Below are 53675 nucleotides of genomic sequence, written 5' to 3'. Positions count from 1 at the left end.
GGATGGCTGTTGCCGGAGATGTTGCGCGTGCCGCCCGCGCCGGTGCCCAGCCGCCAGGCGGTCTCCACCATCGCGCGGGTCACGTCCCGGTTCTGGCCCATGCCGAGATAGTCGTTGGAGCACCAGATCGTGATCTCACGCGGACCGTCCGGGGAGTGCCAAATAGCTGTCGGGAAGCGACCGGCGATGCGTTCGAGATCGACGAAGGAGCGATAGCGCCGCTCCGCTTTCAGCTGTGCGATGGCCGCATCGAAGTAGCCGGTGTAGTTCCTGGTCGCGGGAGCCTTAGAGATCGGCTCCGGCGCCGGCCTGGTGATTATGAACGGTGCCCGAGGGCGGGACAGCAAGGCGGCAGCTGTCTCGCACCGGCCGTTCCTCGCTTCGGTTTCCGTGAGCTTTGCCCAGCAGCGCGGGAATTGTCCGTCGCTGTCGCATTGCCTCTCCAGGACCATTGCAGCCTCCCCCGTGAACCCGTCCGACCCGAGTGTGTGGTCAACTCGAAACCAGCTACGGGATCATTGTGACGGAGACGATGAAGCATTCAATACGTACTCAGGTCCGAGGTCCGACCCGACTTAGGTCCAGGTGGGGCGCCGCAAGGAGGGGTGGCGGACCTCATTTCTCGCTCAAGCGGCCATTTCCGGCATTTACGTTGCCTGGTGACGAACACCGGGCGCGCCGCACTCAGAGGCTGCTGAAGATCCGATCACGGCACGCCCCGGACGAAAGCATTTGGCCGGCTCAGGGAGCGTCAGCCGATCCGCATCGGACGCCAGGAGTTTCGCTGCCTGACCTGAATCGGATCTCCAGCGTGCAGCATCGACATCACGCGCGGTCCTGCTCAAGCCCGTTGAGCGATCGGTCCGTCGATGATGACCTGGCAGCACAGCCGGGAGCAGCGCTCGATCCTACCTTCGACCTTGTAGATCTCCCGGAGCAGCTCTGGTGTGATCACCGCCTCGGCGGGGCCGCACCTGACCATTGTTCCCCCGTCGATCACCATGACGCGGTCTGCCACCCGCAGGACTTGATTGAGATCGTGGATGGCAAGGACCACGCACATCTGCCGCTTCCGCGCCAAAGCCTGAATCAGCGCCAGCACCTCTACCTGCCTGTGAAGGTCGAGTGCGCTCGTCGGCTCGTCCAGGAGCAGAATCTCCGGATCCCGCACCAGGGTCTGGGCAAGGGAGACGAGTTGCCGCTGGCCACCACTGAGCTCTGACAGGCCCTTGAACGCGATGCTCTCGATCCGGAGCGATCCGAGAACCTCGTCCACAGTTTCAAGATCCTCATCGCTGACCCGGGGATCCGCGCCCTGCTTGCGGGCGAGCAGGATCGACTCGTAGACCGTCAGGACCGTGTTCACCGAGGTGTCCTGGGGCATGTAGCAGACCTGGGACCTGCTCTGTTCCGGAATGCCGCCGATGGAAATGTCTCCCGGCCCGCCGAGCAGCCCCGCAATGCGGCGGAAGAGGCTCGATTTGCCGGCGGCGTTGGGCCCGATCACCGCCGTGACCTCGCCGCCCCTCAACGCGGGGGTGGTAATGCCAGAGAGAACCTCCCGTTTGCCGTAGCGGACGCCGACATCATTCAGTTGCAAGGTGGCTACCATGCCCGTCTCCGGTTGGTCATGATGAGGCTGAAGAGGAACGGCACGCCCACCAGCGCGGTGATGATGCCGATGGGGATGATGCTTCCTGGAATAAGGGATTTGCTAATCACAGACGTCAGGGACAGCATCGCGGCACCCGAGAGAGCAGAGGCCGGCAGGAAGAACCGCTGATCCTCGCCGATGAGCATGCGCGCGATGTGCGGACCGACGAGCCCGACGAAGCCGATCGTGCCGACGAAGGCGACAGGCACCGCGGCGAGCACGCTGACGATCAGCATCGTCTCGAGCCGCACGCGGCGCACGTCCACCCCGAAGCTTGCGGCCTTGTCCTCACCGAGGCGCAGCGCCGTCAGTGCCCAGGCGCGGCGGAAGAACAGCGGAAGCGCGACGGTGACGACGAGTGTGGTGATGGCAAGCTTCGGCCAGGTCGCTCGGGTCAGGCTGCCCATGGTCCAAAACACGACCGCCGCCAGCGCCTGTTCGGAGGCGAGGAACTGCACGAACGCCAGCAGGGCGTTGAAGGTGAACACGAGAGTGATGCCGAGCAGGACGATGGTCTCGACCGTCACACCCCGCCTCTGGCTCATCAGGTGGATGAACAGAGCGGCCGCCATGGCCATGATCAAGGCGTTGATCGACACCACGTATTCGATGGCGAAGGGCAGAAGGCCGACCCCGAACACGAGGGCCAGCGATGCTCCGAAGCTCGCAGCGGCCGAGATGCCGAGCGTGAAGGGGCTGGCGAGCGGATTGTTGAGGATCGTCTGCATCTGGGCGCCGGCGGCCGAAAGGGCGGCGCCGACCACCACCGCCATCAGGGCCACGGGCATGCGGATGTCCCAGATCACCACGGAGACCTGATTGGAGACCTCCGGCGATCCGGCGAGAGCCAGCACAACCTCCCGCATGCTGTACCGGGCTGGTCCCAGGCCGAGATCGGCGATGATGGAGAGGACAAGGACAATCGCGAGCGCGAGGAGCACAAGCTTCTTGCGCAGAACGAGGGCACGGTAAACACCGCGCCCCGTCTGGGCCGCCATGGATGCCGGATGGGCCAAGGATCTATTCCTTGTCGGTCAGCGAGACCCAGTAGCCCGGCTTGTAGGCCACCGGCAGGAAGCGCTCGTAGAGGGTTTTCATGGTCTGGTCCGGATCGAGGTCCTTGAACAGCTCCGGGTGCAGCCACTTGGCCATCTGCTGAATGGCGACGAATTGGTAGGGGCTGTTGTAGAACTGGTGCCAGATGGCGTGAACCTGCTTGTTCTGCACCGCCTTCACGCCAGTGTAGGCAGGCCGCTTCATCAGCTCGGCGAGCTTGTTCCGAGCTTTCGCCTTGTCGGCGCCGGAGCCGACGCCAACCCACGCGCCGCCAGGGACGTACAGCTCCCAGTTCGAGCCGGTGACGATGACATGGTCCGGGTTGGAAGCGATAATCTGCTCCGGGTTCACGACGCCGAAGGTGCCGGGGATGATTTTGCCGGCCAGATTGATGCCACCGGCGATCTCGACCATTTTTCCGAAGTTCTCGTTGCCGAAGGACATGCAGCAATCGTCGGTGTAGCCGGCCGCGCGCTCCATCATCACCATCGGTTTGGCAGGGTTGGCCTTGGAGAGGCGCTCGGTGACGCGCTCGATCTGCTCCTTGCGGAAGGCGATGAATTCCTCGGCCCGGGCCTCCTTCCCGAAGAGCTTGCCAATCAGCCGCATGCTCGGCTCGGTGTTCTCGAAGGGCTTGTCGCGGAAATCCACGAAGACGACCGGGATGCCGACCTTGGCAAGCTTCTCGATGAGCTTCGCATCGTCGGTCGCGGTCTTGGCCTCTACGTTCATGATCATGACATCGGGGGCAAGGGCTACGGCCTGCTCGATGTCGAATGTGCCCTCCTTCGAGCCGCCGAACGTCGGCAGCTTGGCGATCTGCGGGTACTTGGCGAGGTAGTCCTTGTAGCCGTCGAGATCCGCCTTCTCGAAATCGTCCCGCCAGCCGACGACGCGCTTGAACGGATCGTCGCTGTCGAGCGCCGCAACAAAATAGACTTGGCGCCCCTCGCCCAGGATCACCTTGTTCACCGGAGCTTTGACCTCGACCTGACGACCGGTCACGTCGGTGACGGTGATCGTGTCCGCGGCTTTGGAGGAAAGAGGCAGAAGGGCGACGAGCGCCAGGGTCGCACAGAGAGCGAGTTTGGACAATTGCATGATGACCTCGCATCACAGGAGGGAACAGTTCCCTCCTATGATGATGCGGCAAGTATCTCAACAAGTATATTTTCGAAAACTTCTAAAGAAACCATGTTATTCCACTATATTAGAATAATTATAATCTGTAGTTTAGAAGGTATCTAATTTGACGGTTGCAGATTCCGGCGGTAAATCGCCGGTAATTCACGGCAAGGACAGGTCAGTCTTATGACGATGGCGAATTATACGCTTCGGGATGAAATCCGCGACTATTGGTCGGCGCGCGCCGCAACCTTCGATCAGCAGGTCGGACATGAAATCTTCTCGGAGGCGGAGCGGCAGGCGTGGCGGGAGCTGTTCCTGCGGCATCTCGGACCAGGCGAGAACCGTCGGGCGCTCGACCTGGCGAGTGGAACGGGGGTGATCTCGCACCTGCTCGATGAGTTGGGCTTCCAGGTGACGGGCCTCGACTGGTCGGAGCCCATGCTGGCCCGGGCCCGCGCCAAGGCGGAGGCGCGAGGGGCACGGATCCGCTTCGTCATGGGTGACGCCGAGCGCACACTGGAGAAGCCGGAGAGTTACGACGTGATTGTGACGCGCCATCTGGTCTGGACCCTGGTCAACCCCAAGGCCGCCTTCAAGGAATGGCATTCCCTGCTCAAGCCCGGCGGCAAGGTGCTGATTGTCGATGGCGATTTCGTCTCGGATACGCTCGTGAAGCGCATGATCCGGGCATTCGAGCGGCTTACCGGAAGAACATCTCCGACGTCCCATGCCCCGGACGCGATGCGGGAAACCCATGAACGAATCCTGCGTCAGGTCTACTTTTCAAAGGGGGCGCGAGCCAGCGAGGTCATGGATCTGCTGCGTCAGGCCGGCTTTGCCGGGATCAACGTGGACCGCAACCTCAAGCGCATTCACCGTGAGCAGGCGAGGCACATGCCGCTGCTCAAGGGCTTGGAGCGGGCAACCCAGCACCGCTATGCCATCGTGGCGACGAAGCGGTGATCAGGTTGCAGCCTCACTCTCCCGATCGTGTCGCCTGGCCCCCTGCCGCCGCGACAGGGGCCGGTGCAGCTTGGCATCGGCGCAGCCGCACGAACACGTTCGCCCGCTCAACCTCACAGGCGGGTTAGACCGGTCACGCTCAGGGACGCACCGGGAACATCCATGATCTCCACCTCGCCCTCGATGAGGAAATGATGGTGCTCCGACACATTGGCGTCGAAGTACGTCCTTCGGCCCTCCGCCGCGATCAGTTGGAGTAGCCCCGCCTGGGTCAATTGGTGCAGAGTGTTATAGATCGTCGCCAGGGTGGTCGAAACGCGGGCACGCTGCACCTCCTCGAACAGCCGCCTCGGCGGTGACATGCCGGTCGCCCTCGCCAAACAACAGCCTGTCCAGCCATTTCAGTCCTCGCCTTTCTCGGGCTTGCTCACGTGCTTCTCAGGTTTGCCCATGTGCTTCTGCGCGTAGAGCTCGGTGCCGATTGGCTGGATTAAGCTCGCCGGGTTTCCAGGAAGCCGATGCGCCCTTCCTCGTCGGCCATCGGCTCCTCGAACAGGTCCTTTGAGACGCGGGCGCCGATGCCTTAGCAGCGTTCCGCTGCCTCGCCGTAGGGGTTGCGGGCCTCGTACTCGATCCCGAGGCAGGACTTGATCACTTCCTGAACATTCTGGCCGATCCTCCCATGGACTCAGCCCTTGAGAGGAGAGCGCCGCCGCCACCTCCCAGACCTCGGAGACTCGTTGGAATTGGCCTGCCGGGTCAGCGGGCAGTCCGTCTCACAATCGGCGGAGCAGGCGTGCTTCTGGGCCAGGGCCTGATCCATGATCGAGCGGATTGTGGTGGCGCAGCGCCCGCACCGAGGGTCGCAACCGAGGCTGCGGTAAACCTGGGCCGGCGTGCGCGGGCAGTCTGGGCCAGGGTTGAGGCAGGCCCGGATCTCGCCGTCCGAAAAGACATTGCAGGAGCAGACAATCATGGAGTGGGTATCAGTCAGTGCAGAATGGTCGGCACGGCTGACCTGGTGGGGGGAACTGTAAGCGGCGGCCCGAGGCTCGCGAGCGTTTCGGCAGCGACCCTCAGGGCAGTGGTCAGGCGGGGGGCTTCATCCTGCCCGGTCAGGATCTGCATCGAGGTCGCAAGGGCGGTTGTATTGGCGATCCTGGCCTGGGAGAGAGCGGCCATGAGCTCGATCTCGTCCCGGGTTGTGCGACAGCAGCTCGCTGGCATGGAATGCCAGGGCTGTTGCCGCTCGACCCGCAGTGCCCGCATGACCCCTGCCATCGCGGCCACGAGCCGAGGACCGTCCACGTATCCGAGCGCTTCCTCCGCACACTGATGTCCTGCATCCCAGCAGGCAGCGTCCTGCGTCATGTATCCGGCCGCAATGAAGCGCGTGATCGTGAGCGCAAGAACCTCGGCCTGATCGGTGCAGACCTCGGTCAGCTTCGGCAGGGGTGCATGCTTCTGCCTGTCCATGGGCTCTCTCGCTGCGGGATGATCAGGGCCGTGACGGGCCACGGCAGGTCCGGCTCAGGACAGCGGACATCGTCGCAGATGTCAAGAAATAATGTCGTGTTATCAGTAAGTTAGAGGAGATCTAAACTGCCCGACATTTGAGCGTTTCCAACCTGCGCGGTCTTTCTGGTCAGCCCGCGATGCAGCGAGGTGCGGTCAACAGACCGATGCAGATCAGAGTGCCGGCAGCGTAGCTGCCTCAGTGATTCCAAGAAGGATCGGGCCCGTTGGTAGGTCCTCGCCAAAAATCGGCGGTGGGAATTCGATCGCAGGCGAAGGGCGCCTTGTGGCAGGAACCGGAAGTAGGACGAGTGTCGGCTCAGGGTAGGAACAGCGGACGTTCCTGAGGGGCAGGGGATCGGCCGAAAGTGACCATTCCTGACCCTTTGCGTGACGGGACATTCTTGTTCGTGGAGGAGCGGCAGCCGAAAGACTGACGGTGCTACCGCCCGTCACTCCCCCTCGGACGCCATCGGGAATCGGCTCAATAAAGAACGGTTCGTTCTTTTTACCGGAAAATACTGTTGACGCGAACGCCCCGATCAAGTTTGCTGTTGCCCAATGACAGCTCACCTGAATGGAGTGCAGGAAATGGGAGTGAAGTTCGCCTATTGGGTTCCAAACGTCAGCGGCGGCCTCGTCGTCAGCAAGCTGCCGCAGCGCACCGACTGGACCTTCGAGTACAACAAGAACCTCGTCCAAACGGCTGAACGGGTGGGGTTCGATTACGCGCTCTCGCAGGCTCGCTTCTTCGCCAGCTATGGCGCCGACAGCCAACTCGAGGCGCTTACCCTGACCTCGGCTTTGGCTGCCGTTACCACGCGCATCAAGCTGATCTCGGCCATTCACCCCGGATTCTGGCATCCTGGTGTGATCGCCAAGGCATTGGCCACGGTTGATCACATCAGCCAGGGCCGTGCGGCTGTAAACATTGTCAGCGGATGGTTCAAAGGTGAGTTCGAAGGCTACGGTGAGCCTTGGCTCGAGCATGACGAGCGCTACCACCGCTCCGAGGAGTTCATCCGAGTCCTCAAAGGCATGTGGACTCAAGACGAGTTCACGTTCAAGGGCAATTACTACACCATCAACCAAGCGCCGCTGAAGCCCAAACCGGTCCAGAAGCCTCACCCGGAGATCTTCCAGGGCGGCAACTCAAAAGCGGCCCGGCGCATGGCAGCCCGTGTGTCGGATTGGTATTTCATGAACGGCGGCACCATCGAGGATGTGGCGGCGCAGATCCAGGAGATCCGCCAGCTCGCCGTCGATGAGGGGCGCGACCCGAACGAGATCCGGTTCGGCCTGAACGGCTTTGTCATTCTCCGGGATAGCGAGGAGGCGGCTCATGCCACGCTGCGGGAGATCGTCGAGCATGCCGACAAGGAGGCGGTCGAAGGCTTCCGGCAGGCAGTGAAGGACGCCGGCGCCTCATCGCCCGAGAAGCAGGGAATGTGGGCGAACTCCAGTTTCGAGGATCTCGTCCAGTACAACGACGGCTTCAAGACCCGCCTCATCGGCACCGAGGATCAGATCATCGAGCGCATCGCGCAATACGAGGCGGTCGGTGTCGATCTTCTCCTGTGCGGCTTCCTGCATTTCACCGATGAGCTGCCGATTTTTGGCGAGCGCGTTATCCCGCGCGTGAAGGCGCTGCCAAGCCGGCGCGACCATGCGGACAGGACCGCAAAGGTGGCCTGATGCGGCTGCTGGGCATCAGCGGGAGTCCCAGCCGGGGCTCCCGCACAAGCCGTCTCATCCAGGAGGTGCTGGATGCGACGGCGCAGCAGGCGGATATCGAGACAGAGCTTCTTGAGGTTGCCTCGTCAGGAGCGATCCTGTGTGACGGTCGCCCGCCCGAGGCTTACGAGGGTGAGACGCGGCAGGTCATCGACAAGGTCGTGGCCGCTGACGCCTATGTGGTCGGCTCCCCGATGTACCGCGGCAGCTACACAGGAGCATTCAAGAACCTGTTCGATCTTCTGCCGAACGATGCCTTGACCGGCAAGGTAGTTGGGCTTGTCGCCACGGGGGGGAGCGATCACCACTTCCTGGCTCTTGAACATCAGCTTCGCCCTCTGCTGTCGTTCTTCAGGGCCTACACGGTTCCTGGAACGGTTTACGCGCAGAATGTGCACTTCACAGGGGGCGAGATCGCGGAAGAGACGCGAAGGGCCTGTCGGCTTCTGGCGGAGGAGGTGGTGCGCCTGACACGGGCCATCTCAGAGGGGCAGGCAGGGCCAGCTTATCCGGTGATTGTTCGCAGACCTGATCAGCAGAAGCCGTGACAGATGGTTGAGGCGAGGCAACCATGACAACAACAGACGACTTCAAGAAGGCCATGCGCCACCTGGCCGGGGGCGTTGCGATCATTGCGACGGAGCACGAGGGAAGGAGGGCCGGTCTTGCGGCGACGGCCGTGTGCTCAGTCTCGGCCGATCCACCCACGCTTCTGGTGTGCATCAACTCCGGAGCCAGCGCCCACGAGCCCATTCGCGCGAGCGGCTGCTTTTCAGTGAATCTGCTGGCGAGCGGCCAGGACAGCATCGCCCGATGTTTTTCCGGGGAAACGGGGCTCAAGGGCGAGGAGCGGTTCACGGTGGGCAAATGGGCACCCTTGGTGACTGGTGCTCCTGTTCTCCAAGGGGCGCTCGTCAGCTTCGACTGCCGCGTGACCGAGATCACGAGGATGGGCACCCACAGTGTTTTCTTCGGCGCAGTGGCAGGCATCGCTTCCCGCTCGACCACGCGACCGCTGATCTATGCCCACGGAACCTATGGGACCTTCTCGCCGGAGGGCGCCGGTTTGTGGTGGTAAGCCTCATACGATCGCTGGTCCTAACGCCACCGAGCACCGCTTCGTAAGCATCAAACAACAGCATCCAACGACGGGAATGTCTCTTCCTGGCACCTCTCGGAAGTAAGCCGAGTGCCGACTCCCGCAAGGAGCAGCGGACCTCCCTGGAGGCGGAGGATCATCGGTGTCTGACCGAGAGGCGACATTCAGGAGCGTTGGTGAAGGTCCAGACAGCTTGCCGGGGACTTGGCCGAATGCAACCTGCCATTGCTTCACTCCGTGCAGCATTGTCTTGCACCGATCACGGCTTGTTCCCGGCCGATGCACGCCTAACCTCCCGACTGTATCGGCGAGCCCACGGGCCGGCTCACCGCGAGGGAGGCAAAGCGATGGCAACGGCAATCCGAATGACACAAACGGGCGGTCCTGAGGTGCTCACGCCCGAAACCATCGAGCAACCCGAACCAGGTCCCGATGAGGTCTGGATCGAGCAGGAGGCGATTGGCGTCAACTACCTCGACGTGACACAACGAAAGGGTGCCGTGCCGATCCCGCTCCCCGGCGGCCTTGGCCTCGAAGGAGCCGGCCGTGTCACGACCATCGGCTCTGCCGTCACCGACTTCGCTGTGGGGGATCGCGTTGCCTACATCCTCGGCCCGCTGGGAGCCTATGCAAGCGGGCGTCTCTATCCGGCCGAACGCCTGGTGCGCCTGCCGGACAGCATCAGTTTCGAGGATGCCGCGACCGTCCTGTTCAAGGGCATCACCGCGCAGTACCTGCTGAAGAGCACATATCCGGTGGGGCCCGGCACGGTCGTCCTCCTCTACGGAGTTGCGGGTGGGCTCGGCCAGATCATGGCGCCTTGGGCGAAGCATCTCGGCGCCTTCGTAATCGGCGTGGTGTCGAAGGAAGCCAGCGTCGAGCGGGCACGCTCCCTCGGCTGCGATGCCGTGCTGGTCTGGGGATCCTGCGATCTGCCGAAAGAGGTGGCGGCCCTCACGAATGGCCGGAAGGCCGACGTCGTCTACGACGGCATCGGGCGCGAGACCTTCGGGGCCTCGCTCGACAGCCTGCGGCCGCGCGGCCTGCTCGCCTCGATCGGGGCGTCGACCGGGGCCCCGCCCCCGATCGAGGTCGGGACGCTGAACGCCAAGGGCTCGCTCTTCCTGACCCGTCCCGGTTTGGCGGCCCACGCGACCGACCTTGCCGAGTACCGCGGGCGGGCCGAGGACGTGTTCTCTGCCGTGAGGAGTGGCATTATCAGGCCCTTGGCGTGGAGGACCTTCGCCCTTGCGGAGGCGGCTGCGGCCCATGCGGCGCTCGAAGGCGGCGCCTCGGCGGGGCCGATCCTGTTGAAGCCCTGACCATAGGGGCGGATGGGTGCCGTGCTTCGCGCAGATTGCGGCGGCCGGCGTTCTACCCCTCCGAACATTCAGGGGGCGCTCGGTGGCTCGATGCGTGACCAGGGTGGCCCTTGCCGGAACTGTTCGCCGATCCACTCGACGAAGGCCTCCGTCCTGGCCGGGGTGAAGCGCACCGACGGACGCACAAGGTAGATCCCGCCGTCGGCATCGAAGGTCCATTCGGGAAGGACGCGGACCAGTCTACCCTGCGCGAAATCCCGTGCCAGTAGCCACTCCCCCGCGCCCAGGATGCCGATCCCGGCCCGGGCGGCGTCGAGAAGCGCGCTGCTGTCATTGGAGATAAGGGACCCCTGGATAGTGACGATCTCTGTGGTCCTGCCCTCTGAAAGCCGCCACTCGGGAAAGGAGGCCAGACCGGTGAACCCGAGGCAGTTATGGTCCGCGAGTTCCTGCGGCGTGACGGGAATGCCATGATGGCGCAGGTAATCGGGCGAGGCGCAGAGCACGCGCCGGAGACCGCCGAGCCGTCTCGCCACCAGCCGACTGTCGCTCAGGACGCCGACGCGGATCGCCGCGTCGAAGCCCTCGGCGACCAGATCGACGTAGCGTTCGCTGTAGTCGATCTCCACCGTCAGGGCCGGGTATCGGCGCAGAAACGAGGGAAGAAGCGGGGCCAGCCATTGCCGCCCCATGGCGGCCGGAAAGGCCAGCTTCAGGTTGCCCCGTAGATCCGCCGCGCCGGCGCTGGCCTCGATCTCGGCGTCGAGGATCGTCTCGCTCGCTGCCCGCACGCGGGCCGCCAACCGTTGTCCGGCCTCCGTCAGCTTGACCTGCCGTGTAGTCCGTTCGAGCAGACGAACCCCGAGACGGGCTTCGAGCGCCGCGATCCGCCGTGACACGACCGTTGGGTGGCGTTGGAGCGCACGGCCGGCAGCCACGAACGTTCCCTCCCGGGCGACCGCCAGCAGCGCCGCGAGCTCGTCCATCCGGCCGCTATCGAGGTCGGTCATTCGGGCTCCTCGTGGGAAAGGCATGCACCTGGAATCTCTACGATGCCCATGTTGGATCAAGCGGCATTCGGCGGCAAGGACCGCCTTGCAGCAGGTAAGTATCTGGAAGGGCCAGGGCATTTTTCCGCTTGAGATGCCCTGCCGGCGCGATTTCGGGCGACCTTCCCGTCATGCGTCATCCCGGCCCCAGCGCCCGCTGCCAAGAAATCCTCGATTGGAGCAGGTTCGATTTGGACGGGCTCATATCCGCAGTTCGTAGGATAGTTCCGACACTCCTCGTGCGAGAACGCATCGAGCAGTTCTCCGATGGTCTCCCAGAACGCCTCCTCGTCGCGTGGCCCGAGGTGCGCAGAAGCGGCTTGAGCTTGGAAAAGAACTGTTCCATCGGGTTAGGATCGGGACTGTAGGGCGGCAGATGCAGCAAGCTGGCTCCGACCGCTCGGATCGCCTTTTCTATGCGTCAGGTCCATGCGCTTGAGCATGAGATGAATGGTCGAGAGGGCCTGCACCTCGATCCCGCGGGCGCAGTTCAGTTTGGATCTCGGCGAGCGTGATGCCGGACTAGGCGTCCACCGGGGATCGCAGCAGATCCTGAGGCGGATCGAGCTGCCAGGACGGGTGCCGCGACTCAGAGATTCGCCTTGGTCGGGCTGCTTTTGGCGGTTCAGGAGCTGAATGAGGATGGCGTCGTGCCGTCTTTCTCCTCGGCGATCCGGTTCAGCATCCGCCTTCTCTCCTCTTAGGCATCATGCCTCCTGATCAGATGCCCGCTGAGGTTCACACTGCAAGGCTTGAAAGCGCAACGGCTGGGACCGGTTCCCGCGTGGATTGGAGCGGCCGGCGCCCTGTCCCGCGCGAGGATCGAAGCGGATGTCGGGCGCTCCTGGAACCGATGCTGGGTTCCCGGCATCGGCTCGGGAGGAGCGGGGCGGCTCAGGGAGGGCGGATGCTAAAGCGATTGACGGCAACATGGGACGGGGTCCGCACCAGCCTGTGGCTGGTTCCCGCGGTCATGGTCCTCCTGGGTGTCGGCCTTGCCGTCGCGATGCTCCGGATGGATGTCGGGCACGGCTCCGAGGATCAGGTCCGGGTCTGGTGGATTAACAGCGGCGCCGGCGAGGATGCCCGCAACCTTCTCTCCACTTTGCCATCGGCCATCATCACCATGGCCAGCATGGCGTTCTCGGTGACGGTGGTGGCACTCACTCTTGCGGCCAATGCCTACGGCTCCCGCCTGATCCGGGCTGCGGGCCAGCGCGACGTGCCCGAAGTCGCAGACAGGGAGGACATCGAGCAGAGCTACCGGCGGGCAATGGCGGCTTGCGAGACCGCCTTTGTAGGTCTGGGCGGGCGGATCGACCAGACCGGAAGGAGTGCCGGGGCTGCTCACGGCAAGCCGTGACGGGAGGCGGGGTGCAGGCCCAGGCCTTTCATCGGGTTGGTTCTCCATGGAAGGCTATTGGGCATGGTTGCCGTTGACCCGGGACTACCATGTGTGGAGGTGCAGGGCGCAAGCATCGCCTAATGCGGGGGAACATCGGGACCGTGCTTCGGTTGGCACTCTGAGGATCCCCGTCCGGTGGGTCTCGACAGACAAGGGCAGTGTCATGACCAACAATGTGCCAAGGGTCGTGATCGTCGGAGCGGGGTTCGGAGGGTTGACGGCGGCTCAATCCCTGGCGCATCTCCCCATCGAGGTGACCGTCATCGACCGTCACAACTTCCACTACTTCCAGCCCTTGCTCTACCAGGTCGCAACAGCCGCCCTGTCCCCGGCGGACATCGCTTGGCCAATCCGCGGCATCCTCAAGCGGCAGAAGAATACAGCAGTCTTGATGGCGAACGTGACCGGCGTCGATCCGGAGCAGCGGCTCGTTCATGCCGGGCCCGCGACGATCCCTTATGACTACCTGATCCTTGCGACAGGTGCCACGCACTCCTACTTCGGCCACCCGGAATGGGCGTCCGTCGCTCCGGGTTTGAAGCAGATCGAGGACGCGACAGCCATCCGCCGCAGGATCCTGATGGCCTACGAGCAGGCTGAGTTGATCGAAGATGTCGAGGAACGGCGGCGGCTGCTCACCTTTGTGGTGGTTGGCGGCGGTCCCACGGGCGTCGAGATGGCGGGAGCCATTGCGGAGGTGGCTCATCATGCTCTGCCAACCGAGTTCCGGCGCATCGACCCGCACGCCACGCGCGTGATCCTGATCGAAGCCGGTCCGCGCCTGCTCCCCACCTTTCCCGAGGATCTCTCGGCCTACGCGCAACAGGCGCTGGAGCGGATGGGCGTCGAGGTCATGACCTTGAGCCGGGTGACGCACTGCGACGAGCGTGGGGTCGATCTGGAAGGGGCGCGGATCGACGCTGGTACAATCGTGTGGGCTGCGGGTGTCATAGCCTCCCCGGCGGCCGAATGGATCGAGGCGGAGAGGGATCTGGCAGGGCGGGCCAAGGTCGGCCCGGACCTGACGGTTTCTGGCCGGCCTGAGATCTTTGTGGTTGGCGACACCGCGGCGGCGGTCGATGAGACCGGACGGACGTTGCCGGGCATCGCCCCGGCGGCGAAGCAGATGGGCCGCTATGTAGCGGAGGTCATCGCGGCGAGAGTTGCGAACCGACCCAGGCCCGGACCGTTCCGGTACCGGCATCAGGGCGATCTTGCCACGATCGGCCGCAAGGCTGCGGTGGTGAGGCTCGATCACATCCATCTGAAGGGCATTTTAGGTTGGCTGTTCTGGGGCTTCGCACACGTCTACTTCCTGATCGGTCTGCGCAATCGTGCCGTGGTCGCGCTCAACTGGTTGTGGAACTATCTGACCTACCAGCGGGGCGCGCGTCTGATCGTTGATGGCCCTGACGCGCAGCAGGCGGCGCAGGCGGAGAAGGTGAAGCCGCTCGAATCCTCAGTCGAGGTGAGCCGAAGCCAAACGAATATGGCGGGCCAGGATTGGCGGTAGGGCACACGGACGAGGTTCTCCCGAATACGCCTCCTCGACGGCAGGCTTGGATCACCCATCAATTCCAAGTGCCGACGCACATTGGACGATACTGGTCCCGCAGTTCCAAGGAACATCAGGTGAGGCGTGCTCGTTTGTTGGCGTCGCATAGGAACGAGGGGCAATGTTGGCAGGATATCGTGTGCTCGTGGTTGAGGATGAGGCGCTCGTCGCGGAGGACATCAGCAAGATGCTAACAGCGGCTGAATGCGTGCCGGTCGGACCGGCGATGTCGATCAGCGATGCCCAGCAACTGATCAGGACCGATCTCTCCATCGACGCGGCGCTGCTCGACATGAACCTCCCCGACGGTCTTGTGACCCCTGTGCTGGAGGCTTTGAGAGCGCGGGGGATTCCGAGCGTGATTTACACGGGCGGTGCGGTTCCGGAGGACATCCGCCAGCGCCACCCCGATCTGGTCGCGCTTTTCAAGCCCGTCCTGCCGGCCCGCCTTATTGGCGAGCTTCGGAAGGTGATCGGGATCTCAGGTTGGCGCCCATCTAACGGGTGACGCATGGAGCCAAGCAGCCAGCCTGCCCAGAGTTGTTCCTGGTGTGCGGTCATTCTGTTCGGACGCAAGCTGACGGTATTCGCGCCCGAGAGCCGACCTTCATTGAGCGGTCGGAACGTGAACAGTGACTCCAGGGCGCCTTCAAGGCGAACGTTACGGCGCATTCGAGAAGGCTTGGGCCGAAAGCTGAGGAGGCTTGCGGTTCTCCACTTGGTCGAAAGCGGCCCTGGGAGTGGTCAACGTCCGCATCGGAATGGATGAACCTCCCGCCCGACAGATCATTGATCCGGTGTTCCAGGAGAAGGGATGCGATCATGTCCGACACGGTATCTGCCGCCGCCATCGCCACCAGTCAGGATGAGAGGATCCGGCAGCGAGCTTATGAAATTTGGGAGAACGAGGGCCGCACCGGGAATCCCGAGGATCACTGGTTTAGGGCCGAGCGCGAGCTTGCCGATCAGGGGCAGGAGCGCTCCGACGCGACGGTGGAGAATGCTCTGCCGGCTGCCGCGGTCGAAGCCGGCTCCACCGCTGCCGGCGAGACCTCTGATGAGCGGATGGCCGAGTAGCTGATGAGCGCCTCCGGCTTTAGCAAATGCACGGCCGCGCTTCTCAGGGCGTGTGCATGAACAGCGCGGCCTTGACCAGGCGGTCAGGGCCGACGTCATCCTCCGCATCAAGCGCCAGGAGTTGAGCCAGACGGGTGCGGGCGCGGTTCACGCGGCTCTTGATCGTGCCGATGTTCGTTCCGCAGATCTGAGCCGCCTCCTCGTACGAAACGCCCTCGGCCGATACGAGCAGGAGCGCCTCCCTCTGCTCGGGACCGAGCCTGGCCAAGGCGGCCTGCATGTCCATGAAGTCCAGCCGTGAACCCTGCTCCGGCAGCACGGCCACTTTCTCGGCCATGGCGCCGTCCGGGTCTTCGACCTCGCGACGGTGCTTCCGCAGTTCGGTGTAGTAGTGGTTGCGCAGAATGGTGAAGAGCCACGCCTGCATGCTCGTACCGGGCTGGAACTTGTCGAGGTTCTCGAGGCCTCGCATCAGGGCCGATTGAACCAGATCGTCCGCATACTCGACGTTACCGGTCAGCGAGATCGCAAAGGCGCGCAGATGCGGGATGGCCTCCAGCATGGCCTGGTGAATGGAGTTCTCAGTCGCCATCGTTCGCGCTCCCCTTCCAATCCAGTTGTCCCAGGAGCTGGACGAAGCGGTCGGGAACCGGCTCGCTCATCAGATGCGCGTAGAAGGTCCGGAGCTGCTCTCCTAGGAAGGTCGCCAGATGAGGCGGCAGGGTTGGCTCCGGCACGGGATCGCCATCAACGGCTTGTCCATTCTCAAGACCATCAGGTTCATCAGGAAGTGTCCCAGCCTTGAGGATGTTGGCGACCATGCTCTCTCTCCCACGAAAAGATGACAGCCTCCAGGCTGGTGCAAGCGGAGGCCGTATCCTGTTAAGGCACCGAAAGAGCCCTGCCACTCACCTATGATAATCTTCCGGAATGCAGGCCGGACTGGAGCCGATACCGTTCGCCCCATAGCCGTAACGCCAGAGAGCGTGCCGCCAAAGTTTACCTACGTGAGTGAAGAAGCGCTCGGGTCCGGGGAAAGAAATGTAGCGTGGTGAAGGTTGTGCAAATCGCCTGAGCGGAGCGGTCATGGCAGAATGGTGATGCTCAACGTCACGCATTTCGAGAGGAGCCTCACCGTGACCAGCACCAAGGATAATCCCGCCGCCTCCGCCATCAAGGACCTTCTGAGCCACAACCCGGACGGACTACGCGAGCCGTGCTGATTGCGGTGGGCATCGACTGGGACGGGCGGCGTCAGATCCTCGGCGTTGCCCTTGTGACGGCATTGCTCCACCAGCGGCTTCAGCATCGCCAGTTGGGGATCCGTCAGCATGGCTCCTCCTTCAGACAGGACGTAGGTGTGGGTGGTCAATAACCTTTGGCTATGTAAGATGGGCGGACATCCCGGCCACGGAACAACTGCTTCCAAAGCGAGAAAGGGGAAACTGGTCAGAAGAGAGGGCCTGATCCGTTCCAGATGAGCTTGAGGCGGGGAGCAGGTCCTGTTCCGGCCCAGCTCTGGCCACCCTATACGAGGTGCTCGGCCAGCGCTGGCGGGCTCATTCCCCTACTGGCATGCCAGAACGATCTCAGAAGTACGCAGTCTGGCTGCTGCCTTGGCCTCAGCACGATCGGCGGCGGAGTCCAGTAATCTGGTTAGCTGAGCGCGTGCGACGCCAAGCCGAAAATAGATGGCTCGCCCGACTTTGCCTTGAGGAACCGGCGGCCCTTCGACATCGTCGTGACGGTGTCGAAAATCCGCAATCCGCTGTCTTGCAGGACAGACAGGAAAATCCCTTCCCTCTGGCGTGTATCGACACGGGCGAATTGCCCAGGTATCTCCGACAGATGCCTTGAGACGAGCGCGATCGCGTCTTCATCGTTGCTCGCCACGATGGGGCCTACGACCTGTCCCCGCCCGAAGCTGCGGCGGAAGGCATAGGCCACCAGAGTTCCGTCGCGCCAGATGCCATAGCCCTTGGCGTCGCGTGCGAGAATACGCAGAAGCCTCTTCCGCTCCGTGCCGAACGCGCGCGCATCGAGCGCAGCGATGGAATCGAGGTCGGCATGAGCGACCCCCTTGAGTTCACCCTTCACGGGTTCGAAGCTGCGCAGTCTCGGTGCAACTTCACCCTGGCATTGGTAGACGCTCTCCTCCGGTACGAAGCCGAGCGAAACGTAAAGATTGTACGCCGGACGCGTTGCATTGAGGAGAAGGTTGCGATGACCGCAACGCTCGAGAACCTGTTCCATCAGCCAGCGCCCATTACCATGCGCCTGGAAGCGATGCGAGGTGATCACCATGCCGATTGTCGCGAATTCCGTCCCGTGGGCAAACCACATGGCCGTGCCAAAAACGCGACCGATTCCATCGATCGCAGCAAGGCCCTGGCCCGTGTGGCGAAGCATATCCCAGTCTTCGGTACGATGTGGCCAGCCTACGCCAAGGGACAGGGCGTGCAGCATCTTGACATCAACGGAGGCGATATCGCTCAAGCTGAGATCGAATGAGTCCAGTCGTAAATGGTCTTGCATCGGTGCTTTGCCGCCTTCCTTGTGCCGGGTCATACCGCTGATGCTCGGCCTTGCTGGAACTCCCGCTATCGTGGCGCTCTCGGCATTGGCGCTAGGCCGTTAACGTTTGGCCACAGCATGGCATGCGGCCGACGGTAGTTTCAGCTCGAAATGACCGGCCATTCGAAATCTTTGTGCGTGACCGACCACAATCCGGCAGGAAAAGTTCCGGTCGGGGGTCTAGCGTCGTCCAAACGGCGCATGCGTGCGCAAAATTTGTTGGTGCCCCCTCATGGTAGAAGACCTTTTGGCAAGACTGGTTGCCTTCCCGTCTGTCGTGGGCTCGCCCAACGGTGCGATCGTGGACTGGATCGCCGAGTATTGTAGAGCGCACGGCGCATCGGTCACGGTTCTGCCGGGGCCCGAAGGAGATCGATGCAACCTGTTCGCGACCATCGGCCCGCGGGACAAGCCCGGCTACATTCTGTCCGGCCACATGGACGTGGTGCCGGCCGGTGAAGCAGAATGGAGTGCAGATCCTTTTACAATGCGGGCGGTGGGCGACAGGTGCTACGGTCGCGGTACGACGGACATGAAGGGTTTTCTGGCCTGTGCGCTGGCGGCTCTTCCCGGGCTTGCCGCCAGCAACCTGAGCCAGCCCGTTCATCTGGCCTTCTCGTATGACGAAGAAGCGGGATGCCGCGGAGTTCCGCATCTCATCGAGGCGCTTCCCGCTCTGTGCGAGAAGCCTCTCGGAGCTATCATCGGGGAGCCCAGCCGGATGCGGGCCGTGCGTGCGCACAAGGGCAAGGCAGCCGTGCGCCTCGAGGTGATCGGGAGATCCGGGCACTCCTCCCAGCCACACCTCGGCCTCAATGCCGTGCACGCCATGGCGGGCGTCATCACCAAGGCCGTGGCCTATGGCAAGCTCCTTGCCGAAGGCCCGTTTGACCCGAACTTTGATCCGCCCTACTCATCACTGCAAGTTGGTGTCGTTGCGGGCGGGCAGGCGGTCAACATCATCCCGGACCGTTGCACGGCCGATATCGAGGTGCGCGCCGTGTCCGGCACGGCACCCTTGTCGCTGCTGGAGCCCGTGAAGCAGCAGTTCGAAGCGCTGCGGTCGGAGAATTTCAAGACATTTTGGCACGAACTCTCGGCATATCCGGCTCTTTCCCTCGCTGCTGATAGCCCCCTTGCGGGTCTGATGATGGAGCTCACGGGCAAGGAGACTCTGTCAGCGGTCAGCTACGGCACCGAGGCCGGCCTCTACCAGCAGGCGGGCATCGAGGCGATCATCTGCGGCCCAGGTGACATCGGCCGCGCCCACCGTCCCGACGAGTACATTACCTTGAGCGAATTGTATGCATGCCGGCAGATGATCGAAGCCTTGGGCGCGCGGCTCTCCGGGTGACCTCCAAACGACAGGCGGGTGAGATGGTGTTTTTCTTCAATTCAGATGCTGAGCGCGGCGCCGTGTTCCGTGAAGCTTTCGCCCGCGAGCTGCCCGATTTGGAGTTCGTTGAGAAGGGTGACGCGGTTCCGCCGGAAAGGGTGCGCTACCTTCTGACGTGGACGGCACCGGAGAATATCGACCGCTACCGCAACCTTGAGGTGCTGTTTTCCATCGGCGCAGGAGTCGACCAGTTCCGGCCCGGCAGCGTGCCCGAGCGTGTGAAGCTTGTGCGGATGGTGGAAGAGGGCATCGTGCGCATGATGCAGGAATATGTCGCGCTGGGCGTTCTTTCCCTGCATCGCGACATGCCCGCCTACCGCGAACAGCAGAAAGCACAGGTGTGGCGGGCTCGCTCCATACGCCAGGCGAACGAACGGCGCGTCGGCTTCCTTGGTCTCGGCATGCTGGCTCAGGCAGCGATCGAGAGGCTGGCGCCGTTCCAGTTCCCCTTGGCAGGCTGGAGCCGGAGCGCACGCAACCTGCCGGAAGTGCGGTGCTTTCATGGCATGGAGCAGTTGCCGGAATTTCTGGCGCAGACGGACATTCTCGTTTGCCTGCTGCCACTGACCGAAGAAACCCGCGGGATCCTCGACTCCCATCTGTTCGAGCAGCTGCCGCAGGGCGCTGGGCTCGTGCATGTCGGCCGTGGCCCGCAACTCGATCAGCAGGCTCTTGTCGCCGCGCTCGACACGGGAAAGCTCTCCGGGGCGGTGCTCGATGTGACCGATCCCGAACCGCTGCCGCAGGGCCACCCGCTCTGGAGCCATCCGAAGGTGATGCTGACTCCGCATATCGCCAGCGTGACTCAGCCTCACACGGCGGCCCGATCGGTCATTGAGAATATCCGGCGCCATCGCGCCGGTCAGGAGCTGATCGGCCTCGTCGATCGGACACGTGGTTACTGAAACTAAGGAGTAAAGTATGTCGCTGCTCGTCACCATCGATACCAATCCGGACTTCCCGCCCAAGGAAGGCCGGCCAGCGCCGGAACGACTGATTTCCGGGGACCCTTCGTTCAAGACCTGGGCGCAGGACGCCTCGCGTCAGGACAAGGTGCTGACCGGCGTTTGGGAGGCGACTCCCGGCGAAACGCACTCGATCAAGGGCACCACATACGAGTTCTGCCACCTGATCTCGGGACTTGTCGAGATCGAGGAAGAGGGCGGCGAGACCAAAACCTATCGTGCCGGAGACAGTTTCGTCATGAAACCCGGTTTCATTGGCATCTGGCGGACCATCGAGACGGTCCGCAAGATCTACGTCTGCGTCTACGATTGATCTCAGAAAGCGGGCGGGCTATGGCGCTGCCCGCTCTCCAAACAATCCCCCGCAAGGCTGCCTTGCTGCACGATTCTGCGCCGAGCAGGGTGCGGACGTCGACGTAAAATGCGGCACGCCTGGTGCTAGCCTCTCATCGAACAGCATAGCGAGGTGTCTCATGACGTTGAGCTTCGATCCCGAAACGCTGGCGTATCCCTTCTATCATATCATCGACGGCGAGCGGGTCGCGGCGGGTACCAGCGAGGGCCTCATCATGCACCGGCCGTCCGACGGCCGCGCCTATGGCGAATGTCCTGTGGCGGACGCAGATCTTGTCGACCGGGCGGTGCAGAGCGCCAAGAGGGCGCTGAAGACCAGCGGTTGGAGCGACGTGCGGCCGCGCGAGCGGGTCAAGGCAATGCAACGCTGGGCGGATCTGCTGGAGCAGGAGGCGGTCACGCTCGCACGCCTCGAGGCCGCATCTTCGACAAGGCCGATTGCGCACCTGATCGAAGGCGACATCGCCGTCACGGCTGAGCAGATCCGATTCTTTGCTGAATTTGCCGACAAAGAGGGCAGCGACGTGGTCCCCACCTCGGGTTCCGCTTTCGGTATGACGCTGACCGAACCCTACGGTATCATCGGCGCGATCACGCCCTGGAACTTCCCGATTTCGATGGCCGGCTGGAAACTCGGCCCTGCGCTTGCCGCGGGGAACGCAGTGGTGTTGAAGCCATCCGAGATGACGCCCTTCTCGACGCTCGCCATGGCGGAGTTGGCCGTGCGGGCCGGTATCCCCGCCGGTCTCATCAACATCGTTCTCGGTGACGGTCCAACGACCGGCAATGCCATCACCGGACATCCTGACATTTCGAAGGTCAGCTTCACTGGATCGACGATGGCAGGCGCCGCTATTATGCAGAACATTGCGCGCACGGGCGTCAAGCCGATGACGCTCGAGCTGGGGGGCAAAAGCCCGCAAGTGGTGTTCGCCGATGCGGACTTGGACCTTGCCGCGTCGGCGGTGACCCGTGGGATTCTCGCCAATGCGGGGCAGGCCTGCGTAGCCGGCTCGCGCCTGATCGTTTCGGAAGAGATTGCCGAACCGCTCAGCCGGGCAATTGCCCGTCACATGGCCGATATCAGGCCCGGCGTGACTTGGGACGAACAGACGCAATACTCGCCGATCATCTCGCGGCGTCAGCTCGAACGCATCGATACGATCGTGCGCAGAAGTGTGCAGGAGGGCGCTGAATGCGTCGTCGGAGGGCGGATCATGGAACGATCCGGCTATTTCTACGAGCCGACGCTGCTGCTCGGCGTCGAACCATCGTCACCGGCCGTAACTGAGGAGATCTTCGGGCCGGTGCTGACAATGCAGACGTTTCGTACCGAGGAGGAAGCGCTCGCGCTCGCTGATCATCCAACCTATGGGCTCGCAGCCGGCCTGTTCACGCGTGATCTCTCCCGCGCGCTGCGCGTCACCAGGGCTCTGCAGGCTGGAACCATCTGGGTCAATCGCTACGGCCGCTCGCGCGACCACATCCTGCCGACCGGCGGGTACAAGCGCTCGGGCATCGGCAAGGATCTCGGACGCGAGGCCTATCTCGCCAATCGCAAATCGAAAAGCGTGCTCATCGACCTCTGAGAGGGATATTCATGAAGACTTACTCCATAGCGCTCATCCCGGGCGACGGCATCGGCAAGGATGTCACCGAATCCGCCTGGGCCGTGCTGCAACGCGTGGCGCGCAAGCGCAAGTTCGAGCTCGACGGAACTACTCTCCCTTGGTCCTGCGCGTACTACAAGCAAACCGGCGCGATGATGCCGGAGGATGGGATCGAGACGCTCCGCGCATTCGACGCGATCTATCTCGGCGCCGTTGGCTGGCCGGCAGAGGTGCCTGATGCTGTTTCGCTGCACGGTCTCCTCCTGCCGATCCGCAAGGCCTTCGTCCAATATGCCAATATCCGTCCGCACCGGCTCCTGCCGGGGGTCACCGGCCCCCTGCGTGCGCAGAGCTTCGATATCCTGTGCATTCGCGAGAACACCGAGGGTGAGTATTCCGGAGCCGGCGGACGGGTGCATACGAATTCCCAGGACGAGGTGGCCGTCGAAACGGCGATTTTTACGCGCAAGGGCGTGGAGCGCATCATCCGCTTCGGCTTCGAGCAGGCGAGGGCGCGGCGCGGCCGACTGGCATCGGTGACCAAATCGAACGCACAGAAATACTCGATGGTGTTCTGGGACGAGGTGACCCGCGACGTGGCGCGCGAGTATCCGGACGTCGAGGTTTCCCACTATCATATCGACGCCATGGCGGCTCGAATGGTGATGGCACCCGAGACTCTGGATGTTGTGGTTGCGTCAAACCTCTTCGGCGACATCCTGACGGATCTCGGCGCTGCCATTCAAGGAGGCCTGGGCTTCGCCGCTTCGGCCAACATCAATCCGGACCGTACCGCGCCTTCGATGTTCGAGCCGGTGCATGGGTCTGCCCCCGACATTGCTCATCTCGGCATCGCCAATCCGATCGCTGCCATCTGGTCCGGTGCGATGATGCTCGAGCATCTGGGACAGCCCGAAGCGGCAAAGGATGTGATGAACGCGATCGAAGCATGCACGGCCACGGGGGTCGGCACCGTACCGGGCAAGGACAGGACGGACGCCATCACAGAGGCCGTTCTGGCCGCAATTGACTGAGAAAAGTGGAAGCCTGATATGAAGCTGAAGGATGCGGATCTGTTTCGCCAGCGCGGCCTGATCGGAGAATCGTGGCAGGATGCCAGGTCCGGCAAGACCGTTGAGGTGACCAACCCGGCCACGCAGTTGGTCCTCGGGACAATTCCCGACATGGGCGCTGCGGAAACACGCGACGCCATCGAGGCCGCGTCACGGGCTTTCAAGAGCTGGAAGAAGAAGACGAACGCCGAGCGAGCGACGCTTCTCGAGGCATGGCACGCGCTCATGCTCGAACATGAGGAGGATCTCGCCCACATCCTTACGCTGGAGCAGGGTAAGCCTCTGGCCGAGTCGCGCGGTGAGATCCGCTACGGCGCGTCTTTCGTCAAATGGTTCGCTGAAGAGGCGCGGCGTATCTGCGGGAGCACCATTCCGTCGCCGACGCCGGACCGACGTATCCTGGTTATGAAGGAGGCGGTCGGCGTGTGTGGCATCATCACGCCCTGGAACTTCCCGAACGCGATGATCACACGCAAGGTGGCGCCCGCTCTCGCGGCCGGTTGCACGGTGGTGATCAAGCCGTCCGAGTTCACGCCCTACTCGGCGCTTGCACTCGGCGTACTGGCCGAGCGGGCAGGAATTCCGGCCGGCGTGATCAACATCGTCACGGGCATGCCTGCCGATATCGGCGGCGAACTGCTCGGAAATGAAACCGTGCGTAAGATTTCCTTCACGGGCTCGACCCGCGTCGGCGCGCTTCTGATGCGCGGCGCGGCCGACAGCATCAAGCGGTTGAGCCTCGAGCTGGGCGGGAACGCGCCCTTCATCGTGTTCGATGACGCCGATCTCGATCTCGCAGTGGATGGCGCGATCGCTTCGAAATTCCGTAACGGCGGACAGACATGCGTTTGCGCCAACCGCATCCTCGTCCAATCGGGCATCTACGATGCTTTTGCCGGCAAACTGGCAGAACGCGTAGCGCAAATGAAAGTCGGTGCCGGCACCGAGGATGGTGTGATGATCGGCCCAATGATCAATGCGGCCGCCATCGACAAGATCGAGCGGCATGTCGAGGACGCCCTGTCGAAGGGCGCGCGAATCCTCGCGCAGAGCGACCTCGTACCGGACGGCCGCCAATTTGCGAGGCCTATCGTGCTGGGCGGTGCAACCACCGGAATGCTCCTTGCGTCGGAAGAGACCTTCGGGCCGGTTGCCCCGCTTTTCCGCTTCGAGGCGGAAGAGGAGGCAATCGCGATCGCCAACGGCACACCGTTCGGACTCGCGGCCTACTTCTACACGCAGGATCTGAGCCGCTCATGGCGCGTCGCCGAGGCGCTGGAGTTCGGAATGGTCGGCCTGAACACCGGCGCGATTTCGACGGAGGTGGCGCCGTTCGGCGGCGTCAAGCAATCCGGCCTAGGACGTGAAGGCTCGCAGCTCGGGATCGAAGAATATCTTGAGGCCAAAGCCCTGCATGTGGGCGGGTTGAACTAGATTGGCGCTGGCCCGCCGCCGTTATCGGCGGCGGGAACGTCATCCCGGGAACCATGCCAGAAAGGCGGCACAGGCCGCCTTTTATTGGATCTTGTCGAGCATTTTGTAGTACAGGCCGACCATCGGGAGGAACCATGGTTTTCCTGAGTATCCGGCGATGGTCGGCCATTCGAGCCCATTGACAGGATTGCGATCGCCTCTGCCCATAATCGCGTCGGCAAGCAGGATACCCATCTGTGTCGACATCTGAGCGCCGTGGCCCGAATAGCCCATCGCGAACCACATCCCGTCGGCGAAGCCCGCGCGCGGGAAACGATCCTGCGTCATGTCAACGAGGCCACCCCAGCAGTAATCGATCTCCACCCGGGAGAGATGTGGGAAGAGCTTCGCAAGACTGGCACGCAGGATCTCGCCACTCTTAGCGTCGGATCTCTGGTCGGAATTGGCAGAAAAGCGCGCGCGTCCCCCGAATATCATGCGCCGATCGGGCGCTAGGCGGAAGTAGTTGCCGATGTTCATCGACGTGACGTAGGTGCGGTTCCCCGGCATGGTCGCGGCGATCTCGCTCTCGCTCAATGGTCTCGTCGCGATGATGAAGCTGCCGACGGGGATGATGCGGCGGCGAAAATACGAGAAATCTTTTGTCGTATAGGCGCCGGTCGCCAGGAGGACTGTATCGGCCGTGACGGTACCGCGCAGGGTCTCGAGCTCGGTACGGCCGGAGCTTCGATGGCGGTGCGTCACCAGCGCGTTCTCGTGAATGGTGGTCCCATGGCGGACAGCAGCCGCGGCAAGTCCCGTGACGTAGCGGCCCATATGCATCATGGCGCTCTTCCGCGAGAGCATGGCCCCATGGAACGCATTCGATCCAACCTCGGCGGCAAGATCCTTGCGGCTCAGCAGCGCCGTGTCCGGATCCACTTCCCGATGAAGGACCTCGAAATTGCGGGCGAGAGCCTCCATGTGGGCAGGCTTCGAGGCCAGCTTCAGCTTGCCGGAGCGGCGGAAGGCGCAATCGATTTTCTCTTCCTCGACGATGCGTTCTATCGAGTCGATCGACGCATCGAAGGCGCGGTAGAGCGCCTTCGCACGATCGGCTCCAAGATGGGCTTTGGCGGCTAGGTAGCTGTGCGCGATGCCATTGTTGACGTGGCCACCGTTTCGCCCCGACGCGCCGGAGCCCACCGTTCCGCCCTCCAGCACGACAACACGCACACCGGCCTTGGAGAGGTGCAGAGCCGCGGAAAGACCAGTGAAGCCTGCGCCGATGATAGCGACATCATAGTGTCCCTCCACAGCCCCCTGCGCGGCCATGGTGAAAGGTGGCGTGGTATCGTGCCAGTAGGGTTTGAACTGCAATTCTGCCTCCTGCGCTCAGAGGCCGACGACACCGGGAAGGCCGGAGATGTCCCTGATCTCCGTATAGCCGTAATAGGGATTTGCGGGCTCATGTCCGCGATTGACCCAAACCTTGTTCTTGATGCCGAGATCGTGCGCGGACATCAGGTCGTAGCGAAACGATGAGGAGACGTGGAGGATGTCCTCCGGATTGGCGTTCAGCTGGTCGAGCATGTATTCGAAAGCCTCGAAACGGGGCTTGTATGCCTGCGCCTGCTGCGCCGTGTAGACTGCATGGAACGGCGCTCCGAGCTTCCCGACATTGGACATGATCTGCTCGTTCATGGCATTCGACAGGATAACGAGCGGGAATTCCTTGGCCACTTTGGCAAGCCCGGCCGGTACGTCGGGATGCGGGCCCCAGCTCGGCACCTGTTCATAGATCCAGCGCGCGTCCTCTTCGCGGAAGGCCACGCCGTTTTTCTTGCAGGTGCGCGCGACGGCGTTGTGAATGACTTCGTTGTAGGGCTTCCAGGCGCCCAGGATTTCATTGAGCCGGTAAGCGGCAAAATTCTTGATGAACTGCTGCATGCGATCTTCGCTCAGCTGCTCTCCATAAAGCGTCCGTGCAGCCTCGGCCATCTGGAAGTTCGTCAGCGTGCCATAGCAGTCAAAGGTGATGTATTTCGGCCGGAACTGGCTCATGAGGACAATCCTTGCGTTGTCGCCGGCACCCTTGCCGACCCGCTACGTATCATAAGGCTCGCTCAATGGACTAATCACCGCATTCGATCCGGCGGAAAGCAGAATCTTCCGTATCAGACCACAGGTGCGGCAGAGAGTTTCCTTAGCATGCAGCGGCGACGGGCAGGAAGCACGCTACAAGCCCGTACGATCAGGTGAGCGGCATAAGATGCGGAAGTCGGTGCCCCACAAAGTGCAAAAGCGTCGGTCGGGGCGTGGAGTCGGGAGGAGCTGCTTTCGGACCTGCACTATCCATAGAACGACGCGAAGCCGCATGCGGAAACTGGAATGACTGCACAACTGATCTCGCTGGAGCCTATGAAGACCGAACATCTGGATGGCGCTGTCCTGCTGTCGCGCGAGGCGGGATGGCCGCATCGCCGGGAGGATTGGGAGCTGGTGCTGTCGGTCAGCGAGGGCCTTGTGGCGCTTCAGGATGGCCGCGTCGTCGCGACGACCCTGATGACGCCATTCGGTTCCGATGCAGCCGCCATCAACATGGTGATCGTTGAGGCGGCCCTGCGAGGGCGCGGAGTTGGACGAAAGCTGATGGATGCGGCGTTGGAAAAGGCGGGTGCGCGCAGCTGCCGGCTCGTGGCAACCAAGGAGGGCTTGCCGCTCTATGAGAAACTCGGTTTCACTGCAATCGGCGAAATCGCCCAGCACCAGGGGCAAGCCGTGAGGGTCGAGGCTCCGGCGGGCGTGAACTGGGCGCAAGACGATGAGCATGAGAAGATTTCTGCCCTTGATCGCGCCGCCTGCGATCTCGATCGCAGCGCGCTCATGAGAATTCTTCGTCGAACGGTCAAGTTCGCGGTAATTCGGGAAAGAGGCGAGGTCGTGGCGTTTGCCGGAGTGCGCGCCTTCGGTCGCGGTCTCGTCGTCGGGCCAGTCGTAGCAAGAAGCAGCGGGCAGGCCAAGGATCTCATTCGGTTCATGTTCGCGCACCACCAAGGAGCGTTCGTCCGCGTCGACACGGACCTGTCGACCGGGCTTGGCCCCTGGCTCGCCGAGCATGGCCTTGCCCATGTTGGCGGCGGCGTTTCGATGCGCCGCGGCCCCGACATCGAGCAGGCCGAAACATCGTACTGCACATTCGCGCTGGTGAATCAGGCGCTCGGTTGAACTGGAGGACAAAATGCTTAGTAATTCCCTGATCGAACTCGATCGCGCTCATCTCGTTCATCCCGTCGCCTCCTATCGCGGACACGAGAAAGCGGGTGTGCGCGTGCTGAAATCTGCCAAGGGCGCGCTGGTCACGGATGCGACCGGGCACACGATGGTGGATGGCTTCGCGGGCCTCTGGTGCGTCAATGCAGGATATGGTCAAGACAGTATCGTGGAGGCTGCGACGCGCCAGCTTCGCGAGCTGCCTTACGCGACCGGATATTTCGGGCTGGGTTCGGAACCGGCCATCCGCTTGGCGGCTGAGCTCGCGGACCGAGCGCCGGGCGATCTCAACCACATCTACTTCACGCTTGGCGGCTCCGACGCCGTTGACAGCACGATCCGCTTCATCCGCTATTACTATCACGCCAAGGGAACGCCGCAGAAGGACCAGTTCATCTCGGTCGAGCAGGGCTACCATGGATCCTCCACGGCAGGCTCCGGCCTGACGGCCCTGCCAGCCTTCCATGCAGGGTTCGGCGTACCGTATGACTGGCAACACAAAATTCCGTCGCACTATGCCTATCGGAATCCGGTGGGCACGGATCCTCAGGCGATCATCGGCGCCTCCGTGACGGCCCTGCGCGCAAAGGTGGAAGAACTCGGGCCCGATCGCGTCGCGGCGTTCTATGTTGAGCCTATTCAGGGATCAGGCGGTGTCCTGGTGCCGCCGAAGGGCTGGATGAAGGCAATGCGCGACGTTTGCCATGAACTCGACATTCTGTTCGTGGCGGACGAGGTGATTACGGGCTTCGGACGCACCGGCCCCCTGTTCGCATGCCTCGAAGATGACGTCGTGCCTGACTTCATGACCGCCGCCAAAGGCCTGACCTCGGGTTACATGCCGATGGGTGCCGTCTTCATGTCCGACAGGGTCTACAACACCATCGCTGACGGCGCCGGCATGGCGGCGGTCGGCCATGGCTATACCTACTCGGCACACCCCGTTAGCGCGGCTGTCGGGCTGGAGTGCCTGCGCCTCTACGAAAACGGATTGCTGGAGAACGGCATTCGGGCAGGCAAGCGCTTGATGGCCGGGCTAGAGTCCCTCGCCGATCACCCTCTGGTGGGCGACATCCGCGGGCGTGGTATGCTGGCAGCGGTCGAGCTCGTGACCGATAAGGAGCGCAAGACGCCGCTGCCGGCCGCGGCCGAGCCCGCACGCCGGATATTCGACAGGGCGTGGGACAACGGACTCGTCATCCGCGCCTTCGCCAACGGGGTGCTCGGATACGCACCACCGCTCTGCTGCACCGATGAGGACATCGACAGAATTATCGACTGCACGCGCAGGACGCTCGATCAGACGCTGGAAGATACGGATGTCCGTTCGGCAATGGCCAAATGATTGGCTTTTGACCTGGTAAGCCCGTCTCGAAAATGTCGCTCAGGCGTCATATTCGCAATTTTGTGCCGTGGGCCATCTACAAATCAGCGCAATTCGTGAGTCAGAGCCGCCAGACTGATCCTGTCGGCATTGAGGCCATTGAAAGCGGAGCGACCGGACGGGCCAAAGCAGGTATCGCACCACAGAATTCACAAAAGGCATACACGTTTCAGAGGAGCATCGCGAGTGGTGAAAAAGCTGGGCGAATTCAAGTACCTGACATTCGACGTGGTGGGGACGCTGATCGACTTCGAGGGCGGCCTCAAGGCGTCCCTCGCCGAGATCGGCAGGTCGGCAGGAGTCGAGGTCGACGGGGAAGAGGCGCTGGCCCTCTACCGGCAGGCGCGCTACTCGGCCGATGCCGGATTGTTCCCGGACGATCTGGTGCGAGTTTACCTTGCCATCGCGTCGCGGCTTGGATTGCCTGCCCTGCGCACCCATGGCGAGAAGCTCCGTGATGACGCCCGGCACTGGAAGGCCTTTGCCGACAGCGCGGCATCCCTTGCCATTCTTGGCAAGCGCTACAAACTCATCGCCATGACGAATGCCCGCCGCTGGGCCTTCAGTCACTTCGCTCAAGAACTCGGCAACCCGTTCTACGCGGGCTTCACCGCAGACGATACCGGCACCGAAAAGCCTGATCCGGCGTTCTTTCACAAGGTCTTCGCCTTCGTGGAGAGCGAGGGTGGCAGCAAGGACGACATCCTGCATGTCGCGCAAAGTCAGTATCACGATATCGGCGTCTCGCGCCGACTCGGCTTGACCAATTGCTGGATCGAGCGCCGACATGCCCAGAAGGGCTATGGCGGAACGATCGAGCCGAGTGAGTTCACCCAGCCGGACTATCATTTCACCTCGATGGCCGCCCTGTCGGACGCTGTCCAGGGGGCTGTACCCGCCTGAATTCTGCGATCGCACGCGAGAATGGGCGAGCGCGAAGCACCACACCGTCAGCCACTCAATAAAAAAGGGAACTGCAATGAGCGACAAGATCAATAACTGGACTTCCTCCGATGATGCGATGGTCGAGAACGCCATTCGTCGTGGAGCGAGTCGGCGGGAACTTCTCCAGATGATGTTGATGGGCGGTGTCGCTGCAGCGGCCGGATCTGCCATCATCGGGCGTGCTGCCGCAGCCGTTGCGGGCCAGCCGGTGAAGGGCGGGTTCGTTAAGGCCGCCGGATTCTCCGCCTCGACCGCCGATACTCTGGATCCGGCGAAGGCATCGAACGCAACGGACTATATTCGCTGCTGCAACTTCTACAATCGTCTCACCTTCATCAACGGTGCCGGTGAAACGACGATGGAACTGGCCGAGAGCATCGAAAGCAAGGATGCGAAGGTCTGGACTGTTAAGTTGCGCAAGGGCGTGACCTTCCATGACGGGAAGAGCCTGACGTCAGCGGACGTCGTGTACTCGCTCAAGCGTCATCGGGACCCGGCTGTCGGTTCGAAGGTCAACGCACTTGCCAAGCAGATCGTCGATGTGAAGGCCGTCGACGCCCAAACGGCCGAGATCACGCTCGAAGCACCGAACGCCGATCTTCCGACCATCCTCGCGCTGCACCATTTCATGATCGTCGCAGACGGCACGACTGACTTCTCGAAGGGCAACGGCACCGGACCGTTCATCCTGAAGGAGTTCCAGCCAGGAGTGCGCTCTGTTGCTATGCGTAACGAGAACTACTGGAAGGAACAGGGACCCTATCTCGACTCGTTCGAATTCTTTGCAATCTCAGACGAATCTGCGCGCTTGAACGCAGTGCTCTCGGGGGATATCCAGCTCGGCGCCAATCTCAGCCCGCGCTCCCTGCGCGTGCTCGAGAGCAACGCGGCCGCCCGTCCGTTTATCTCGAAACTCGGCACTTATACTAACCTCAATATCCGCCTCGACATGCCGCCCGGAGACAAGCAAGGGGTTGCTGAAGGCTTCAAATATCTCATTAACCGTGAAGTGATCCAGAAGTCGGTGCTTCGTGGGTTGGGAGACATCGCCAACGATCATCCGATTCCGAGCACGAGCAAGTACCATAATGCCGAACTGAAGCAGCGTGCGTACGACCCGGAACGGGCCAAGTCCCTCTTCCAAAAGGCTGGCGTGCTCGGTCAGGAGATCCGGATCACGGCAGCCGAGGCGGCATCTTCCGCACTCGATTACGCAATGGTTGTGCAGCAGGCGGCATCAAAGATCGGCCTCAACGTCGCGGTCAATCGGGTTCCATCCGACGGATACTGGTCCAATCACTGGATCAAGGATGCCGTTCATTTCGGGAACATCAACGCGCGCCCGACCCCCGACATCCTCTTCTCACTGCTCTACAAGTCCGATGCAGCGTGGAACGAGAGCGGCTTCAAATCAGAGAAGTTCGATGCCATGCTGCTCGAAGCGCGCGGGTCTCTGGACGAGGCTAGGCGCAAGGAGATCTATGGCGAAATGCAGGCCATGGTATCCAATGGAGCCGGCACAGTCATTCCTGTGTTCATGTCGAATGTCGATGCCGTCTCTCCCAAGCTGAAGGGGCTCGTCCCGAACCCGCTCGGCGGTATGATGGGCTACACCTTCGCTGAGTATGCCTGGCTCGAGGCCTAAAGCGCGACCGGGTTGCCATGGGCGCGGAGGGCTCTAACCTTCGCGTCCAGGGGATCCATTATCATACATCGCTAAAAGGGCGCTCTATGAATTCCCCAATACTCAATCTCGTCGCCGAACGTATTATAGTCGCTGTCGTGACACTGCTGTTCGTTGCGTTCACGATCTTCTTCGCGACCGAGATGCTGCCGGGGGACGTTGCGGAGATTCTCCTCGGGCAGGCCGCGACACCCGAAGCCGTGGCCGGATTGCGCACTGCCATGAACCTCGATGAGCCGGCAGTCCTGCGCTTCATGTATTGGATCGGTAATCTGTTCACCGGCGATCTCGGCGTTTCCTACGTCAACAAGATGCCGATCAGCGACCTCATCGGAGGACGGCTCGTCAATTCCCTTAAACTTGCAGGCGTGACGGCAGCGATTTCGGTTCCGATTGCACTCACCCTCGGCATCACGGCCGCCATCCTGCGGGGGACGATCTACGACCGGATCGTCTCGATCATCACGATCGCTGTGATCTCCGTGCCAGAGTTCATGGTCGCCACCCTCGCCGTCATCGTCTTTGCGGTCTATCTCGGCTGGCTGCCGGCACTGTCCATGGCTCATGAGGTGACGTCGATGGGTGGATTGCTGAAGGTCTTCGCCATGCCGGTGATCACGCTGAGCTTCGTCATTTCTGCGCAGATGATCCGTATGACCCGTGCCGCCGTGCTCGAAACCCTAAATACCGCCTATGTCGAAATGGCTCTTCTGAAGGGTGCGTCGCGCCGGCGCATGGTCCTCCATCATGCTCTGCCCAATGCCCTCGGCCCCATCGTCAATGCAGTGGCTCTCTCGCTCTCTTACCTGCTGGGTGGCGTGATCATCGTCGAGACGATCTTCAATTATCCTGGCATTGCGAAGCTCATGCTCGACGCAGTTTCGACGCGGGACCTCCCGCTCATCCAGAGTTGCGCGATGATCTTCTGCCTGGGCTACCTAATTCTCATCACGATTGCCGACCTCGTTGCCATTGTCTCCAATCCGAGGCTTCAATGACCATGTTCCTGTCCCTGTCCAACACGCAGAAGGCTCGACCGCGCCGCTTCGGGTATCGGATCAGCGTGGTTGGAGCGGTATCGTTCCTTATCATCGCCGCCTGGACCCTGGTCGCCATCTTCGCCCCTTACATCGCGCCGCATCCCGTAGGGGATATTGTCGACTTCGATTTTTTCGGACCGGTGAGCGCGCAGTTCCCTCTCGGAACTGACTATCTTGGCCGGGACATGCTTTCGCGCATCCTGCTGGGTGCGCGCTATACGGTCGGTATCTCGCTTGCGGCTGTTTGTGTTGCCTGCTTCTGCGGCGTCACGCTGGGCATGACCGCCGCCGTTATCGGCGGGTGGTTCGATAGGGGTCTGAGCCGAATGCTTGACGCCCTTACATCAATCCCCAGCAAGATCCTGGCGCTCGTCATCGTGGCCGCTGTCGGCACGTCGATTCCGATCCTAATCGTAACTTTGGCCATCATCTACACCCCAGGATGCTACCGCTTCGCGCGGGCGTTGGCCGTAAACATCAACACGATGGACTACGTCACGGTCGCCCGAGCCCGAGGGGAGGGGATCGGCTATCTGATCCGGTCGGAAATCCTGCCGGGGATCATCGGACCGGTATTGGCGGATTTCGGGCTGCGGTTCGTGTTCATTGTGCTGTTGCTGTCGAGCATGTCCTTTCTTGGCCTGGGCGTGCAGCCGCCCTTTGCTGATTGGGGCGCGTTGGTCAAGGAGAATATCGGCGGGCTGTCCTTCGCGGCGCCGGCCGTGATCTTTCCCTCGATCGCCATCGCGACCCTGACCATTAGTGTCAATCTGTTGATCGACAATTTGCCCCAGAAGATTCGGGACCGGAGCGAACAATGAGCAACCTCGTCGAAGTTCGCAATCTGCGGGTCGATGCGAAGACGGATTCGGGTCGAACGGTCGAGATCATCCGAGACGTTTCCTTCGATATCGCGGAAGGAGAAATCGTTGCTCTCATTGGTGAAAGCGGTTCGGGCAAGACGACGATCGCACTCACGTTGATGGGGTATACGAGGCCGGGATGCCGGATCGCGGGAGGCAAGGTCACGCTGTCCGGGCGGGAGATTTCCAACCTTCCGGAGCACAAGCGCGCGCGCAGGCGCGGGACCGAGGTTTCCTATGTGCCGCAGAGCGCTGCCGCCTCGTTCAATCCAGCGCACAAGATCATGGATCAGGTCGTCGAGGTGACGAAGATCCACCGACTGATGCCGATTGACGAGGCCCGTAGGAAGGCGGTGGAACTTTTCAAGGCGCTCGCCTTGCCTGAGCCCGATACGATCGGCGACCGCTATCCGCACCAAGTTTCCGGAGGGCAACTCCAACGCCTTTCGGCGGCTATGGCCCTGATCGGCGATCCGAAGCTCGTGATTTTCGACGAGCCGACAACCGCTCTCGACGTGACCACGCAGATCGAGGTTCTTCGGGCGTTTAAGTCGGTGATGAAAAAGGGCGCGATCGCCGGCGTCTATGTCTCGCACGATCTGGCGGTTGTTGCGCAGATTGCGGATCGCATCATCGTCTTGAAGAATGGGGAGATTCAGGAGGTCGGCCGAACCCAGGATATCCTCCATCGCCCGCAGCATCCCTATACGCGGGAGCTGCTCGAGGCCTTCGAGCCGGCTCCGCATGGTCGTGTTGTCGACCGTCCCGTCGAGCCGGAAAAGCCGCTTCTTGTCGTCAAAGACATTGTGGCCGGATACGGCAGGGTGGATGAAACCGGGAATCCGAGCGTGAAGGTGATCAACAAGGTCAGCTTCGAGCTGCATCGAGGAAAGAATCTCGGCATCATCGGCGAATCCGGTTGCGGAAAGTCAACCCTGGCGCGGGTGATTGCCGGCATCCTGCCCGCCGCACAGGGCGATGTCCTTCTCGAAGGCAAGCCGTTGGATCGGGATCTGCGCAGGCGCAGTCGTAATGAATTGCGGGATCTGCAGATCGTTTTCCAGTCCGCCGACACCGCTCTCAATCCAGCCAAATCGATCGCCGATATTCTGGCCCGCCCGTTGGCCTTTTATCATGGAATGAGCGGCCAGCGCCGTGATGCAAGGATCGATCAGCTCCTCGACATGGTTCACCTGCCGCGCTCCTTACGTCATCGGCGGCCGACAGAGCTTTCAGGAGGGCAGAAACAGCGCATCAACCTAGCGCGCGCATTGGCGGCCGACGCCAAGCTCATCCTGTGCGATGAGATCACCTCGGCGCTGGACACCGTGGTCGCGGCAGCGATCCTTGAGCTTCTCAAGGAGCTTCAGCGTGAACATTCCCTGTCCTATCTCTTTATCAGCCACGATCTATCGACCGTCAGAGCGATTTGCGACGAGGTTGTGGTGATGTATGCTGGCGAGAAGATCGAGCAGTTGAGCCCCGACATCATGGGCAGCGAGGCCGGTCACCCGTACTCCCGCCTGCTGTTTTCATCCGTTCCGAAGCTCGATACGGGCTGGCTCGACGGCCTCGAGCAGGATCCTCACGTCTTGCAAGCGTATTCGCGGCGATGAGTAGGACAGAGATGCCTTTTCAGGCCGCGAATATCTTGTCGAGCGGAAGATGCTTCTTGACGATAGGGGACTTCAGCACCACGAAGCTGAAGTATTTGTCGATGCCGATGTCCATGTCGATCAGCCTTTCCATGATCGTTTGATACTCTGCGATGCCGGACGTGACGAACTTCATCAGATAATCGTAGCCTCCGGAAACGAGGTGGCATTCCATAACTTCGTCGATTTTATCGACTGTTGCGAGAAAACGCGCAAAGTCGATCTGCCGATGGTTCTTGAGCGTGATCTCGGTGAAAACGGTAAGGGTCTGACCAAGTTTTGAAACATCGATTTGGGCCGAATAGCTGGTGATATAACCTTCGGATTGAAGTTTCTTGACGCGCATCAAGCAGGGGCTAGGCGAGAGATTGACGAGTTCTGCAAGTTCGACGTTGGTGATGCGTCCGTTCTTCTGCAGTTCCGAGAGTATCTTCAAATCGATCCGATCGAGCTTCATTGACATCGGTACCTTATTGGATCCCTTCGATTATGCCGGTTTTGCCTGGGCCTGCAAACGCACTGGTGTCGGCAGCTCGTTGGGCTGAGCGGACGCACGGCGACGTGAGCAAGGCTAGTCGCTGATCGGCGCTTGCTCCCGGACCGCCCGTCGACCAAGCCCAAGTACTATAGGATTTCCCACGAAACAATCGCATGGCATTCATCGCCCGAACGGCATGAAATTCCGTTGGCTCCGGTTGTTGCGGGGGCTTGGCCTGCAGCCCTTCGCATATGATCCCGCGCAAATACGGGAGACATGCCATGCCGGCGCCACTGATGAAGATCCAAACAACGCCTAACCTTCCGCCTGAGGCGGATGTCGTCGTCATCGGTGCTGGCGTGGTTGGTGTTTTCACCGCTTATTATCTGGCCCGTGATGGTCTGAAGGTCGCGTTGATCGAGAAGGGTCTGGTCGGCGCGGAGCAGTCCAGCCGCAACTGGGGCTGGTGCCGTCAGCAGAACCGTGACGCGCGCGAATTGCCTATGGCAACGAAGAGCCTCGACCTATGGGAGAAGCTGGCTGAGGAGACGGGCGAGGATACGGGCTTTCGGCGTTGCGGGCTGCTGTACCTGTCCCAGGACGAGAACGAGCTGGCCGGTTGGGCGAAATGGCGCGATTTCGCCAAGTCGGTCGGTGTCACGACCCATATGCTGAGCCAGCGGGAGGCGACGGAGCATGGCCGCGCCACGGGGCAGGTGTGGAAAGGCGGGGTCTTTTCTCCCAGCGACGGTACGGCCGACCCGTCCCGAGCCGTTCCCGTCATGGCACGCGCGGTCATGTCGGCCGGCGGGACCGTCCATCAGAATTGTGCGGCACGAGGCATCGAAGTGAGTGCCGGGCGCGTGAGCGCGGTCGTCACGGAAAAGGGCACCATCCGCACACGGGTGGCCGTAATGGCAGGCGGCGCCTGGGCATCGTCCTTCTGTCACCAACTCGGTCTTCGCTTTCCACAGGCGTCGGTGCGTGCCTCGATCCTGGCGGTCGCACCGGGCGCAAACGATTTGCCCGATGCCCTGCATACGGCCAAAATTTCCATGACCCGGCGCGGCAATGGCGGCTACACCCTTGCGATCAGCGGCCGCGCGCGCGTCGATCCGACTCCGCAGCAATTTCGTTTCGGCCGCGAGTTCCTGCCGATGTTCGCGCGGCGCTGGCGCAGCCTTGCCCCTGGAGGGCTGGAGGGGTGGCGTCAAGGGCATGAGAATCTGGGCAAATGGAGGCTGGATGGCGTGACGCCCATGGAGAAGACCCGCATCCTCGACCCGAAGCCCGACATGAAGCAGATTCGTCTCACACATTCGAGAGCTTGTGATTTGATTCCGAGTTTGCGGCAGATGCCCATATCTGATGTATGGGCGGGATACATTGATAGCACTCCGGATGGGGTGCCTGCCATCGGCGAGATCGAAAACCTGCCTGGCTTTATTCTTGCTGCTGGCTTCAGTGGTCATGGTTTCGGGATCGGGCCAGGAGCGGGTCATCTCGTCGCCGATCTGATCACGGGCAAGCCACCGATTGTGGATCCTCGCCCCTACAGGCCTGAACGCCTAAGTACCTCTGCATGGGGCAGGGTCGCGGATTTTTGAGGTCCTCCGCAGCCTTGGGGGAGCGCCGTTTCCACTTGGTGCGGTGCTGCTAAGCCAATGGTTCCACAGTGTTGGGTCATGGCGTTTCCCCAAGTAGGCAGGTCGAAAGTATGTTCGCGACAATATCGCAAAGAACTCCGGTTGGAATAGTCGGTCCCAATCAGGATTTTGATGCTCTCGCACCGGATGCCGGCACGATCAGCTACGCGCTGCTCACAAGCCTCGGCTCCCGCTACCATCAGTACATTCATTCTTGAGACTCACTCACCATGCGCGTTCTCGTTCTCGGCAGCGGCGTCGTCGGCGTTACATCGGCCTATTACCTTGCCCGACAGGGTCATGAGGTGACGGTAGTGGACCGCCAGCCCGCTGCCGGCATGGAGACGAGCTTCGCCAATGCGGGACAGGTCTCGCCCGGCTACTCCGCGCCCTGGGCCGCTCCGGGCATCCCGATCAAGGCCATGAAGTGGCTGTTGATGAAGCACCGGCCGCTGGTGCTCTGGCCGCGCACGGAGCTGCGCCTCTGGGGCTGGCTCGCCCATATGCTGGCCAATTGCACCGAGGAGGCGTACCGGCGCAACAAGAGCCGGATGGTCGCTCTCGCCGAGTACAGCCGGGATTGCCTGCGCGACCTGCGGCAGGAGACAGGCATCACCTATGACCACCGGGAGAAAGGGCTGCTGCAGCTCTTCCGCACGCAGAAGCAGCTCGACGGAATCGGCGAAGATACGGTGGTTCTGGATGCCTATGGTGTGCCCTACGAGATCCTGGATCCCGCCGGGTGTGTCGGCGTCGAGCCAGCGCTGGGTCTCGTCAAAGGCAAGGTCGCCGGCGGCCTGCGACTTCTTGGCGATGAGACCGGGGATGCCCACCTGTTTACCCAGCGGCTTGCGGCGATCGCGGAGCAGCTGGGTGTCCGGTTCCGGTACGGCACATCTGTCCAGAAGCTGCTCACGGAAGGCGGTCGGATCTCCGGCGTTCAAGTAAAAGGAGGCGAGGTGCTTACGGCGGACACCTACGTGGCGGCCATGGGCAGCTATACGCCTCAGCTGGTGAGGCCCCTCGGCCTTCGCCTGCCGGTGTATCCGGTGAAAGGCTATTCCCTGACCATGCCTGTCGTGAATCCGGACGGGGCACCCGTATCGACGGTGATGGACGAGACCTACAAGGTCGGAATCACCCGCCTGGGCGACCGAATCCGGGTCGGCGGCACGGCAGAGCTGGCCGGCTTCAGTCAGCGTCTGCGGGCGCCCCGGCGGGCGACGCTGGAGCACTCGGTCACCGACCTGTTTCCACAGGGCGGTGACGTCCGGCAGGCGAGCTTCTGGGCGGGCTTGCGGCCGATGACGCCGGACGGCACCCCAGTGGTGGGCGCGACACGGTACAGCAACCTGTTCACGAATACCGGTCACGGGACGTTGGGATGGACGATGGCCTGCGGCTCCGGGCGCGTGCTCGCCGACCTGATCTCCGGCCGGGCGCCCGAGGTCTCGCACAAGGATCTCGCGGTCGATCGCTACTGGGACGAGTGGCGGTTCCAGGCAGCATAGGTCTGTTACATTGTTCTCACGAGGCAGTGGATCAGAGTCAGTTTTCGGACAACAAAGGTCGAAACTAGCTCAAGATTATCTCGTTGAAGTGTATCCACCTGATGCAAGCCAGCGCGCCTGACCAGGAATGTCGAAAGTCAGCTACAGATTGATTTTCCCTGCCTGGATGCTGCGGCATAACTAATGGTGAGTACGACGCTGCACCTATGAGTCTGAATCTGCTTGCTGGAAGTGCTGACCAATTCACCTGAGAGCCTCGCTGCGGCTTAGGGATCACAGTCGAGCGGGCGGCTGGCGGGGTCAAGCATGGAAAACGCACTCAGTGCGCTTCGCCACACCTGCCTCACCCAGAGTGAATCCACGTTCAGGCCCTGGCAGCTATCGATCCTCTGACAAGTCTTGCAGCGTCTATCCCGTCAAGCGTGATCATGAGCGAAAGTGAGCCTAGGTCGTGTGGACGGATTTGATCAGGAAGAATTTGAGAGCAAGAGCAACGAATGAGCCGCTGTTCTCGTCGATCTTCCCGCAGTGTAATGCAATGCGCTTCAAACGCTTGAGTTTACCTGTTGTCTGCTCGATGCGAGCTCGTCCGCGGTAGAATGCCCCGGAGAAGAAATCCGGCTTCTCTTTGGTCGTCGTGCGATACGGAATGGCCGGGCAGATGTCGCGGCAATCGGGAGGTATAGCCATTGTCGCGCATTGCCACCAGCGCCGTGAGTCGAGTCCAAGATCGAGCAGCATCTCGAAATGCGGGCTGTCGCTGGCCTCCCCTCATCACAACAGGATTGGATTGTGTGGCGAAGGTGAACAGTAAATCCCCTTACGGCCTGGTTGCCCCTGATCTATGACACGGCTTCGGCGACATGATTGGAGCCAATGTTGACTATCTCGATGCGGCAGGAATCCAGACCGGCGGCATGGGTGCGGAGACGATCCCAGCCGTCAAAGGCGGCGTGACGCTCCTTGCGCAAAGGGCGCGATTGTAAATACCAACAATACCGCCGAATGCGCCTGAGATGTGGTTGGTGGCTCGCTCAATCACCGGAATCTCCACTCCAAGTTGATCATGCGCATGCGTGACGAAGCGGTGACGCGTGTCATGCAAGGTCCAGTGGGGCAGGGGAGAGGCCTTGGGATCCTCGGCCTGTTGCAGCTCTAGCACCTTGGCATCAAGCTGCCGCTTGGCTTTTGAGAGGGCGCCAAACACGGTCCCATGCGGGTCGAGAAGACGAGTTCTCGCCCATGCTGACATGAGGCGAGCATGTCCAAGGCGGTTTGCGACAGGGACACATCCTGCAAGTGTTTTATGGCATTCTTGTCTCCGCATGCTCGCGTCTTGTATTTCTTTCGGGTAACGCCACGGGTAACCGCAGACGATCTTCAGGCTGCCACTCCAGTGAGCCGACTCACTTTGCGCTGGGCAGACGAAAGTCCGGCATTCGGTAGCAAAAACCACCAGATATGATTGAACCCATCCGGTAGCTTCCGGCTCCATTTCGGGAGCGGGGCAACGTGAGCGCTGAAGAAGAACTGAAAAGGAAACGCGCCGAGCTGCTTGGCGAAGTCGATGAGCTCGTACTCAGGATCGTGACCATCAGGAAACAGGTCGCCGCCATCGATCAGGTGATCGCAATCTACGACCCGGCGCGTCCCCGTTTCGTCACGCATGTCTCGGCTGGCCTGAACTCGCTGGTGAAGCGCAAACGCGTTCGTCAGGTCGGTGCCGTCGATGGACGCAAGAACCTCTGGGAGATCGCGGCCTAGCGAGGAACCGCTGCCGGGTCGCCTTCCCAGATCAGCTCCGGCGGCTTGTTGCCCTGCCATTAGCCTCACAGGTACCGCGAAGTCGGCCACCGGAGCGCCTGTGCGAGCATGAAGCGGGTCTGCGCCCCGTTGCTCATCCGTCGGGCATCCTCCTTCCAGGCGAGATCGGCGACATACCAGGCGAGATACCGGGTGGAGAAGCGGTGATGGATGCCGACATAGGCCCGCTGAATGCGGCTGAAGAAGCTTTCGATGAAGTTGGTGTTGGTGCCGTCCTCGGAGGAGTATGCCTTCGAGTGGTTCACCCGTCCCATCCGGTTGAGACCGATGATGTCGTCGTAGCTGCCATGCTCGTCCGCGTAGACTTTCGCCTCGCGGGAGACGTGATCCCGTACGGCTGACCAGGCGGCATCGCTGTCCTCCACGCGGATGATCCGGGTGAAGGTCCGGCCGAGGAACCCGCGCTGACGGATTGGCAGGGCACAGAGACGGCTCGGACTGCGGTTCTCCTTCAGGCGACGGTCGACGCGTTCCTCGAGAACCATGTCCTCCCGGCGGGAGGCGATGACCTTCCTGAGCTTCATCAGGAGCACCCGTCAGTTCGCCGCGAACCAGATCGCCAGAAGCATCGTCTTGACCGGCAGCCTACGCCCGCCGAACGCGGTGCCGGACGTGACGGTGAAGACGGCCTTGCACTCCTTGGCGGAGCACTTGTAGCGCTCCCGGGACATCTCATAACACCGCAGGTTCCCGCAGTGAGGGCAGTAGGGCTCGCCGTCCGTCTCAGGCCAGCGGGCCTGCCGGAGCCACTTCTTGGCGGTTCCCACCCGCATGGCTGAGAGTTCGGTGATGGTCAGGTCGCGCACCTGGGGCGACAGGAGGAAGTGCTGCCCCATGGCTCAGCGCCTCCCTCGGGATGCGGAAGTGCGAGCACGGTATTTCCCAGCCCCCGACGCAGGTCGGGATTGTGAACTCCATGGGGACGAGGGCGTGGTGCATGCTTTGGCTCCGGCGGCCGGGAATGGCCTAATTTAGGACAGCGGCAACGCTTGGCGGCCCTTGATCCGGATCGTGGCATTGCAGGCGGGTGCTGTTATATGAGCCTTTGCATGGCCACGCTTATGCCGGGAAGCTTGGCCGGAGTCGATCGGAATCTATAGGGGCTGGCCCAGCTATCCAAGAGGTGCCCCGGTCCCATTGAGAACGGCGGTACTGCCATTGCAAGCGGTGGGCACCCAGTAAAACAGCCTCATCTCACAAGGCATTCCTTCCATAGGCTCTACCCGATCTAGGACGCCGCCGTTCGCTTCAATGACCCTGCGTGAGGCAACGTTCGTTTCCTTGCAGGTGATCAAGACCCTCTCAAGACCCTCCTCCTGTGCAATCGGAAGAAGCAGCCCCAAGGCAGCCGTGGCGTAGCCTCGACGCGGCTTCCAAGATACCACCGAGTAGCCGATATGCCCCAAGGTGTAGGGCGGCAACTCCTCTGTCCCAGGTCGGAAGCGCAACATGATGCTTCCGCAAAACTCGCCATCCCAGGTTCAGAAGAGATGGAATAGCAAGCGCGGGACGACCCGCCCGTCAGCGAGGGTCACTGTGCCGTTCTGATCGGTGAGACCCTCAATGAAGATTTCTGGACTGGCACGCAGGGCCGTGAGTTGCTCCTGGCTCACGTCCCGGGTTGTGTCGGAGGACCACCCTTTCTCAAGAGCCGCTTCATAACTAGGGAGCCGCTCTGGGCCAGGGGCGACAACTTCGATCCCGGTAGGGCCGATGGGCCGAACAGGCGGTGGATGTTTCTGGCAAAGAGGGGTGTTTCTCATTGAGCTCTCCAAGGTCGGCAACGAGGAGAGCAGAAGTCAGGATCCTACCCGCCCCGGGAAGGTCCGCGGAATGATCAGGCTGTCGTCAATGCAGCACCGCTCCCGCACACCCTCTCAGGTGCGTGGAATTTCGCGCTTCATGAATGAACGAATGATCATGACCTTAATCTTAGCGTGAGCAGCCTCAAAGCCAAGCCCAGTGATGAGGCGGCAATTTCCCAGAACGGGAACCACCGGACGGGGATTTCAGTAATCGCAACCGGAAAATATCTCGTTAGTGTAGGTACTTATCTGCTGCTTGGTGGTCTTTGCTGCCGAATGCCGCGAAAGTCTGCAACTGCGTGGTGAGCTGACCTTCACACAGCCATGCCGATGGGCCGACCTTGACTCCCAGCAGACTTAAGACGTGTCCCAAAGATCAGGAGAAAGTTCGCTCAGGCGGTTATGGTTAACCTTGCATCAAGCTCTGTCGTTGATTGTGCAAGGCAGCATCCTAGCAGGGGGTGCGCCAATTTTCCGGCTCGGGGCATTTATGGCACTTTTCCTCTCGCGCATCTCGCTGCGCCACCAGATCCTTGGTATCGGCCTCCTAGGGGCACTTGGCGTCGCGGCGCTGGCGTCTGTCTACATAATTGGCAGCAACCTGGTCCAAGAACAAAGAAATGCTGCCAATGCCGCGACGCATCTGGAGCATCTTTTCAACAAGACTGACATTGGGCTGCTGGAGGCCCGCCGTGCCGAAAAGGACTTCTTCCTGCGCAATGATGAGACCTATGCGGCCCGCCATGCTAGCGTTATCGGCGCTGTCAAGGACGAGCTGGCCAAGGCAGAAATGCAGTTAATGGGGGCAGTCCATGCGTCGGAGCTTTCGGCTGACCTGACCAGGATTCACGAAGGCTTGGCGAAGTACGTCCAGCATTTCAACAACTCGGTCGAGCTGCAGCGTAAGCTCGGTTTCGACGAGAAGTCAGGCCTGCAGGGATCGCTGCGAAACTCCGTTCATGCGGTGGAGACAAAACTAGCCTCGTACGAGGATCAGGGGCTGACCATTCTGATGCTAATGATGCGCCGGCATGAGAAGGACTTCATGCTGCGGGGTGATCCCAAGTACGGCCAGCACATCGAGAAGCGCGCCACCGAGTTTGCCCAAACACTCGCCATCTCGGAGTTGCCGCCCAAGGCGAAGACGGAAGTGGCTGAGGCCATGGCGGCCTACCAGCGCGACGTCCTAGCCTTCATCGATGCCAAGCTGCAGCTTGCCGCCGAGAGCAGGGCCGTTTCCGAAGCCTATGCTGCGGTTGAGCCTGTGGTCGATCATGCGCTAGGGATCGTCGGTGCACGGCTCGAGGCGGCTCAAGCCGCTGCTGAGGGGGCTCAGGCGTGGACTTCGAACGTAATGTGGTCTGCCATTGGCGTGATCCTGCTGCTCATGCTGGCGGCGGCTGTGGGGACCGGCCGCGCCATCTCCAAGCCTCTCCTGGCCATGACCACCGCCATGCAGCAGGTGGCCCGGGGCGACTATAGCGCAGCAGTGCCTGGGCTCGGGCGCAAGGACGAGATTGGAGCCATGGCCGAAGCCGTTCAGGTGTTCAAGACTAATGGCGAGGAAATGGAACACCTGCGCATGGAGCAGGAGCGCACTCGAGAGCAGAGCGAAATCGAGAAACGTCGTCTGATGGCCGAGCTTGCCCATGGCTTCGAAGCGAAAGTCGGCGCGCTGGTCCAGCGCCTTTCGATTGCAGCAAATGGGTTGGAAGAGACTGCCCGCTCCATGACCTCCGTGGCGGATAGGACGACGCAGCAATCGGTCGGGGTTGCCTCCACGGCCCAGCAAACCTCGGCCAACGTGCAGACGGTCGCCGCAGCCACAGAAGAGCTGTCCATCTCCGTTAGAGAAATTGCAGCCCAGGTGACGCAATCCTCCTACATCGCCGAGCGGGCGGTGATGGATGCCCAGCGTACCAACCAGACGGTGCAGATGCTGGCCGCTTCGGCCGAGAAGATCGGGCATGTGGTTCAGCTTATCAGCACCATTGCGTCCCAGACCAACCTGCTGGCATTGAATGCCACCATCGAGGCCGCACGCGCGGGCGAGGCCGGCAAGGGCTTCGCGGTGGTGGCCTCAGAGGTGAAGGAATTGGCTAGCCAGACCTCCCGCGCGACGGAGGAGATCTCGGCCCAGATCGCCGGATTGCAGCAGGTGACCAAGGATGCCGTTCAGGCGATCCAAGCGATTGCCAGCACGATTGGTGAGATGTCCCAGATCTCGACATCGATTGCTGCCGCAATCGAGGAGCAAGGATCAGCCACCTCCGAGATTGCGCGCAACGTGCAGGAAGCCGCCCGCGGCACGGAGTTCGTCACGGGAAGCATCGGCGAGGTCCGCCATGGGGCAGGCGAAACAGGAACAGCTGCTGCCCAGGTTCTCTCGTCGGCTCAGGACTTGGCTCGGCATTCCACCAGCTTGGGGCAGGAAGTGGAGCACTTCCTGTCAGGGATCAAAGCGGCATGAGGTGGGAGATGATCTCGCGAGATGGAATGAGCAGGCCGTACGCAGGCTCATAGTTCCACCTAGCAGAGCATAATCGCAGAGGGTCGCCGGAAACAGCGGCCCTTTTCTCGTTAGGCGAACTGCTTGCCAGTTCCCCGACAATCCATTGCGAGCATAGCAGCACTGCGGGTATCCTAGCGCATCGTGCGGAAAAGTGGACCGGGTTTTCCACGTTTCACGACGCGCTCTTCAGAGAGTGGAGCATCGGATCCGCCTTTGGATCCGATGCTTTAGACATCGCTCATGAGTGAACCGCTGTTAAAGGTCGGCTCCTGGCCCGAGGCTGGCCTAAGCAGAATTTCTGCATTCGCGCGGTGAGCAGATTCTTAAAAGTCTGCGCTTAAAGGCTACCGTCGCCCCTGTTCAAACATTTATTCCCATTGCGGTAACCGCGAGCGGATGCATAGCCTCCTGCCGGAGTATCGTCGCCACCGCAGTTCTTTAGTGGGGTTGCGAGGCACTATGGTGATTTCCAGCAGACTGAGGAACCTGCCCGGGGCAGCCTTGAGCCGAGGATAGGATCGAGCAAGTCGCGCTCAAGTGGAAAGGTCATGGCGATGAGGGCGGCTTAACGGCCTCGTAGATTGCAATCACCGCATCGTGGAGCCGGTCCATTCCTTCAGCAGGTTGCGAGTTGGTCTGCACCGTGATCAGGATATTGTCCCCTGCAAACCAAACATAAAGAGTGCGATAGCCAAGCGTCTCGCCCTCGTAGAACCAGTGCGCTCCCGCCGGCCCGAGTATCGCCTGGACCAAGCCAAGGGAGAAGCCGCGCGGGTCCTCGGCCGTTAAGCCAGCGATCGGTTCGCCGGTTCGGGTCGAAATCATCCGCAGCCACTCGCTCTGTTGCTTTGCTGGCACCACCTGGCCCGCAAAGACCGCCTGCATCCAGCGGGTGACGTCCCGTGGGTTCGAGATTGCGCCGCCAGCGGCCTGAGCCCACGATGAGCTTATTGCACGGACATCGCGGCCTAACAGCGGCCGGTTCCAAGACGCGGCACAATCCTTAGGCTGGTAGTCGGTGCAGGCCGGATTCTCAAAGTAACCATGTGCCAGCCGCCGGATTACGGTCTCAGGATAGGTGCCACTCTCGTAGAAGGTCGAGTGAAGCCCTAATGGTTCGATCACGAGCTCATGAACCAGTTCCTGGAACGTCTTTCCGGTTGCCTTTTCGGCGATCATGCTCGCCAGGATGTAGTTGGTGTTGGAGTAGTGATAGCCCGTTGTGGCGGGGAGTTTGTTGCTGTTGGTAGGATACACCATCCTCACGAGCTCCTCCGCGCTGAGGTCGCGTTGGGGCTCCTCGATCCACAGGCGCGACATCTCCTTGGTCTCGGAATAGTTTGGAATCCCACTGGTCATATTGAGCAGGCGCCTGATGCTGACATCCTGCCAGGCGGGATACTCCGGCAACCATCTCCCGACGGTGTCGTCGAGCGACAGCGTGCCGGCGGCCTCGAGCTTGAGGAGCACAGCGGCGGTAAAGGATTTCGACGTGCTGCCCATCTGGAATAGGGTATTCTGGCTAACGGGCCCGTCGGAGGGTGACCGGCCTGTGGTGCCGGCGAAGGCCTCGATGGCCGGCCCGGGATCACCGAGGCTGATATAGGCGGCTATGCCGGTGACCTTCTCCAGCGGGGCTCTCTCCGCTAGCCAACTTTCGAGTGCCGCTTGCACCTTCTCGGGTCTGCTCGGCTCGGCACCTGCACTGAAGACGACCATAGACGCGATGATGCCGATACTCGCGGACAGAAAGACTCTCGCTCTTTTCATGGTTGCCTCCCTGGTGCCTCAGGGTCGGTTGCCATTACAGCGGATCTGTGGCCAAGCCAGCAAAGCGCGTCCGACACATTGCCGTGTCCAGAAACAACAGGATGGGACCGGATCCGGCCTGTTCACCTTGGAGCGGGAGCTTACCCGCACCGGACTTCCGCTCGTGGCGGTGTCCTGCATCGGCCGTCGCCCGGTCCAGCCAAAGGATTGCCTGACGCGAGCGGGACTAAGGTGTAGACTGGGTGCTGGGGTGTGGAGATAGCGATGCCTATATTCCTGGACCGTCACGATCTACGGGGCCTGACAGCAGCCGACATTGCGGAGGCCCACCGCAAGGACCTGGAGGTTCAGGAGCGCTATGGGGTGCGGTTCCTGACCTACTGGTTCGACGAAGCGCGCGGCACCGGCTTTTGCCTCATCGATGCCCCCGACATTCAGGCGGCAATGCGGGTACATGACGAGGCCCATGGCGATGTTGCCAAGGACGTGATAGAGGTCGATCTCTCGGCTGTCGAGGCATTCCTGGGGCGGGTCTCCGATCCGGCACCAGCCGGTGCTACATCCCAGGTCTCGTTTGATGCGGCTCTTCGCACGATCATGTTCACGGATATCGTGGACTCGACTGGAATGACGGCAAGATTGGGCGATGTCCGAGCTGTTGAGATGGTGCGCGCCCATGATGCCCTCGTCCGCCGTGCCCTGAAGGACAAGCAGGGGCGTGAGGTCAAGCACACGGGTGATGGGATCATGGCTTCCTTTGATCAGGTCACATCGGCGGTCGACTGCGCCCGTGCTATTCAGCAGTCGTTTGATGCCTTCAATCTCGCCAGCCGGGAGAAGCTGCTGGTTCGAATTGGCTTGGATGCCGGCGAACCGGTCGCCGACAGCAATGACCTGTTCGGCTCGACCGTTCAGATGGCGGCGCGCCTCTGCCAGTGTGCAGAACCCAACACCATTGTTGTGTCAGAGGCGGTATCAGCACTGGTATCAGACAATTTTTACCTCCAAGACCTTGGACCATATTCGCTTAAAGGCTTCGCTCAGCCCGTTCGAGTGTACGAAGTGGCATGGCGATAGAGCGAATGCCGCTATAGAAAAGCGCCGTCTCAGGGTCAGCAGGTTCAAAGGGTCACCCGATGCAGACGCTCCCCGCTTAAGGGAAGCGATAACTGCAAAAGGGGGGACCATTCGAAGTTCCCCATTGGTAGCGCGAGCGGGCGATATTCGGACTGGCTCGAAGCCGTGGCCTGATCATTCCTGAATATCCGGCTGCCCTTTTCAGCGGCCCAGAAATGCGCGTGCATGCTCAGCCTCCGACAGGCCCGGTTGAGCGCGCGCCGCAATCTCAAGTAGGTGCGCGTAATGCCGCCGCGCCGCAGCGCCGTCGCCCCCCAACTCAGCCGCTCGCGCCGCGCCATAGACGGAACGGAAACGGCGAGGCTCCGTCCTCTGGGCGGCCTCGTATTCCCGCTGCGCCTCAGCGTAGCGGCCCATGATCAGCAGCATCTCCCCTGATTGCTCACGGGCAGGGAAGAGCGGCCCCGGCGTTACTGGATGCTTGTCCGTCCGCTCCTCACGCTCGGCCGCCTCTCGGATCGTCGTGAGCGCCAGATCATGCTGACCGCGCGCAAAGGCAATCCATGCTTCGGCCGCGAGGCGCAGAATTTCCGTCTGCTCCGCCCAATAGGCATCACTGCCACGCAGTGTCGCCGCCGCAGCCTTTAGCGCCTCGACGTCTGCGGCTGCTTCATCCGGGCGCCCTGCCCGAGCCGCACCCACGGCACGAGCAAAGTGCGTGTTTGCGACGACGACTGGCGCGGTTTGCCGGCCTGGAGTGAGAGCGGCCGCGTCTTCCCATGCACCGCGTTCAAGGGCAAAACGGGCTGGCATCACCGTTAGGGCCCAAGCAAAGATCGGTGCGGGCGCGCTCCAGGAGGAAAAGCGCCCCAAATCGGCGACCACCCGCCGGGCCGCCTCAACCTGCCCGGTCTGGAGATAGCCATAGACCATGTAGTCAAGCGCATGGATTTCGTCGAACACGGCCTGTCGCGCCCGTGCCGTCTCCGCGGATCGGCGGTTGGTCTCGATTGAGTCCTCCCAGCGCCCGATCCGGGTGAAAATGTGGGATGGCATGTGCAGCGCGTGCGGTGCATCGGCCGCAATCTTGGCGTAGCGTTCGGCTGCCGCGACACCGCGTGGCGCAAGCGCCGGCGTATCATAGGTGTGGATCAGGTAGTGGGCAATGCCAGGGTGCTGTGGCTGCTGCGCCCAAGCACGCTCCAGGATCTCGGCGGCGCGAAGCTGGCGGGCGTATGTTTTATCCGTCGGGGGCGCCGCCATCGCCAGAGCGAGGGCGTAGTGGATGGCGACCTCAAGATCATTGGAGAAGCGTTCGTACAATCGGCCCATTGCCTGTTCATAGCGCTCCACGCGGGATCTGTGCGTGGCCGGGTCCTCGTTGCTGTAAAGCTCGGAGAGGGCGGCAATGAAGCCAGTCTCGAGCTCGCTGCGGGCACCGATCCGTCGTGCCTCATCGAGCAATGCGCGCCCCTGCCGGAGATTGGCGGAGGTGGTGACAGTGAAGGGGTTCACCAGGAGGGCCATAGCCTCGCCCCAGTAGGACATGACGCAGGCTGGATCGCGGTCGCGCACCCGCCGGAAGGCCTCTCCTGCCGCCTCATACCAGAACGAGTGCTGTAGCTTCATCGCCTCATCAAAGGCAGCCTGCGCCTCAGGCGTGCAACTGACCGGGAAGTGAACTTCTCCGAGGGTTGCGGCGCCTGGGGAGGTGCCTTGTGCATGGCCATGATGATGTTGCGCCTGCCCTGGTGCTGGGCAGAGCATGAAACCCAGGGCAATCGCCGACAAGCTGATCTTCGCTGGCATCGCTTCCTCCCTGCCGGAGGACCCAATCGGGCGCCCGGCCTCATCAGCGAATACCCAGCCCAAATCCACCATACGCTTAGCCGAACCTAGTCTCAACCACTCTGGATGAGCCACCTTCTATGGAGGGGCACGCAAGCTCATGGATCGGCGCGGCAGGTGAGTTTAGCCATCCGGCTAGTGCTGCAAGCATGATGTCAGGTATGGCAGCTTCTGGCACAACTCGGCAGTAGACCGAATGTCCGCTCAAGCGGGAATACCGGGTATTCCCGAAGGGCGAGGGATTTGGTGGTTGAACCTGGTCTCGACGAGATCATCCGTTTCGCACCTCGCATTGCGCTAATGAGGGCCGAATAGGTGAGGGGCTACGGGTATCCGCCGGATCCGCGTAACGAGAAAATCATTTGCTCGTCTCGGACGCCCTTGAGGGCAAACGAGCCGAGAGCTCGCGTCGCCCCAGTTGGGAGGAGTGCGGCGACCTCTTGAGAGCATACCGCCATATAGCCTGTACTCTTGGCAAACGCCTCCAGGTGACTCACCAGATTGACGGTGGTCCCGACCACAGTAAAGTCGAGGCGGTCGGGGCTGCCGATATTGCCGTAGGTGACAGGGCCGACATGCAGGCATCCGACAAAGTGCAGATCACCGTCCTGATCGGCTCTGGCTAAGGCAGCGTCCAATGCCCGGTAAGCCTGTCGGGTGGCCTCTGCTCGTCCGCTCTCCTCAACAGAAAAGATCGAAAGGGTACCATCGCCGATGAACTTGAGCACGTCACCACCCTCTGCACGCACCGCCTCGACAACCACCTCCAGATAGCGGTCAAGGTAGACCAGCAATTGATCAGGTGACAATTGCTGCGACAGAGCCGTGTACCCCCGCAGATCAGTCTGCAGCACGGCTGCTTCAATCTCAAAGCAGTCGCCTCGTCGAATGGCCCCTTCCGCGACGCGTTTGGCAGGCCCCGCACCAAGATAGGTCCGAAGAAGGCTCTCACTTGAACGCCGCATCGCGGCAGGTTCCATGGCCGCGGCAAGGAAGGGGCCCAGCTCCTCTATGAGGACCACCTCCTCCGGGCTGAAACCGCGTAGGCTATCGGTTGTGAAGGAGGCCCCCTGAACCGAACCATCTCCGTATATGACAGGTATAGCCAGGTAGTCTGTGCCGCCTTCGGTCGCCACTTCGAAGAGCACGTGATGATCGAGTGCCGGATCAAGTTGCCGAAGGGAGCGGCGGAAGCTCGCCCGTGTCTTGTTGACATGCTCGAAGGGACTGCCTGTGTATGAGCGTGTCGCCAGGATCCTATGGGGCACGGCGTACTCCTCGGCCCCGACGCCGCGCACCCATTTGATGCCCCAGACGCCGATGAGAGGATTGGCCAAGCGCTGCCCAACCCGCACTCGCCAGAGTGGCACGCCCGCGGTCAGCAGCCGTTCGCAATATTCTGTGACGATCTCGGCTGGAGCGAGTGCAGTGCGGGCTGGTCCGGTGAGCCACCGAGCAAGCTCGAGGACGCTGGAATGGCGTTGAGGGTCCTGGGGCATGCTTTGACCCCGCTTTCTCACAAAAGTGCCGAAAACTGCGTGGTGCGCATCTTCGGAACTCCAGAGGGAACGGATAGATAACGTCGGGCGCCCTGATACGTCCCATTGGAACACCCCTGACTTGCCGGTTGAGCAGCCCGCGAAGCTGGAGTTCTTCATCAACCTCGAGATAGCGGGAGCACTGAGCCTCGCGGTTCCGCCGATGCTGGTCGCGCTTGCGGACGGCGTGATCGAATGAGACCTCGATGTAGGGTTGGTCGCCGAGAGGATCTGCCGCTCCGCCCATCGGACGGCATAGGACAATATGCAAGATGCTCTCGTCGCGTCACGGCGTGAGAGACCGATCTTTTGCGAATACCGTTTTCTCCTCGAATTCGGGCCCTGACACGGGCGGACCTAACCCGAAATTCCGCATTCGCACGATGGGCGGACCTTTGCACAGTGTCGCTCTATAACCTCAGCTGTCCCAAGGGCGATGTTAATCGCCTCAGAAAGCCTGGCAGGATCCACTGTGGGCTTAACCGCGGATGGACATTCGCTCCCCCGGGAAGTCGATGAAGGCGCGGGTGCGGGCGGCGAGGTGCTCATGACCAACAAAGACGGCGTGAATGAGTTCGATATCCTCGGGATTGAATGGGTCAAGCACCGGAACGAGACGGCCCGCGTCGATATCAGGCTGAACATGGAACTGTCCAACCCGCGCCAGCTCAAGTCCCTCCAGACAAAGGCGGCGCACGGTTGGGCCGTTGTTGCCTTGGAAGTTTTCAGAAACGTCTTTCGTATGGACAGGCTCGCTGCCAGGATTGCGAAATGGTCACCCCTCGCCGCCGGGGCGGAAGTTGAACAGAAGGCAGTTGTGTCGATCAAGATCATCCGGCTTTTCAGGAATACTGCAGCTCTCCAGATAGGGGTGGGCGAGGCCACAACAACGCGACGGCTCGCCAGATTTTGCTGGCTTTCAGGGGCGTGTCGCGCAACACGCCGGAGCGGATTGCGATGTCCGTTCTATTCTCAAGCCGATCAATCACGCCGTCGGTGAGCGACAGATCCAACTTCACGCCCGGATGCCGGCTGAGGAAGTCCGGCACAAGCGGCACCACATACCTCACTCCAAATCCCATTGAGGCGCTGGCCCGCAGCTTGCCACATGGCGCTCCCTTTGCGCCGATGCCGAGCTGGCGTCCGATGGCCTTGTTCGACAGGCCTTCCGCTGCCAGGGAAAGGCCCTGTCTCTTTCTTTGGGGCAGCCGCTCGAGCCGCTCTGCCAGCATGGGCGAGGAATCGGAGGACCGGGGCATTTCCCGGCGTCCGTCGAGGAGAAGCTACAGGGCGCCTGCGACAAGGCGGCGTGCGAGCTCGAGGCGGCGGAGATCGGGGACCGCGACCGGGCGAAGCATCTCGATCGCTCGCTGGTCGATCGCCTCCTCGAGTGCATCCACCAGATGATCGAGGACGGTGTCGACCGCATGAAGACCTCTGCCGGCGACATGCCGATCATCGTCGTGGGCGGCGGCGCCTTCCTCGTGCCCCATAAGCTCGCCGGCGTGAGCGAGGTGGTTCATGTGGAGCATGCCTCGAACAGGAGTGCCGGTTGATTTGACCGGCCCTCCTGTCATGAGTCGATCTTGGTAGGGCCTCGCTGACTTGCTTGTGCGGACCGTGGCAGTCGCATTCTGCCTGTCCGATCCGTCTACTGGTTTGCCCGCCATCAAGGAGAGCCCATGAAAGCCGTCCTCTTCGAGCAATTCGGCCAGCCGCCCCGCGTGCAGAGCGTGCCCGATCCGACGCCGTGCACCGAGGGCGTGGTGATCAAGGTGGAGGCGACGGGGCTGTGCCGGAGCGACTGGCACGGATGGATGGGGCACGATCCCGACGTTACGCTGCCGCACGTGCCGGGGCACGAGCTGGCGGGCACGGTT

General features: G+C 61.8%; 53 protein-coding genes and 1 pseudogene. 29 read left to right on the top strand and 25 right to left on the bottom strand.

What is annotated here, in order from left to right:
* The 4 genes and pseudogenes from GR328_RS27720 to GR328_RS22760 form a co-directional block, all read right to left on the bottom strand.
* Positions 1-452 (bottom strand): annotated as a pseudogene (locus tag GR328_RS27720) (hypothetical protein); the annotation flags it as partial.
* A gap of 389 nt (positions 453-841) precedes the next feature.
* On the bottom strand, positions 842-1612 hold the full coding sequence (locus tag GR328_RS22770; protein WP_160887950.1) for an ABC transporter ATP-binding protein: 771 nt from the start codon (positions 1610-1612) through the stop codon (positions 842-844).
* The gene (locus tag GR328_RS22765) at positions 1606-2652 is read right to left on the bottom strand and encodes a FecCD family ABC transporter permease (protein ID WP_160887954.1); all 1047 of its coding nucleotides are present in this window, start codon (positions 2650-2652) and stop codon (positions 1606-1608) included. Before GR328_RS22765 ends, GR328_RS22770 begins: the two co-directional genes overlap by 7 nt.
* 22 nt (positions 2653-2674) lie before the next feature.
* Positions 2675-3811 carry an ABC transporter substrate-binding protein gene (locus GR328_RS22760; protein ID WP_160887948.1) on the bottom strand — a complete coding sequence of 379 codons (1137 nt, stop codon included), beginning with the start codon at positions 3809-3811 and terminating at the stop codon, positions 2675-2677.
* Between the two features lie 210 nt (positions 3812-4021).
* Between GR328_RS22760 and GR328_RS22755 the strand changes: the two genes are divergently transcribed.
* Complete coding sequence (locus GR328_RS22755; protein ID WP_160887946.1) at positions 4022-4801, top strand: class I SAM-dependent methyltransferase; 780 nt, start codon at positions 4022-4024, stop codon at positions 4799-4801.
* Positions 4802-4914: 113 nt separating this feature from the next.
* Here the strand turns inward: GR328_RS22755 and GR328_RS22750 are convergent, their stop codons facing one another.
* The 3 genes from GR328_RS22750 to GR328_RS22740 all read right to left on the bottom strand — a co-directional run bounded on the left by GR328_RS22750 (position 4915) and on the right by GR328_RS22740 (position 6277).
* A complete protein-coding gene (locus GR328_RS22750; RefSeq protein WP_246216043.1) occupies positions 4915-5163 on the bottom strand; it encodes a transcriptional repressor in 249 nt (82 codons plus the stop codon).
* 326 nt (positions 5164-5489) lie between these two features.
* Positions 5490-5777 carry a (2Fe-2S)-binding protein gene (locus GR328_RS22745; RefSeq protein ID WP_160887944.1) on the bottom strand — a complete coding sequence of 96 codons (288 nt, stop codon included), beginning with the start codon at positions 5775-5777 and terminating at the stop codon, positions 5490-5492.
* Between the two features lie 14 nt (positions 5778-5791).
* A complete protein-coding gene (locus GR328_RS22740) occupies positions 5792-6277 on the bottom strand; it encodes a hypothetical protein (RefSeq protein ID WP_160887942.1) in 486 nt (161 codons plus the stop codon).
* Positions 6278-6907: 630 nt separating this feature from the next.
* Between GR328_RS22740 and sfnG the strand changes: the two genes are divergently transcribed.
* From sfnG to GR328_RS22720, 4 genes are all read left to right on the top strand, one after another.
* A complete protein-coding gene (gene sfnG / locus GR328_RS22735) occupies positions 6908-8011 on the top strand; it encodes a dimethylsulfone monooxygenase SfnG (RefSeq protein WP_160887940.1) in 1104 nt (367 codons plus the stop codon).
* Positions 8011-8598, top strand: a complete 588-nt coding sequence (locus GR328_RS22730; protein ID WP_160887938.1) for an NAD(P)H-dependent oxidoreductase — start codon at positions 8011-8013, stop codon at positions 8596-8598. Before sfnG ends, GR328_RS22730 begins: the two co-directional genes overlap by 1 nt.
* Before the next feature lie 23 nt (positions 8599-8621).
* Positions 8622-9128: a flavin reductase family protein gene (locus tag GR328_RS22725; RefSeq protein ID WP_160887936.1), complete on the top strand. Its 507-nt coding sequence runs from the start codon at positions 8622-8624 to the stop codon at positions 9126-9128.
* A gap of 368 nt (positions 9129-9496) precedes the next feature.
* Positions 9497-10471, top strand: a complete 975-nt coding sequence (locus GR328_RS22720; RefSeq protein WP_160887934.1) for a quinone oxidoreductase family protein — start codon at positions 9497-9499, stop codon at positions 10469-10471.
* A gap of 68 nt (positions 10472-10539) precedes the next feature.
* On the opposite strand, the gene GR328_RS22715 is transcribed toward GR328_RS22720, so the two are convergent.
* Positions 10540-11481 (bottom strand): LysR family transcriptional regulator, encoded by a 942-nt coding sequence (locus GR328_RS22715; protein WP_160887932.1) that lies wholly within the window; start codon positions 11479-11481, stop codon positions 10540-10542.
* A gap of 946 nt (positions 11482-12427) precedes the next feature.
* Here GR328_RS22715 and GR328_RS22710 point away from each other — a divergent pair.
* The 4 genes from GR328_RS22710 to GR328_RS22695 all read left to right on the top strand — a co-directional run bounded on the left by GR328_RS22710 (position 12428) and on the right by GR328_RS22695 (position 15557).
* Positions 12428-12883 carry a DUF2254 family protein gene (locus tag GR328_RS22710; protein WP_160887930.1) on the top strand — a complete coding sequence of 152 codons (456 nt, stop codon included), beginning with the start codon at positions 12428-12430 and terminating at the stop codon, positions 12881-12883.
* A gap of 205 nt (positions 12884-13088) precedes the next feature.
* The gene (locus GR328_RS22705) at positions 13089-14438 is read left to right on the top strand and encodes an NAD(P)/FAD-dependent oxidoreductase (protein ID WP_160887928.1); all 1350 of its coding nucleotides are present in this window, start codon (positions 13089-13091) and stop codon (positions 14436-14438) included.
* A gap of 163 nt (positions 14439-14601) precedes the next feature.
* Positions 14602-14988: a response regulator gene (locus tag GR328_RS22700; protein ID WP_160887926.1), complete on the top strand. Its 387-nt coding sequence runs from the start codon at positions 14602-14604 to the stop codon at positions 14986-14988.
* Positions 14989-15302: 314 nt separating this feature from the next.
* Positions 15303-15557 (top strand): DUF2934 domain-containing protein, encoded by a 255-nt coding sequence (locus GR328_RS22695; protein WP_160887924.1) that lies wholly within the window; start codon positions 15303-15305, stop codon positions 15555-15557.
* Positions 15558-15600: 43 nt separating this feature from the next.
* Here the strand turns inward: GR328_RS22695 and GR328_RS22690 are convergent, their stop codons facing one another.
* The 4 genes from GR328_RS22690 to GR328_RS22680 all read right to left on the bottom strand — a co-directional run bounded on the left by GR328_RS22690 (position 15601) and on the right by GR328_RS22680 (position 18092).
* On the bottom strand, positions 15601-16149 hold the full coding sequence (locus tag GR328_RS22690) for a sigma-70 family RNA polymerase sigma factor (protein WP_170304156.1): 549 nt from the start codon (positions 16147-16149) through the stop codon (positions 15601-15603).
* Positions 16139-16378 carry a NepR family anti-sigma factor gene (locus GR328_RS26755; RefSeq protein ID WP_170304155.1) on the bottom strand — a complete coding sequence of 80 codons (240 nt, stop codon included), beginning with the start codon at positions 16376-16378 and terminating at the stop codon, positions 16139-16141. The genes GR328_RS22690 and GR328_RS26755 overlap by 11 nt, the downstream gene beginning before the upstream one ends.
* Positions 16379-16641: 263 nt before the next feature.
* Positions 16642-16890 carry a hypothetical protein gene (locus GR328_RS22685; protein WP_160887922.1) on the bottom strand — a complete coding sequence of 83 codons (249 nt, stop codon included), beginning with the start codon at positions 16888-16890 and terminating at the stop codon, positions 16642-16644.
* Between the two features lie 323 nt (positions 16891-17213).
* Positions 17214-18092 carry a GNAT family N-acetyltransferase gene (locus GR328_RS22680; RefSeq protein ID WP_160887920.1) on the bottom strand — a complete coding sequence of 293 codons (879 nt, stop codon included), beginning with the start codon at positions 18090-18092 and terminating at the stop codon, positions 17214-17216.
* A 271-nt stretch (positions 18093-18363) separates the two neighbouring features.
* On the opposite strand from GR328_RS22680, the gene argE reads away from it, so the two are divergent.
* The 6 genes from argE to GR328_RS22650 all read left to right on the top strand — a co-directional run bounded on the left by argE (position 18364) and on the right by GR328_RS22650 (position 24963).
* The gene (gene argE, locus GR328_RS22675) at positions 18364-19485 is read left to right on the top strand and encodes an acetylornithine deacetylase (protein ID WP_160887918.1); all 1122 of its coding nucleotides are present in this window, start codon (positions 18364-18366) and stop codon (positions 19483-19485) included.
* Positions 19486-19508: 23 nt separating this feature from the next.
* The gene (locus GR328_RS22670) at positions 19509-20432 is read left to right on the top strand and encodes a 2-hydroxyacid dehydrogenase (RefSeq protein WP_160887916.1); all 924 of its coding nucleotides are present in this window, start codon (positions 19509-19511) and stop codon (positions 20430-20432) included.
* Positions 20433-20448: 16 nt separating this feature from the next.
* Positions 20449-20805 (top strand): cupin domain-containing protein, encoded by a 357-nt coding sequence (locus tag GR328_RS22665; RefSeq protein ID WP_160887914.1) that lies wholly within the window; start codon positions 20449-20451, stop codon positions 20803-20805.
* A gap of 160 nt (positions 20806-20965) precedes the next feature.
* Positions 20966-22435 (top strand): aldehyde dehydrogenase family protein, encoded by a 1470-nt coding sequence (locus GR328_RS22660; RefSeq protein WP_160887912.1) that lies wholly within the window; start codon positions 20966-20968, stop codon positions 22433-22435.
* An 11-nt stretch (positions 22436-22446) separates the two neighbouring features.
* Positions 22447-23490, top strand: a complete 1044-nt coding sequence (locus GR328_RS22655; RefSeq protein ID WP_160887910.1) for a tartrate dehydrogenase — start codon at positions 22447-22449, stop codon at positions 23488-23490.
* Between the two features lie 18 nt (positions 23491-23508).
* Entirely contained in the window at positions 23509-24963 is a 1455-nt protein-coding gene (locus GR328_RS22650; protein WP_160887908.1) for an NAD-dependent succinate-semialdehyde dehydrogenase, read from the top strand.
* 81 nt (positions 24964-25044) lie between these two features.
* Here GR328_RS22650 and GR328_RS22645 read toward each other — a convergent pair whose 3' ends face one another.
* The gene (locus GR328_RS22645) at positions 25045-26322 is read right to left on the bottom strand and encodes an NAD(P)/FAD-dependent oxidoreductase (RefSeq protein ID WP_160887906.1); all 1278 of its coding nucleotides are present in this window, start codon (positions 26320-26322) and stop codon (positions 25045-25047) included.
* Between the two features lie 15 nt (positions 26323-26337).
* Positions 26338-27006, bottom strand: coding sequence for a haloacid dehalogenase type II (locus GR328_RS22640; protein ID WP_160887904.1), 669 nt, complete (start codon positions 27004-27006; stop codon positions 26338-26340).
* A gap of 327 nt (positions 27007-27333) precedes the next feature.
* Between GR328_RS22640 and GR328_RS22635 the strand changes: the two genes are divergently transcribed.
* From GR328_RS22635 to GR328_RS22605, 7 genes are all read left to right on the top strand, one after another.
* Positions 27334-28170, top strand: coding sequence for a GNAT family N-acetyltransferase (locus GR328_RS22635; protein WP_160887902.1), 837 nt, complete (start codon positions 27334-27336; stop codon positions 28168-28170).
* 13 nt (positions 28171-28183) lie between these two features.
* Entirely contained in the window at positions 28184-29560 is a 1377-nt protein-coding gene (locus tag GR328_RS22630; RefSeq protein WP_160887900.1) for an aspartate aminotransferase family protein, read from the top strand.
* Positions 29561-29785: 225 nt separating this feature from the next.
* Positions 29786-30502 carry an HAD-IA family hydrolase gene (locus GR328_RS22625; protein ID WP_160887898.1) on the top strand — a complete coding sequence of 239 codons (717 nt, stop codon included), beginning with the start codon at positions 29786-29788 and terminating at the stop codon, positions 30500-30502.
* Positions 30503-30578: 76 nt separating this feature from the next.
* Positions 30579-32189 carry an ABC transporter substrate-binding protein gene (locus GR328_RS22620; protein ID WP_160887896.1) on the top strand — a complete coding sequence of 537 codons (1611 nt, stop codon included), beginning with the start codon at positions 30579-30581 and terminating at the stop codon, positions 32187-32189.
* Between the two features lie 86 nt (positions 32190-32275).
* Positions 32276-33226, top strand: a complete 951-nt coding sequence (locus GR328_RS22615; protein WP_160887894.1) for an ABC transporter permease — start codon at positions 32276-32278, stop codon at positions 33224-33226.
* Positions 33223-34089, top strand: coding sequence for an ABC transporter permease (locus GR328_RS22610; protein WP_160887892.1), 867 nt, complete (start codon positions 33223-33225; stop codon positions 34087-34089). Before GR328_RS22615 ends, GR328_RS22610 begins: the two co-directional genes overlap by 4 nt.
* Complete coding sequence (locus tag GR328_RS22605) at positions 34086-35747, top strand: ABC transporter ATP-binding protein (RefSeq protein WP_160887890.1); 1662 nt, start codon at positions 34086-34088, stop codon at positions 35745-35747. Before GR328_RS22610 ends, GR328_RS22605 begins: the two co-directional genes overlap by 4 nt.
* A 19-nt stretch (positions 35748-35766) precedes the next feature.
* Here GR328_RS22605 and GR328_RS22600 read toward each other — a convergent pair whose 3' ends face one another.
* On the bottom strand, positions 35767-36243 hold the full coding sequence (locus GR328_RS22600; RefSeq protein WP_160887952.1) for an Lrp/AsnC family transcriptional regulator: 477 nt from the start codon (positions 36241-36243) through the stop codon (positions 35767-35769).
* Between the two features lie 302 nt (positions 36244-36545).
* Between GR328_RS22600 and GR328_RS22595 the strand changes: the two genes are divergently transcribed.
* Positions 36546-37871, top strand: coding sequence for an NAD(P)/FAD-dependent oxidoreductase (locus tag GR328_RS22595; protein WP_160887888.1), 1326 nt, complete (start codon positions 36546-36548; stop codon positions 37869-37871).
* Between the two features lie 269 nt (positions 37872-38140).
* Positions 38141-39421, top strand: coding sequence for a D-amino acid dehydrogenase (locus GR328_RS22590; protein WP_160887886.1), 1281 nt, complete (start codon positions 38141-38143; stop codon positions 39419-39421).
* Positions 39422-39865: 444 nt separating this feature from the next.
* On the opposite strand, the gene GR328_RS22585 is transcribed toward GR328_RS22590, so the two are convergent.
* Both GR328_RS22585 and GR328_RS22580 read right to left on the bottom strand, forming a co-directional pair.
* The gene (locus GR328_RS22585; protein ID WP_160887884.1) at positions 39866-40162 is read right to left on the bottom strand and encodes a hypothetical protein; all 297 of its coding nucleotides are present in this window, start codon (positions 40160-40162) and stop codon (positions 39866-39868) included.
* Positions 40163-40304: 142 nt separating this feature from the next.
* The gene (locus tag GR328_RS22580) at positions 40305-40628 is read right to left on the bottom strand and encodes a hypothetical protein (protein WP_160887882.1); all 324 of its coding nucleotides are present in this window, start codon (positions 40626-40628) and stop codon (positions 40305-40307) included.
* 305 nt (positions 40629-40933) lie between these two features.
* On the opposite strand from GR328_RS22580, the gene GR328_RS22575 reads away from it, so the two are divergent.
* Positions 40934-41185: a hypothetical protein gene (locus GR328_RS22575; protein WP_160887880.1), complete on the top strand. Its 252-nt coding sequence runs from the start codon at positions 40934-40936 to the stop codon at positions 41183-41185.
* 65 nt (positions 41186-41250) lie between these two features.
* On the opposite strand, the gene GR328_RS22570 is transcribed toward GR328_RS22575, so the two are convergent.
* From GR328_RS22570 to GR328_RS27710, 3 genes are all read right to left on the bottom strand, one after another.
* Positions 41251-41769 carry a transposase gene (locus tag GR328_RS22570; protein ID WP_160887878.1) on the bottom strand — a complete coding sequence of 173 codons (519 nt, stop codon included), beginning with the start codon at positions 41767-41769 and terminating at the stop codon, positions 41251-41253.
* A 12-nt stretch (positions 41770-41781) separates the two neighbouring features.
* Positions 41782-42081 (bottom strand): transposase, encoded by a 300-nt coding sequence (locus GR328_RS22565; protein WP_160887876.1) that lies wholly within the window; start codon positions 42079-42081, stop codon positions 41782-41784.
* A gap of 276 nt (positions 42082-42357) precedes the next feature.
* Positions 42358-42696 carry a GNAT family N-acetyltransferase gene (locus tag GR328_RS27710; protein ID WP_246216042.1) on the bottom strand — a complete coding sequence of 113 codons (339 nt, stop codon included), beginning with the start codon at positions 42694-42696 and terminating at the stop codon, positions 42358-42360.
* A gap of 844 nt (positions 42697-43540) precedes the next feature.
* Between GR328_RS27710 and GR328_RS22555 the strand changes: the two genes are divergently transcribed.
* Complete coding sequence (locus tag GR328_RS22555) at positions 43541-45520, top strand: methyl-accepting chemotaxis protein (RefSeq protein WP_160887874.1); 1980 nt, start codon at positions 43541-43543, stop codon at positions 45518-45520.
* A 588-nt stretch (positions 45521-46108) separates the two neighbouring features.
* On the opposite strand, the gene GR328_RS22550 is transcribed toward GR328_RS22555, so the two are convergent.
* Positions 46109-47332 (bottom strand): serine hydrolase domain-containing protein, encoded by a 1224-nt coding sequence (locus GR328_RS22550; protein ID WP_160887872.1) that lies wholly within the window; start codon positions 47330-47332, stop codon positions 46109-46111.
* A gap of 264 nt (positions 47333-47596) precedes the next feature.
* Between GR328_RS22550 and GR328_RS22545 the strand changes: the two genes are divergently transcribed.
* Positions 47597-48409, top strand: coding sequence for a nickel-binding protein (locus GR328_RS22545; protein WP_160887870.1), 813 nt, complete (start codon positions 47597-47599; stop codon positions 48407-48409).
* Positions 48410-48610: 201 nt separating this feature from the next.
* Here the strand turns inward: GR328_RS22545 and GR328_RS22540 are convergent, their stop codons facing one another.
* The 4 genes from GR328_RS22540 to GR328_RS27700 all read right to left on the bottom strand — a co-directional run bounded on the left by GR328_RS22540 (position 48611) and on the right by GR328_RS27700 (position 52877).
* Positions 48611-50038 carry a tetratricopeptide repeat protein gene (locus tag GR328_RS22540; protein WP_160887868.1) on the bottom strand — a complete coding sequence of 476 codons (1428 nt, stop codon included), beginning with the start codon at positions 50036-50038 and terminating at the stop codon, positions 48611-48613.
* Between the two features lie 542 nt (positions 50039-50580).
* Positions 50581-51756 carry an adenylate/guanylate cyclase domain-containing protein gene (locus tag GR328_RS22535; RefSeq protein WP_160887866.1) on the bottom strand — a complete coding sequence of 392 codons (1176 nt, stop codon included), beginning with the start codon at positions 51754-51756 and terminating at the stop codon, positions 50581-50583.
* Between the two features lie 517 nt (positions 51757-52273).
* Complete coding sequence (locus GR328_RS27705; RefSeq protein ID WP_246216041.1) at positions 52274-52492, bottom strand: type 2 periplasmic-binding domain-containing protein; 219 nt, start codon at positions 52490-52492, stop codon at positions 52274-52276.
* Between the two features lie 145 nt (positions 52493-52637).
* Positions 52638-52877 carry a LysR substrate-binding domain-containing protein gene (locus tag GR328_RS27700; RefSeq protein WP_246216044.1) on the bottom strand — a complete coding sequence of 80 codons (240 nt, stop codon included), beginning with the start codon at positions 52875-52877 and terminating at the stop codon, positions 52638-52640.
* A gap of 117 nt (positions 52878-52994) precedes the next feature.
* Between GR328_RS27700 and GR328_RS26750 the strand changes: the two genes are divergently transcribed.
* Both GR328_RS26750 and GR328_RS22520 read left to right on the top strand, forming a co-directional pair.
* Positions 52995-53351: a hypothetical protein gene (locus GR328_RS26750; protein WP_170304154.1), complete on the top strand. Its 357-nt coding sequence runs from the start codon at positions 52995-52997 to the stop codon at positions 53349-53351.
* Positions 53352-53477: 126 nt separating this feature from the next.
* Positions 53478-53675, top strand: a 198-nt coding sequence (locus tag GR328_RS22520; RefSeq protein WP_160887862.1) for an alcohol dehydrogenase catalytic domain-containing protein, incomplete at its 3' end; no start/stop codon positions are given.

The organism is Microvirga makkahensis, from assembly GCF_009830105.1.
In the GTDB taxonomy this organism is placed as follows: Bacteria; Pseudomonadota; Alphaproteobacteria; order Rhizobiales; family Beijerinckiaceae; genus Microvirga; species Microvirga makkahensis.
Note: the sequence above shows the minus strand (reverse complement) of the source record. Positions and strands in the feature narration are given on the sequence as shown.

What these genes read in the sequence shown, in the direction of transcription:
- GR328_RS22770 (WP_160887950.1), bottom strand. Translation starts at nt 1,612, where the DNA reads ATGGTAGCCACCTTGCAACTGAATGATGTCGGCGTCCGCTACGGCAAA.
- GR328_RS22765 (WP_160887954.1), bottom strand. Translation starts at nt 2,652, where the DNA reads ATGGCGGCCCAGACGGGGCGCGGTGTTTACCGTGCCCTCGTTCTGCGC.
- GR328_RS22760 (WP_160887948.1), bottom strand. Translation starts at nt 3,811, where the DNA reads ATGCAATTGTCCAAACTCGCTCTCTGTGCGACCCTGGCGCTCGTCGCC.
- GR328_RS22755 (WP_160887946.1), top strand. Translation starts at nt 4,022, where the DNA reads ATGACGATGGCGAATTATACGCTTCGGGATGAAATCCGCGACTATTGG.
- GR328_RS22750 (WP_246216043.1), bottom strand. Translation starts at nt 5,163, where the DNA reads ATGTCACCGCCGAGGCGGCTGTTCGAGGAGGTGCAGCGTGCCCGCGTT.
- GR328_RS22745 (WP_160887944.1), bottom strand. Translation starts at nt 5,777, where the DNA reads ATGATTGTCTGCTCCTGCAATGTCTTTTCGGACGGCGAGATCCGGGCC.
- GR328_RS22740 (WP_160887942.1), bottom strand. Translation starts at nt 6,277, where the DNA reads ATGGACAGGCAGAAGCATGCACCCCTGCCGAAGCTGACCGAGGTCTGC.
- sfnG (WP_160887940.1), top strand. Translation starts at nt 6,908, where the DNA reads ATGGGAGTGAAGTTCGCCTATTGGGTTCCAAACGTCAGCGGCGGCCTC.
- GR328_RS22730 (WP_160887938.1), top strand. Translation starts at nt 8,011, where the DNA reads ATGCGGCTGCTGGGCATCAGCGGGAGTCCCAGCCGGGGCTCCCGCACA.
- GR328_RS22725 (WP_160887936.1), top strand. Translation starts at nt 8,622, where the DNA reads ATGACAACAACAGACGACTTCAAGAAGGCCATGCGCCACCTGGCCGGG.
- GR328_RS22720 (WP_160887934.1), top strand. Translation starts at nt 9,497, where the DNA reads ATGGCAACGGCAATCCGAATGACACAAACGGGCGGTCCTGAGGTGCTC.
- GR328_RS22715 (WP_160887932.1), bottom strand. Translation starts at nt 11,481, where the DNA reads ATGACCGACCTCGATAGCGGCCGGATGGACGAGCTCGCGGCGCTGCTG.
- GR328_RS22710 (WP_160887930.1), top strand. Translation starts at nt 12,428, where the DNA reads ATGCTAAAGCGATTGACGGCAACATGGGACGGGGTCCGCACCAGCCTG.
- GR328_RS22705 (WP_160887928.1), top strand. Translation starts at nt 13,089, where the DNA reads ATGACCAACAATGTGCCAAGGGTCGTGATCGTCGGAGCGGGGTTCGGA.
- GR328_RS22700 (WP_160887926.1), top strand. Translation starts at nt 14,602, where the DNA reads ATGTTGGCAGGATATCGTGTGCTCGTGGTTGAGGATGAGGCGCTCGTC.
- GR328_RS22695 (WP_160887924.1), top strand. Translation starts at nt 15,303, where the DNA reads ATGTCCGACACGGTATCTGCCGCCGCCATCGCCACCAGTCAGGATGAG.
- GR328_RS22690 (WP_170304156.1), bottom strand. Translation starts at nt 16,149, where the DNA reads ATGGCGACTGAGAACTCCATTCACCAGGCCATGCTGGAGGCCATCCCG.
- GR328_RS26755 (WP_170304155.1), bottom strand. Translation starts at nt 16,378, where the DNA reads ATGGTCGCCAACATCCTCAAGGCTGGGACACTTCCTGATGAACCTGAT.
- GR328_RS22685 (WP_160887922.1), bottom strand. Translation starts at nt 16,890, where the DNA reads ATGCTGACGGATCCCCAACTGGCGATGCTGAAGCCGCTGGTGGAGCAA.
- GR328_RS22680 (WP_160887920.1), bottom strand. Translation starts at nt 18,092, where the DNA reads ATGCAAGACCATTTACGACTGGACTCATTCGATCTCAGCTTGAGCGAT.
- argE (WP_160887918.1), top strand. Translation starts at nt 18,364, where the DNA reads ATGGTAGAAGACCTTTTGGCAAGACTGGTTGCCTTCCCGTCTGTCGTG.
- GR328_RS22670 (WP_160887916.1), top strand. Translation starts at nt 19,509, where the DNA reads ATGGTGTTTTTCTTCAATTCAGATGCTGAGCGCGGCGCCGTGTTCCGT.
- GR328_RS22665 (WP_160887914.1), top strand. Translation starts at nt 20,449, where the DNA reads ATGTCGCTGCTCGTCACCATCGATACCAATCCGGACTTCCCGCCCAAG.
- GR328_RS22660 (WP_160887912.1), top strand. Translation starts at nt 20,966, where the DNA reads ATGACGTTGAGCTTCGATCCCGAAACGCTGGCGTATCCCTTCTATCAT.
- GR328_RS22655 (WP_160887910.1), top strand. Translation starts at nt 22,447, where the DNA reads ATGAAGACTTACTCCATAGCGCTCATCCCGGGCGACGGCATCGGCAAG.
- GR328_RS22650 (WP_160887908.1), top strand. Translation starts at nt 23,509, where the DNA reads ATGAAGCTGAAGGATGCGGATCTGTTTCGCCAGCGCGGCCTGATCGGA.
- GR328_RS22640 (WP_160887904.1), bottom strand. Translation starts at nt 27,006, where the DNA reads ATGAGCCAGTTCCGGCCGAAATACATCACCTTTGACTGCTATGGCACG.
- GR328_RS22635 (WP_160887902.1), top strand. Translation starts at nt 27,334, where the DNA reads ATGACTGCACAACTGATCTCGCTGGAGCCTATGAAGACCGAACATCTG.
- GR328_RS22630 (WP_160887900.1), top strand. Translation starts at nt 28,184, where the DNA reads ATGCTTAGTAATTCCCTGATCGAACTCGATCGCGCTCATCTCGTTCAT.
- GR328_RS22620 (WP_160887896.1), top strand. Translation starts at nt 30,579, where the DNA reads ATGAGCGACAAGATCAATAACTGGACTTCCTCCGATGATGCGATGGTC.
- GR328_RS22615 (WP_160887894.1), top strand. Translation starts at nt 32,276, where the DNA reads ATGAATTCCCCAATACTCAATCTCGTCGCCGAACGTATTATAGTCGCT.
- GR328_RS22610 (WP_160887892.1), top strand. Translation starts at nt 33,223, where the DNA reads ATGACCATGTTCCTGTCCCTGTCCAACACGCAGAAGGCTCGACCGCGC.
- GR328_RS22605 (WP_160887890.1), top strand. Translation starts at nt 34,086, where the DNA reads ATGAGCAACCTCGTCGAAGTTCGCAATCTGCGGGTCGATGCGAAGACG.
- GR328_RS22600 (WP_160887952.1), bottom strand. Translation starts at nt 36,243, where the DNA reads ATGAAGCTCGATCGGATCGATTTGAAGATACTCTCGGAACTGCAGAAG.
- GR328_RS22595 (WP_160887888.1), top strand. Translation starts at nt 36,546, where the DNA reads ATGCCGGCGCCACTGATGAAGATCCAAACAACGCCTAACCTTCCGCCT.
- GR328_RS22590 (WP_160887886.1), top strand. Translation starts at nt 38,141, where the DNA reads ATGCGCGTTCTCGTTCTCGGCAGCGGCGTCGTCGGCGTTACATCGGCC.
- GR328_RS22585 (WP_160887884.1), bottom strand. Translation starts at nt 40,162, where the DNA reads ATGCTGCTCGATCTTGGACTCGACTCACGGCGCTGGTGGCAATGCGCG.
- GR328_RS22570 (WP_160887878.1), bottom strand. Translation starts at nt 41,769, where the DNA reads ATGAAGCTCAGGAAGGTCATCGCCTCCCGCCGGGAGGACATGGTTCTC.
- GR328_RS22565 (WP_160887876.1), bottom strand. Translation starts at nt 42,081, where the DNA reads ATGGGGCAGCACTTCCTCCTGTCGCCCCAGGTGCGCGACCTGACCATC.
- GR328_RS27710 (WP_246216042.1), bottom strand. Translation starts at nt 42,696, where the DNA reads ATGTTGCGCTTCCGACCTGGGACAGAGGAGTTGCCGCCCTACACCTTG.
- GR328_RS22555 (WP_160887874.1), top strand. Translation starts at nt 43,541, where the DNA reads ATGGCACTTTTCCTCTCGCGCATCTCGCTGCGCCACCAGATCCTTGGT.
- GR328_RS22550 (WP_160887872.1), bottom strand. Translation starts at nt 47,332, where the DNA reads ATGAAAAGAGCGAGAGTCTTTCTGTCCGCGAGTATCGGCATCATCGCG.
- GR328_RS22545 (WP_160887870.1), top strand. Translation starts at nt 47,597, where the DNA reads ATGCCTATATTCCTGGACCGTCACGATCTACGGGGCCTGACAGCAGCC.
- GR328_RS22540 (WP_160887868.1), bottom strand. Translation starts at nt 50,038, where the DNA reads ATGAAGCTACAGCACTCGTTCTGGTATGAGGCGGCAGGAGAGGCCTTC.
- GR328_RS22535 (WP_160887866.1), bottom strand. Translation starts at nt 51,756, where the DNA reads ATGCCCCAGGACCCTCAACGCCATTCCAGCGTCCTCGAGCTTGCTCGG.
- GR328_RS27700 (WP_246216044.1), bottom strand. Translation starts at nt 52,877, where the DNA reads ATGGGATTTGGAGTGAGGTATGTGGTGCCGCTTGTGCCGGACTTCCTC.